The 57,413-nt window shown below is 48.9% G+C and carries 56 protein-coding genes, 1 tRNA gene, 1 pseudogene and 1 riboswitch (1 of these 59 only partly in view); of the genes and pseudogenes, 28 read left to right on the top strand and 30 right to left on the bottom strand.

Translation table 11 applies throughout. The annotated features are described in order from the left end of the window. Positions 1-67: 67 nt before the first annotated feature. The 5 genes from JRC49_09895 to JRC49_09875 all read right to left on the bottom strand — a co-directional run bounded on the left by JRC49_09895 (position 68) and on the right by JRC49_09875 (position 4,177). Positions 68-613 (bottom strand): glutathione peroxidase, encoded by a 546-nt coding sequence (locus JRC49_09895; GenBank protein ID QTE70113.1) that lies wholly within the window; start codon positions 611-613, stop codon positions 68-70. A 142-nt stretch (positions 614-755) separates the two neighbouring features. Further along, on the bottom strand, positions 756-1,910 hold the full coding sequence (locus tag JRC49_09890) for a 4Fe-4S binding protein (GenBank protein ID QTE70112.1): 1,155 nt from the start codon (positions 1,908-1,910) through the stop codon (positions 756-758). A gap of 3 nt (positions 1,911-1,913) precedes the next feature. Beyond that, complete coding sequence (locus tag JRC49_09885) at positions 1,914-2,543, bottom strand: rubredoxin (GenBank protein QTE70111.1); 630 nt, start codon at positions 2,541-2,543, stop codon at positions 1,914-1,916. A gap of 132 nt (positions 2,544-2,675) precedes the next feature. After that, a complete protein-coding gene (locus tag JRC49_09880) occupies positions 2,676-3,860 on the bottom strand; it encodes an MFS transporter (GenBank protein ID QTE70110.1) in 1,185 nt (394 codons plus the stop codon). 2 nt (positions 3,861-3,862) lie between these two features. Then, positions 3,863-4,177 carry a hypothetical protein gene (locus tag JRC49_09875; protein QTE70109.1) on the bottom strand — a complete coding sequence of 105 codons (315 nt, stop codon included), beginning with the start codon at positions 4,175-4,177 and terminating at the stop codon, positions 3,863-3,865. A gap of 338 nt (positions 4,178-4,515) precedes the next feature. Here JRC49_09875 and JRC49_09870 point away from each other — a divergent pair, with 338 nt between their 5' ends. The 3 genes from JRC49_09870 to JRC49_09860 are packed head-to-tail and all read left to right on the top strand — an operon-like array spanning position 4,516 to position 5,951. Beyond that, the gene (locus tag JRC49_09870) at positions 4,516-4,911 is read left to right on the top strand and encodes a GNAT family N-acetyltransferase (protein ID QTE70108.1); all 396 of its coding nucleotides are present in this window, start codon (positions 4,516-4,518) and stop codon (positions 4,909-4,911) included. 18 nt (positions 4,912-4,929) lie between these two features. Continuing rightward, positions 4,930-5,457 (top strand): TlpA family protein disulfide reductase, encoded by a 528-nt coding sequence (locus tag JRC49_09865; GenBank protein QTE70107.1) that lies wholly within the window; start codon positions 4,930-4,932, stop codon positions 5,455-5,457. Between the two features lie 26 nt (positions 5,458-5,483). After that, positions 5,484-5,951, top strand: a complete 468-nt coding sequence (locus JRC49_09860; protein ID QTE70106.1) for a GNAT family N-acetyltransferase — start codon at positions 5,484-5,486, stop codon at positions 5,949-5,951. 67 nt (positions 5,952-6,018) lie between these two features. Here JRC49_09860 and JRC49_09855 read toward each other — a convergent pair whose 3' ends face one another. Both JRC49_09855 and JRC49_09850 read right to left on the bottom strand, forming a co-directional pair. Beyond that, entirely contained in the window at positions 6,019-6,867 is an 849-nt protein-coding gene (locus JRC49_09855) for a hypothetical protein (GenBank protein ID QTE70105.1), read from the bottom strand. A gap of 136 nt (positions 6,868-7,003) precedes the next feature. After that, positions 7,004-7,294: a winged helix-turn-helix transcriptional regulator gene (locus JRC49_09850; protein ID QTE70104.1), complete on the bottom strand. Its 291-nt coding sequence runs from the start codon at positions 7,292-7,294 to the stop codon at positions 7,004-7,006. A 247-nt stretch (positions 7,295-7,541) separates the two neighbouring features. On the opposite strand from JRC49_09850, the gene JRC49_09845 reads away from it, so the two are divergent. Next, positions 7,542-8,540 (top strand): helix-turn-helix transcriptional regulator, encoded by a 999-nt coding sequence (locus JRC49_09845; GenBank protein QTE70103.1) that lies wholly within the window; start codon positions 7,542-7,544, stop codon positions 8,538-8,540. Between the two features lie 58 nt (positions 8,541-8,598). Here JRC49_09845 and JRC49_09840 read toward each other — a convergent pair whose 3' ends face one another. After that, positions 8,599-8,784: a hypothetical protein gene (locus tag JRC49_09840; GenBank protein ID QTE70102.1), complete on the bottom strand. Its 186-nt coding sequence runs from the start codon at positions 8,782-8,784 to the stop codon at positions 8,599-8,601. A gap of 4 nt (positions 8,785-8,788) precedes the next feature. Next, the gene (locus JRC49_09835) at positions 8,789-9,310 is read right to left on the bottom strand and encodes a helix-turn-helix transcriptional regulator (protein QTE70101.1); all 522 of its coding nucleotides are present in this window, start codon (positions 9,308-9,310) and stop codon (positions 8,789-8,791) included. 295 nt (positions 9,311-9,605) lie between these two features. Here JRC49_09835 and JRC49_09830 point away from each other — a divergent pair, with 295 nt between their 5' ends. The 3 genes from JRC49_09830 (at position 9,606) to JRC49_09820 (ending at position 12,862) form a co-directional block, all read left to right on the top strand. Further along, positions 9,606-10,709 (top strand): hypothetical protein, encoded by a 1,104-nt coding sequence (locus tag JRC49_09830; GenBank protein ID QTE70100.1) that lies wholly within the window; start codon positions 9,606-9,608, stop codon positions 10,707-10,709. A gap of 184 nt (positions 10,710-10,893) precedes the next feature. After that, a complete protein-coding gene (locus JRC49_09825) occupies positions 10,894-11,997 on the top strand; it encodes a hypothetical protein (GenBank protein ID QTE70099.1) in 1,104 nt (367 codons plus the stop codon). Positions 11,998-12,322: 325 nt separating this feature from the next. Continuing rightward, positions 12,323-12,862, top strand: coding sequence for a DUF402 domain-containing protein (locus tag JRC49_09820; GenBank protein QTE70098.1), 540 nt, complete (start codon positions 12,323-12,325; stop codon positions 12,860-12,862). Between the two features lie 242 nt (positions 12,863-13,104). On the opposite strand, the gene JRC49_09815 is transcribed toward JRC49_09820, so the two are convergent. From JRC49_09815 to JRC49_09805, 3 genes are all read right to left on the bottom strand, one after another. Continuing rightward, entirely contained in the window at positions 13,105-14,355 is a 1,251-nt protein-coding gene (locus tag JRC49_09815; protein QTE70097.1) for a hypothetical protein, read from the bottom strand. Positions 14,356-14,567: 212 nt separating this feature from the next. Then, positions 14,568-14,945: a hypothetical protein gene (locus JRC49_09810; protein QTE70096.1), complete on the bottom strand. Its 378-nt coding sequence runs from the start codon at positions 14,943-14,945 to the stop codon at positions 14,568-14,570. A gap of 127 nt (positions 14,946-15,072) precedes the next feature. Continuing rightward, complete coding sequence (locus JRC49_09805) at positions 15,073-15,657, bottom strand: helix-turn-helix domain-containing protein (protein QTE70095.1); 585 nt, start codon at positions 15,655-15,657, stop codon at positions 15,073-15,075. A gap of 356 nt (positions 15,658-16,013) precedes the next feature. On the opposite strand from JRC49_09805, the gene trpS reads away from it, so the two are divergent. Together trpS and JRC49_09795 are read left to right on the top strand one after the other, a co-directional pair. Continuing rightward, positions 16,014-17,123: a tryptophan--tRNA ligase gene (gene trpS, locus JRC49_09800; protein QTE70094.1), complete on the top strand. Its 1,110-nt coding sequence runs from the start codon at positions 16,014-16,016 to the stop codon at positions 17,121-17,123. 86 nt (positions 17,124-17,209) lie between these two features. After that, positions 17,210-17,944, top strand: coding sequence for a Type 1 glutamine amidotransferase-like domain-containing protein (locus JRC49_09795; protein QTE70093.1), 735 nt, complete (start codon positions 17,210-17,212; stop codon positions 17,942-17,944). 141 nt (positions 17,945-18,085) lie between these two features. Here JRC49_09795 and JRC49_09790 read toward each other — a convergent pair whose 3' ends face one another. Further along, positions 18,086-18,982, bottom strand: a complete 897-nt coding sequence (locus JRC49_09790) for a hypothetical protein (GenBank protein ID QTE70092.1) — start codon at positions 18,980-18,982, stop codon at positions 18,086-18,088. Positions 18,983-19,244: 262 nt separating this feature from the next. Here JRC49_09790 and JRC49_09785 point away from each other — a divergent pair, with 262 nt between their 5' ends. The 12 genes and pseudogenes from JRC49_09785 (at position 19,245) to JRC49_09730 (ending at position 30,184) form a co-directional block, all read left to right on the top strand. Further along, on the top strand, positions 19,245-20,015 hold the full coding sequence (locus JRC49_09785; protein ID QTE70091.1) for a hypothetical protein: 771 nt from the start codon (positions 19,245-19,247) through the stop codon (positions 20,013-20,015). A 256-nt stretch (positions 20,016-20,271) separates the two neighbouring features. Then, positions 20,272-21,057: a YdcF family protein gene (locus JRC49_09780; GenBank protein ID QTE70090.1), complete on the top strand. Its 786-nt coding sequence runs from the start codon at positions 20,272-20,274 to the stop codon at positions 21,055-21,057. Positions 21,058-21,288: 231 nt separating this feature from the next. Continuing rightward, a complete protein-coding gene (locus JRC49_09775; GenBank protein ID QTE70089.1) occupies positions 21,289-22,002 on the top strand; it encodes a hypothetical protein in 714 nt (237 codons plus the stop codon). A 457-nt stretch (positions 22,003-22,459) separates the two neighbouring features. Continuing rightward, positions 22,460-24,127, top strand: a complete 1,668-nt coding sequence (locus JRC49_09770; protein ID QTE70088.1) for an RNA polymerase sigma factor — start codon at positions 22,460-22,462, stop codon at positions 24,125-24,127. A 90-nt stretch (positions 24,128-24,217) separates the two neighbouring features. Beyond that, positions 24,218-24,790: a helix-turn-helix domain-containing protein gene (locus tag JRC49_09765; protein ID QTE70087.1), complete on the top strand. Its 573-nt coding sequence runs from the start codon at positions 24,218-24,220 to the stop codon at positions 24,788-24,790. Next, positions 24,694-25,602 (top strand): annotated as a pseudogene (locus JRC49_09760) (IS3 family transposase). Before JRC49_09765 ends, JRC49_09760 begins: the two are co-directional and overlap by 97 nt. 351 nt (positions 25,603-25,953) lie before the next feature. Then, positions 25,954-26,451 carry a GNAT family N-acetyltransferase gene (locus JRC49_09755; GenBank protein ID QTE70086.1) on the top strand — a complete coding sequence of 166 codons (498 nt, stop codon included), beginning with the start codon at positions 25,954-25,956 and terminating at the stop codon, positions 26,449-26,451. A 169-nt stretch (positions 26,452-26,620) separates the two neighbouring features. Next, complete coding sequence (locus JRC49_09750) at positions 26,621-27,280, top strand: phage head-tail adapter protein (protein ID QTE70085.1); 660 nt, start codon at positions 26,621-26,623, stop codon at positions 27,278-27,280. Positions 27,281-27,284: 4 nt separating this feature from the next. Further along, positions 27,285-27,839, top strand: a complete 555-nt coding sequence (locus JRC49_09745) for a GNAT family N-acetyltransferase (GenBank protein ID QTE70084.1) — start codon at positions 27,285-27,287, stop codon at positions 27,837-27,839. Positions 27,840-27,944: 105 nt separating this feature from the next. After that, positions 27,945-28,367 carry a hypothetical protein gene (locus tag JRC49_09740; GenBank protein QTE70083.1) on the top strand — a complete coding sequence of 141 codons (423 nt, stop codon included), beginning with the start codon at positions 27,945-27,947 and terminating at the stop codon, positions 28,365-28,367. A gap of 4 nt (positions 28,368-28,371) precedes the next feature. Beyond that, on the top strand, positions 28,372-29,151 hold the full coding sequence (locus JRC49_09735; protein ID QTE70082.1) for a DUF5131 family protein: 780 nt from the start codon (positions 28,372-28,374) through the stop codon (positions 29,149-29,151). 124 nt (positions 29,152-29,275) lie between these two features. Then, complete coding sequence (locus JRC49_09730) at positions 29,276-30,184, top strand: AraC family transcriptional regulator (GenBank protein QTE70081.1); 909 nt, start codon at positions 29,276-29,278, stop codon at positions 30,182-30,184. 549 nt (positions 30,185-30,733) lie between these two features. On the opposite strand, the gene JRC49_09725 is transcribed toward JRC49_09730, so the two are convergent. The 5 genes from JRC49_09725 to JRC49_09705 all read right to left on the bottom strand — a co-directional run bounded on the left by JRC49_09725 (position 30,734) and on the right by JRC49_09705 (position 33,708). Continuing rightward, positions 30,734-31,147: an EamA family transporter gene (locus tag JRC49_09725; protein ID QTE70080.1), complete on the bottom strand. Its 414-nt coding sequence runs from the start codon at positions 31,145-31,147 to the stop codon at positions 30,734-30,736. A 171-nt stretch (positions 31,148-31,318) separates the two neighbouring features. Next, the gene (locus tag JRC49_09720) at positions 31,319-31,672 is read right to left on the bottom strand and encodes a cupin domain-containing protein (protein ID QTE70079.1); all 354 of its coding nucleotides are present in this window, start codon (positions 31,670-31,672) and stop codon (positions 31,319-31,321) included. Between the two features lies 1 nt (position 31,673). Then, entirely contained in the window at positions 31,674-32,597 is a 924-nt protein-coding gene (locus JRC49_09715) for a radical SAM mobile pair protein B (protein ID QTE70078.1), read from the bottom strand. Then, positions 32,573-33,274 (bottom strand): radical SAM mobile pair protein A, encoded by a 702-nt coding sequence (locus tag JRC49_09710; GenBank protein QTE70077.1) that lies wholly within the window; start codon positions 33,272-33,274, stop codon positions 32,573-32,575. Before JRC49_09710 ends, JRC49_09715 begins: the two co-directional genes overlap by 25 nt. Beyond that, positions 33,271-33,708: a radical SAM mobile pair system MarR family transcriptional regulator gene (locus JRC49_09705; GenBank protein QTE70076.1), complete on the bottom strand. Its 438-nt coding sequence runs from the start codon at positions 33,706-33,708 to the stop codon at positions 33,271-33,273. Before JRC49_09705 ends, JRC49_09710 begins: the two co-directional genes overlap by 4 nt. 843 nt (positions 33,709-34,551) lie before the next feature. Here JRC49_09705 and JRC49_09700 point away from each other — a divergent pair. Then, entirely contained in the window at positions 34,552-34,944 is a 393-nt protein-coding gene (locus tag JRC49_09700) for a cytidine deaminase (GenBank protein ID QTE72859.1), read from the top strand. A gap of 886 nt (positions 34,945-35,830) precedes the next feature. Further along, a complete protein-coding gene (locus tag JRC49_09695) occupies positions 35,831-37,330 on the top strand; it encodes an HNH endonuclease (protein ID QTE70075.1) in 1,500 nt (499 codons plus the stop codon). Between the two features lie 204 nt (positions 37,331-37,534). Here the strand turns inward: JRC49_09695 and JRC49_09690 are convergent. From JRC49_09690 to JRC49_09640, 11 genes are all read right to left on the bottom strand, one after another. Then, positions 37,535-37,607, bottom strand: a tRNA-Val gene (locus JRC49_09690). A gap of 132 nt (positions 37,608-37,739) precedes the next feature. Beyond that, positions 37,740-38,420, bottom strand: coding sequence for a hypothetical protein (locus JRC49_09685; GenBank protein QTE70074.1), 681 nt, complete (start codon positions 38,418-38,420; stop codon positions 37,740-37,742). A 2-nt stretch (positions 38,421-38,422) separates the two neighbouring features. After that, complete coding sequence (locus tag JRC49_09680; protein QTE72858.1) at positions 38,423-39,610, bottom strand: SPFH domain-containing protein; 1,188 nt, start codon at positions 39,608-39,610, stop codon at positions 38,423-38,425. Then, complete coding sequence (locus JRC49_09675; protein QTE70073.1) at positions 39,610-39,819, bottom strand: hypothetical protein; 210 nt, start codon at positions 39,817-39,819, stop codon at positions 39,610-39,612. The genes JRC49_09680 and JRC49_09675 overlap by 1 nt, the downstream gene beginning before the upstream one ends. A gap of 15 nt (positions 39,820-39,834) precedes the next feature. Continuing rightward, positions 39,835-41,940 (bottom strand): hypothetical protein, encoded by a 2,106-nt coding sequence (locus tag JRC49_09670; protein QTE70072.1) that lies wholly within the window; start codon positions 41,938-41,940, stop codon positions 39,835-39,837. Then, on the bottom strand, positions 41,933-42,553 hold the full coding sequence (locus tag JRC49_09665) for a hypothetical protein (GenBank protein QTE70071.1): 621 nt from the start codon (positions 42,551-42,553) through the stop codon (positions 41,933-41,935). The genes JRC49_09670 and JRC49_09665 overlap by 8 nt, the downstream gene beginning before the upstream one ends. Positions 42,554-42,580: 27 nt before the next feature. Further along, the gene (locus JRC49_09660) at positions 42,581-45,265 is read right to left on the bottom strand and encodes an ATP-binding protein (GenBank protein ID QTE70070.1); all 2,685 of its coding nucleotides are present in this window, start codon (positions 45,263-45,265) and stop codon (positions 42,581-42,583) included. Between the two features lie 77 nt (positions 45,266-45,342). Then, complete coding sequence (locus JRC49_09655) at positions 45,343-46,071, bottom strand: hypothetical protein (protein QTE70069.1); 729 nt, start codon at positions 46,069-46,071, stop codon at positions 45,343-45,345. 56 nt (positions 46,072-46,127) lie between these two features. Then, entirely contained in the window at positions 46,128-46,718 is a 591-nt protein-coding gene (locus JRC49_09650; GenBank protein QTE70068.1) for a hypothetical protein, read from the bottom strand. Positions 46,719-47,083: 365 nt separating this feature from the next. Next, positions 47,084-48,358: an ADP-ribosylglycohydrolase family protein gene (locus JRC49_09645; protein ID QTE70067.1), complete on the bottom strand. Its 1,275-nt coding sequence runs from the start codon at positions 48,356-48,358 to the stop codon at positions 47,084-47,086. 361 nt (positions 48,359-48,719) lie between these two features. Continuing rightward, complete coding sequence (locus JRC49_09640; GenBank protein QTE70066.1) at positions 48,720-49,421, bottom strand: hypothetical protein; 702 nt, start codon at positions 49,419-49,421, stop codon at positions 48,720-48,722. 99 nt (positions 49,422-49,520) lie between these two features. Further along, positions 49,521-49,609: riboswitch (SAM riboswitch) on the bottom strand. A gap of 200 nt (positions 49,610-49,809) precedes the next feature. Here JRC49_09640 and JRC49_09635 point away from each other — a divergent pair. The 3 genes from JRC49_09635 (at position 49,810) to JRC49_09625 (ending at position 51,909) form a co-directional block, all read left to right on the top strand. Beyond that, complete coding sequence (locus JRC49_09635) at positions 49,810-50,205, top strand: hypothetical protein (protein ID QTE70065.1); 396 nt, start codon at positions 49,810-49,812, stop codon at positions 50,203-50,205. 387 nt (positions 50,206-50,592) lie between these two features. Continuing rightward, positions 50,593-51,336: a hypothetical protein gene (locus JRC49_09630; protein ID QTE70064.1), complete on the top strand. Its 744-nt coding sequence runs from the start codon at positions 50,593-50,595 to the stop codon at positions 51,334-51,336. 66 nt (positions 51,337-51,402) lie between these two features. Continuing rightward, on the top strand, positions 51,403-51,909 hold the full coding sequence (locus JRC49_09625) for a hypothetical protein (protein QTE70063.1): 507 nt from the start codon (positions 51,403-51,405) through the stop codon (positions 51,907-51,909). A gap of 41 nt (positions 51,910-51,950) precedes the next feature. Here the strand turns inward: JRC49_09625 and JRC49_09620 are convergent, their stop codons facing one another. Next, the gene (locus JRC49_09620; protein ID QTE70062.1) at positions 51,951-53,054 is read right to left on the bottom strand and encodes a metallophosphoesterase; all 1,104 of its coding nucleotides are present in this window, start codon (positions 53,052-53,054) and stop codon (positions 51,951-51,953) included. A 390-nt stretch (positions 53,055-53,444) separates the two neighbouring features. Here JRC49_09620 and JRC49_09615 point away from each other — a divergent pair, with 390 nt between their 5' ends. Both JRC49_09615 and JRC49_09610 read left to right on the top strand, forming a co-directional pair. Next, the gene (locus JRC49_09615) at positions 53,445-56,573 is read left to right on the top strand and encodes a DUF3427 domain-containing protein (protein QTE70061.1); all 3,129 of its coding nucleotides are present in this window, start codon (positions 53,445-53,447) and stop codon (positions 56,571-56,573) included. A gap of 174 nt (positions 56,574-56,747) precedes the next feature. Then, positions 56,748-57,413, top strand: partial view of a hypothetical protein gene (locus JRC49_09610; protein QTE70060.1) — the 5' end (the start) only. It continues 1,002 nt past the right edge of the window; the window shows 666 of its 1,668 coding nt (coding positions 1-666); the start codon lies at positions 56,748-56,750; its stop codon lies off the right edge, out of view.

Below are 57,413 nucleotides of genomic sequence, written 5' to 3'. Positions count from 1 at the left end.
GTGTCATTCCGACTGAAGGCGCAGCCGTAATGGAGGAATCCCTTGCTACGTCCGGAGGACGCTGGCATCACAGTGCGGCTTCGACCGCTGCTTTCACATCTTTCATGTCGGTGGTGGGCTCAAACCGGGCGATGACCTGACCTTCCCGGTTGACCAGGAACTTGGTGAAGTTCCACTTGATATACGCCTTGTCGCCGAAGGACTTATTGTTCATATCGGCAAACTTGTTCAGGGCGGCGTTCTTCAGTCCTTTGCCGAAACCGGCGAAGGGCTTTTCTGTTGCCAGGAAAGCAAACAGCGGATCAGCGTTCTCCCCGTTCACGTCAATCTTGGCGAACTGCGGGAAATCGGTGCCGTACTTCAGGGTGCAGAACTGGTGAATCTCCTCCTCGCTGCCGGGCGCCTGGTTGGCAAACTGGTTGCAGGGGAAGTCCAGGATCTCCAGGCCCTTCTCCTTCAGCTCCTTATACATCGCTTCCAGGGGCTCGTAGTGCGGGGTGAAACCGCAGCCGGTAGCCGTGTTCACAATCAGCAGCACCTTGCCCTCATAGTCCTTCAGGCTGACAGCCTGTCCCTGCCGGTCCTTCACGGTGAAATCATATACAGTCTTCATAAGCATGATTGCTCCTTTCACTATCTTTGATACAATTGTATTTTATCAAATATAATTTAAATGTCAACCCTCAATCTTCCATAAAGTGAATTTTGGACAAATAAAGGCCGGGAGAATGCTCTCCCGGCCGCTTTCCGGTTCATTAATAGTTTTCCGCGTGGATCTCGAAATAGCTCTGGGGATGGGCGCAGACCGGGCAGATTTCCGGTGCCTTGGTGCCCACCACGATGTGGCCGCAGTTCCGGCATTCCCAGACCTTAACCTCGCTCCTGGCGAAGACTTCCTGGGCTTCCACATTCCGCAGCAGGGCGCGGTAGCGCTCCTCATGGTGCTTCTCGATGGCCGCCACCATACGGAACTTGGCCGCCAGCTCGGTAAAGCCTTCCTTCTCCGCGGTCACGGCGAAGCCTTCATACATATCGGTCCACTCATAGTTCTCCCCGTCCGCCGCGGCGGCCAGGTTCTCGGCGGTGCTGCCGATGCCGTTCAGCTCCTTGAACCAGATCTTCGCGTGCTCCTTCTCGTTCTCCGCGGTCTGCAGGAACAGGGCGGCAATCTGTTCAAAGCCTTCCTTCTTTGCCTTGGAGGCGAAGTAGGTATATTTGTTCCGGGCCTGGGACTCACCGGCAAAAGCCGCTTCCAGGTTCTTCTCAGTCTGCGTGCCCGCGTAGGGGTTGCTCTTCGCCGCTTCCACCTTCACAAACACAGAGCCGGGCTGTTTGCACACCGGGCAGGTGAATCCTTCCGGCAGGGGTCCTTCATGTACGTATCCGCAGATCGGGCATTTCCATTTTTCCATTTTTGTATCCTCCTTTTTATGATCAGATTCATTGAACGGCAGTTTCGCCAGCAGCGTTTTCACCGCCTCCACGGGGAAGCCGTCCCCTTCCCGGGACAGCAGCTCCTGCAGGAACTGCTTCACATTGCCGCTCTGGGGCAGCATATAGCCTGCCTCCCGCAGCAGATCCTCCGCCATGATGCGGTTGGATTTCTCCAGTGCCTTTGCCAGCTTTCCGGGCAGCAGGGCCGCCAGCTGCTCCTGCTCCGACTTGGATGAAACCAGGCCCCGGAGCGCCGCGATCACCGCTTCCTTCTTTTCCTGCTGCGGCGGGTACTCCTTCGGCACCATGCTGATGGCTCCGGCCGGGCAGGCGTCCGCGCAGGCGCCGCAGCCGATGCACTTTTCAGCGTCAATCACGCTGTTTTCCGTGTCCGACGCGCCGGTAGGGCAGACGTAGAGGCACAGGCAGTCTTTTTCGCATTTCCGGACGTTCCGGACCGCTATCCGATCACTCATCGCTTACCCTCCGATCTTTTCAAATTTGAAGTTCGGCACCTTGCAGACCGGGCAGACGTCGGGAAGATCATTCCCCACATAGACGAAGCCGCAGATTGTGCAGACGTACACCTGCGTATCCGCCAGCATCGCCTCTCCCTCCTGCGCGTACCGGGTCAGCAGGGACTTGAGGATGCGCGTCACCTTCTCGCTCCAGGTGAGGGCCCGCAGCGCGCCCCGGTCTCCCTCCTGGCGGGAAACGGCGTTCACCGCCGGGAAGCCGGATTCCAGGTCGGCATTCACCTTCTCCAGCAGCTTTTCAAAGGACGCGTCCGTCACCGTCCGCTCCTGGCCGCCAAACCAGGCCGCCAGGCCGGTAAAGGCTTCCGCCAGCTCCGCCTTGTACTGCTTTTCGCAGCCCTTGGCCAGGTTGGAGCACAGGGCGCTGACCTCTGCAGCCGTCAGCGGCTTCAGCTCGGTTTCAGCCGCCGGGGCAGCCGCTTCCGCGCTGCCGGAAGCTTGTCCTTCCGGCACAAAGTCCGACTTGGCCGCGCCGCACAGGGGACATTTCCAGTCCTCCGGCAGCTCCGCCCAGGGGATTTTCTCTTTTGCCTCGTCATATACATAGCCGCAGACGGAACAGATATACCTCATCTAATCCTCACTCCCTTTCGTCATTTCTTATTCCGCAGCTTTTTCTCACAGTTCCATACTACACATTGGAGTATACTCTAAGTCAACAACAAAAAAGGACGATGAGAAAACTCTCATCGTCCGTCTTTGACTTTATTTGTTTTCCTTTGCTTTCCTGTTCAGCAGCACCAGCGCGATGATCAGTACCAGCGGGAAGATGCTTCCGGCCAGCATGCCGGTCTGCAGGTTGTCCCCGGCCTGCTGTGTCACGGTGCCCACCAGGCTGGGGCCGAAGGCGCCGCCCAGGTCGCCCGCCATGGCCAGCAGGGCAAACAGCGCCGTACCGCCCGTAGGAATCCGGGGCGATGTAATGCTGATCGTTCCCGGCCACATGATGCCCACGGAGAAACCGCAGCATACGCACCCGACCAGGCCCAGCACCGGGCTGGAGGACAGGCAGGCCAGCAGGTAGCAGCACAGGCACAGGACGCCGGAGCCGATCATGAACTTTGTCAGGTCCATCTTCGGGCCGAACTTCCCGTAGATCACCCGGCAGATACCCATGGTAACGGCGAACAGGCAGGGGCCGATCAGGTCGCCCACAGTTTTGGAAAAGCCCAGGGCCGCCTCCGTGAAGGCGGACGCCCACTGGGCCATGGCCAGCTCGGAAGCCCCGGCGCAGACCATCAGCACAATGGCGATCCAGAAGATCCGCAGTTTGAACAGCCCGCGGATGGTCATGCCCTTACCTTCCTCCGTCAGCCGCTCAATGGGACAGGTGGCAAAGTTGAAGATATTATACAGCGGCACCAGGGCCCAGATGCAGGCCAGCCATTTCCAGTTGTCGATGCCGAACACCGCGAAAAAGGCCGTGGACAGCAGGATCACGCCCACGCAGCCCCAGCAGTAGAAGGAGTGCAGCAGGCTCATCACCGCGTCCTTATGGTCAAAGGGACAGGCCTCCACGATGGGGCTCACCAGGACCTCGATCAGGCCGCTGCCGATAGCGTAGATCACCACGCAGATCAGGATGCCGATGAAGGGGTCCCCGAACAGGTCCGGGATAAAGGCCAGGCCTGCCAGGCCCAGGCAGGAGGTGACCTCGGACATCACAATACTGCGCCGGTAGCCGATGGAGTCCACGAACTTTGCGCAGAGCACGTCCACCAGCAGCTGCGTCAGGAAAAAGGCCGTGGGGATCAGGGCAATCTGGCCCAGCGGAATCGCGTAGTCCGTATGCAGCTTCAGGAACAGAAGCGGCGCAAAATTGGCGGCAATCGCCTGGGTGATAAAGCCCAGGTAGCACGCCAGCAGGGTCTTCCGGTAATTCTTTTCCATGCTTATTCCTCTTCCTCATTTTTCCACCGGGTCTCGCTGTTCAGCCAGCGGGTATAGCCCCACTGGGCTTCCTGGCTTTCCTTTTTCTTCTTCCAGGCTTCTATATCCGAGCAGATGGCCAGCATCTCATCCACCACCATTTCCACACTGCGGGGACGGACGTGATACAGCCAGTCCGTCATCCGGTCGATGGCTTTGGGGCTTCCCAGCTGCTTTGCCAGCAGGTCCGCGAACTCTTCCGGAAAGCCGAGGGATTTAATCGTCCCCGCCAGCCGGTCCCGGGCCTGGGCCCACATTCTCTGATTCGGTGTCGCCATACATTATTCTCCCTATCAAACTTAACCGGATTATAACTGAATAATTCATAATTCACAATTCATAATTCATAATGAGTATGTCGCTAACGCATATGATATGAATAAACCGCTGCGAATACAGTGTTCATCCTGGGGTTCGTTCCGCCCGGAATGACAGCCTTTGTGCTTATCCCGGCACACCAGACTAACCCAACCAGGCCGTAACAATATATAATTATGAATTATGAATTGTGAATTATGAATTTGCCGGCACCAGCAGTTCCTGCTGTTGCCGGCAGGACTTCTCCTTCGCCGTATCGAAAAAAGAAAGGCATTACCCTTTCAGGAGAAACAGAGACATGAACTACCGGATTACTGACAACAAGGAAGAAATGAAGCTGGAGGATATCGTCCGGCTTTTGCGAATGACCTACTGGGCGGACAAGCGGCCCGAGGAGACCATTGAAAAATCCATCCGGGAGTCTGACTGCTTCGGCATTTATACCGACACCACGGACCAGCTCATCGGTTTCGCCCGGGTGATCACCGACCACGCCACCGCCTACTATCTCTGCGACGTGATCATCGATCCGGAGTACCGGGGCAGCGGCCTGGGCAAAGCCCTAGTTTCCCACATCGTTTCCCGGCCGGAGTACACAGGCCTGCACGGCTTCCTGTTCACCCGGGACGCCCACGGACTGTATGAACAGTACGGTTTCCAGCTGGCGGTCGGCCGTTCCATGGAAAGAAGATAATCAGAGGAGGATAAAAACATGAAGAAGCTGACAACCATCGCCCTGGTACTGGTCATGGTATTCACCCTGATGGTCTCCGGCGCCCACGCGGATCCGGAAGCCATGTACGGGAAAACCTTCCCGGATTTCACGGTGAAAACCATCTCCGGTGAGGACTTTACCCTGTCTGAATCCCTGAAAACCCATGACCTGGTGGTAATCAACTTCTGGGCCACCTGGTGCGGACCCTGCTGCATGGAGTTCCCCTTCCTCCAGGAAGCCTGGGAAAAATACGCGGATCGGGTGGACGTCATCGCCATGAGCATTGAGAAAACCGATACCGAAAAAGTGCTCAAAAGCTTCGCGAAGGAATACGGTCTCACCTTCTCCATCGGCCGGGACGAGAAAAAGCTGCTGGATAAGATGAGGGGTGACGCCATCCCCACCACCCTGATCGTGGACCGGACCGGAAAGGTTGTCTCCGTGGACGTCGGGGCGAAAATGTCCGTCGAGGAATTCACCGAACTCTTCGACAGCCTGCTGGCCGACATTCCGGTGGAAATCTGAGCATCCCGTACCTGTGAGGAAACCAAATGATCAAATGTTATCAACCGGCCCTGGAAGACCTGGGATTCCGGGAAAGCCTGCTGGCCGATCCGGACACCATGTCCTACAACAACGCCTGGGGCGGAACCATTCCCTTTCCCCGGGAAAAATGGGAAAGCTGGTATCAATACTGGATCGGAAACCCGGAAGGAAAGCGGTTTTACCGCTACTTGCAGGATGAAGAGACCGGGGAATTTGTAGGCGAGATTGCCTGGCACCTGGATGAAAAGCGGAACATCCATATCTGCGACGTGATCATCCTCGCCAGATACAGAAACCGCGGCTACGGCTCGGAAGGCATCCGGCTGCTCTGCGAAGCGGCGAAAAGGAGCGGGATCGCCATCCTGTATGACGACATCGCCGCGGACAATCCCTCCTGGAAGCTGTTCCTCAAAAACGGATTTGAGATCAGTTCCCGGGATGATGAAGTGGTCATGGTCCGCAAAGTGCTGTAAACATATGAAACCGGGAGACGAAAAATCAGTCTCCCGGTTCTTTTGTCTGTGAATACCGTTCAGGTTCTTATTCCGCCGGAGCGAAGAAGCTGATCGGGGTCGCGCCGCTCAGGGCGTCCTGCGCCAGCAGGGTGATCGGAGCCACCTCGATGTGCAGGGTTTCGAACTTCGCTTCATAGCCGCCCTCGGTCTTGAAGGCAACGGTCATGCTGTAGCCGGCTTCAATATCTTCCGCGGATACGGTGCGGGTCACCACGTAGGTGGCGTCGGCAGCAAAACCGTTCACCGCGTAGTTGGGACCCTTTTCGCCGGTCAGGTTGTCGATCAGGTACAGCTCGGTAACCATCTCGCCGGTCTTGTTGCAGAAGGTGTAGGTGCCGGTCTGGGCTTTCGCGGCCTTGGCAGCGGCCACAATGCCCCGCATGTAGCCCCAGGTGTCGGCGGTGGTGGCGCCGGTGACGGCGTCAATGAACTCCGCCTTGGTTTCCTCGGTATATCCGTTCACAGCGGCTTCCAGCTCCGCGATGGTCTTGCCCTTCGCGTAGGCTTCGATCGCGTTGAAGTTCGCGGCGATCTGCACGGTGGAACCGGCGCGCTGCATGTTCAGGCTGTACAGGTCGCTGTTCGCCCGCTTGGAGCCCAGCACCTGGCCTTCCGGATAGCTCTGGCCGAAACCGCCGTCGCTGTTCGGCACACCGACAGCCTTCAGGTCCTCACGGTCAGTGATGAACTGGAATTCATCGATCTTCGCAGCCAGGATCACGTCATCCTGCACCGCTACGGTAATCACGGCAAAGGCCTTGTCGCCATGGGCGGCATAGTCCACCTGGCCCATCAGGATCTCACCCTCCGCGAGGGCGGCAGCCGCGGTCAGCAGGAGCACCAGGGAAAGAAACAGGGCAGTAATCTTCTTCATGGGTTTTTCCCTCCTTTTCACGGGACCTCGTCCCGGCTTCATTCTATCCGAACGCATACAAAAAATCAATAGAAATATTTCTATATTTCTATTGAGAAACGGATCCGGTATACAGTTTTACAATCCTTGATATGCCTCAGTCGCCGCAGTCCGCCTTCACCATGTTCTGCAGCTTGATATTCATCTTTTCCAGGGCTTTCCGGTCCAGGGAATAAATGGTCTTTTTCCCGTCCCGCCGGCTGGTCACAATCCCGGCCTCCGTCAGCACCTTCATATCGTGGGCCAGGGTGGGCTGGGTAATCTCAAAGCATTTCAGCAGGACGCAGCCACACATCTCCCCGCAGGAAAGCATGTCCACAATCTTGACCCGCTTCGGATCAGACAGGGCCTTAAACATCTTCGCCATCTTTGCGTACTGGCTTTCCATTGCCGCGTCCCTCCGTTCTTCTTCGCTCTTATATCAGAATCATTGTACCAGAAAGTCCCGCTCGGCTCAATCCTGCTCCTGTTTCTGTTCTTTCCGTCACGATTGTGTTACAATCAGGGAAACCGCGGAAAATCAACAATTGCAACTGCCGGTTGCGGAATTTCCAGCCCCGTTTGATAGCCTGCAACAGCGGGATCAGGTAATCTGGGCTTGCCCGAAAGGGACAACGCCAAGGAGGAAAACACAAATGATCTTTGCGGACAAATTAATTGATCTCAGAAAGAAGAACGGCTGGTCCCAGGAAGAACTGGCCGAGAAACTGAACGTCAGCCGGCAGGCTGTTTCCAAATGGGAAGGCGCCCAGTCCATCCCGGACATGACAAGGATCATCCAGCTGTCCGAGCTGTTCGGCGTCAGCACCGATTACCTGCTGAAGGATAACCTGGAGCAGGCCGAGGCAGCGACAAGCGCCGACCTGGCCCAGGACTCCGCGCCGGACGTAGCCGTCCGGACCATCGGCATGGAAGAAGCCAACGCTTTCCTGAAGATTAAGGAAGAAAACTCCCGCCGGGTGGCGCTGGGCGTGCTGCTCTGCATCCTTTCCCCGGTGGCCCTGATCCTGCTGGGCGGCATTAATGAATTCAAGCTTTGGAACTGGTCTTCGGAAGCGGCAGGCGGCGTCGGCCTCCTGGTCATGCTGCTGATGATTCTCCCGGCAGTCGGCCTGTTCATCACCGCCGGTCTCCGGATCGCCCCCTATGAGCGGCTGGAAAAGGAGCCCCTGGAAACCCTGTACGGCGTCACCGGTATGGTAAAATCCCGCCAGGAGAAGTTCCTGCCCCTGCGCAATCGCTACCTGATCATCGGCGTCCTGCTCTGCATCGCGTCCCTCATCCCGCTGTTCGTCAGCCTGGTTTTCACCAAAGGTGAATCCTTCCTGCAGGTCATCGGCATCGCCGCCATCCTGGTGCTTGCCGCCATCGGCGTGATGCTGATCGTCCGGGTATCCATCATCTGGGGCAGCTACCAGATCCTGCTGGAGGAAGGGGATTATACCCGCGAAAGCAAGGAAAGCAATAAGCATACCAGCCTCCTCACCACCGCCTACTGGTGCCTGGTTGTCGCCATCTTCCTCCTCTGGAGCTTCCTGACAAACGACTGGAAGAACACCTGGATCGTCTGGCCCGTCGCCGCCGTCGGCTATGTCGCCGTCGCGGGAATCATCAAAGCGTTGGAAAGAAAATAACCGCAATCGCACCAACGAAAAAGAGCGCCACTCCGGCGCTCTTTTTCGGTGGCTCACATTACTTTCTTCTGCCTCTCACAACCACATTCAGGATGGTTCCAAGTGCTACGGCGATCATTCCGGCTGTCATCACAGAGCGCGGCGCGTCTTCCACGAACACCGAGATCAGGATCAGGGTCAGTCCCGCGATACCCAGCAGCAGCGTCACAATCATGATCAGCTTATCCAGGGTTTTCTTTTCCATCGTCTTATTCCGCCTTTCCTTTTCCGATCAGCCGCATCTTGAAGGCATAGACCTTCCTCAGCGCTCCCGTCGCGTACAGGATGCCCATGATCATGGCGGCGATGGCCAGCCCGATCGTACCGCCTTCCAGGAACCCGGCCCAGAAGGTTTCCTGCATGTCCATAAAAAGATCCATGATGATGTTCACAATCAGGGCGATAATGCCGACGATAAAATAGATGCATACTACCTTAGCGCCCCGCTCTTTTTCCGCGTTGCTGTATTCCGCAACCTGCAATACTGTTTCCTGCATTTCCTTGTTCATTTTGTCCTCACTTTTCCTTTCTCCGTTGAGCATTTCCCGCAGATCCACCGCATAGAGATCCGAAAGCTCCATCAGCAGATCCAGGTCCGGCATGTTCATCCCCGTTTCCCAGCGGGATACTGTTCTCCTGGAAACGTTCAGGGATTCCGCCAGCTGTTCCTGTGTTAATCCTTTTTCCTTCCGCAGGTCTTTCAGGAATGTTCCGATCTTCTGCAGATCCATGTCGGTGTCTCCTTTCGATGGCGAGTGTACCTGAATCCGCTCCCGGTGAACAGGACATAAAGTGAGCAAAAGCCCTTATTTCACCGATGGGACACACCTTGTCCCATGAGAAACCGATGTCCCGAAGCATGTTCCATTATATCCTCCACGGCCTTAAAAAGAAACAAATAAACGGCTTTTCCGGGGCATTCTGTATACAAAATTTGACTTATTTGGCCTCTCTTCCTATAATAATCGTCGAATATATATGAACAGGAAAGAAATCCTGCGGAAAAAAATCAGGAGGATTAAAAAGATGAAAAAGTTACTTGCTCTGCTCATGAGCCTCATGCTGCTGTGCGGTATCGCCGCCGCCAATGCGGAAGCTGAACTGCCTTACCTGGAGACCGTCGATCAGGATATGTATATCAACCAGACCCTGCTGACGGCTGAATCCTATCCCCAGGTCTGCATTTCTCCCTTCTCCGCCTACTCCCTGTTTGAGAGCACCTATGATGAGCCCTGGTATGTTACCTTCCCCTGCCCCGAAGGCGCCCAGTGCAACGAGTTCAGCGTGGACAGCGCCAGCTTCCTGGATGTGAACAACGCCTATCAGTATTACTACCAGGCCACTGATTCCTACAGCTACGAAACCTTCCTGAACAAGTGCGAGGATGAAAGCAACATCATCCTGGATGGTTCCGACAAGGCTGCCGCCTACATCAGCCCCGACCACGGAAACGCCTATGCCCTGCTGGGCCTGGACGAGATCAAGCGCGGCGCCAAGCTGTATGTCAGCGTCTCCATGGACCTGTACCGGAAGCTGCCGGAAGACAGCCGCGCGCAGACGCTGACCGACTTCATCAAGGCTGAAGTGGAACGCCTCCAGGCCAATATGACCTGCGCTGTCAATAACAAGTTCTGGACCGTGGACGCCTGCAAGGGTGTGAAGCTGTACAGCGTTTCCATCCCCGGCATGACCATTGTTCAGGATCTGCCCGCTTCCATCGACTTCCACTTTGACGGCGAAACCTTCTCCGCCAAGCCCTTCATCACCCGGGTTGACGGCCAGGAATTCACCGTTTACGCCGCCGCGGAAGACCGCAGCAAGTCCGTCCGCATCCAGGCGGAAATCAATTCCTACTCCTACGTGTTCTACAACCGTGAGGCGTCCGAATATACCATGGTTACCCTGGATGACGGCAGCGAATGGGGCCTGTACGTTGCCAACGACAAGGAAGGCAAGCCCTACTCCGTGTACGCTTCCCGCGTGCTGACCGGCAGCGAAGACAAGACCCTTTACTTCACCTATCAGCTCTCCGTCGGCCAGGGCGGCATGGTCTGGGCTGACCTGGACGCCTTCAAGGGCGATCTGAACACCCTCGCCCAGACGCTCCAGTTCCCCGGCCTGCCGGAATAATCCAAATAAGCAAATCAAAAGGGAATCGTCCTCAGCGGCGATTCCCTTTTTTGTGCCCAGCCGTCCATGCAGGATTCTGTATACAAAATTTGACAGTTATGGAACCTCTTCTTATAATAAAGCGTCGTATATAGTGTAAACAGAAAAGATTCCTGCGAAAAAAACGAACGGGAGGATTAAAAAGATGAAAAAGTTACTTGCTCTGCTCATGAGCCTCATGCTGCTGTGCGGTATCGCCGCCGCCAATGCGGAAGCTGAACTGCCTTACCTGGAGACCGTCGATCAGAATATGTATTTCAACAAGACCCTGCTGACGGCTGAATCCTATCCCCAGGTCTGCATTTCCCCTTTCTCCGCTTACTCCCTGTTTGAAAGCACCCATGATGAACCCTGGTATGTGACCTTCCCCGGCCCCGAAGGCGCCCAGTGCTGCGATTTCAGCGCAGACAGCTGCGGCTTCCTGGACGTCGACAATGCTTATTCGTATTCATACCATGCCGTTGATTCCTACAGCTATGAAACCTTCCTGAACAAGTGCCCGGATGAGAACAACATCCTCCTGGACGGTTCTGACAAGATTGCCGCCTATATCAATCCTGATTACGGCAGCGCCTTTGCGCTGTTTGGCCTGGATGAGATCAAGCGCGGCGCCAAGCTGTATGTCAGCGTCTCCATGGACATGTACCGGAAGCTGCCGGAAGACAGCCGCGCGCAGACGCTGACCGACCTGCTCATGGCTGAAATCGAACGCATCAAAACCAATATGACCTGTGCCGTCAAGGACAAGTTCTGGACCGTTGACGCCTGCAAGGGTGCGAAGCTGTACAGCGTTTCCATTCCCGGCATGACCATTGTTCAGGATCTGCCCGCTTCCATCGATTTCCACTTTGACGGCGAGACCTTCACCGCCAAGCCCTTCATCACCCGGGTTGACAGCCAGAAATACAGCATCTGCGCCGCTGCGGAAGACCGCAGCAAGTCCGTCCGCATTGAAGCGGAAATCAATTCCTTCTCCTACGTGTTCTACGACCGTGAAGAATCCGAATACACCATGGTCACCCTGGATGACGGCAGCGAATGGGGCATTTACGTCGCCAACGACAAGGACGGCAAGCCCTACTCCGTGTACGCTTCCCGCGTGCTGTCCTCCAAGGATGACAAGACCCTCTACTTCACTTACCAGCTCACCGTTGGCCAGGGAGGCATGGTCTGGGCTGACCTGGACGCCTTCAAGGCCGATCTGAACACCCTGGTCAAGACCGTTCAGTTCCCCGGCCTGCCGGAATAAGTTTTTAGAGCGCAAAAGAGAACCGTTGCACTCAACGGTTCTCTTTTTTGTGCACTAAAAGCTTCAGTAACTATCACATTCGACGAAGTCGAATATTTCACAAATCAGCGAAGCTGATTTATTTCACATTGGCTGAAAGCCAATATTTCACATCGATCTCCGATCGATATTTCATTGTCGCGCGGCAGCCGTCCCCTTGTCACATCGATAATTCATTGCTGCAAAGCAGCTTATCCCCAGCCATTCCCCTTGCCGTCCTCCCCTGCTCCCTGTACAATAAGGGTACCGGCATCCGGCCGGTGATCCTTTGGAAAAGAGGCACACTGTGAAAACGATCAGGAAAAAGCATATGGACCGGCGGGAATGGTATTCTGACTCCGACCGGGAGTATGCCTGCATTTATCACCGGGACGACTGCTTTCAGGGCGGCATCGGCCTGCTCACCTTTACCGGATTGAAGGAGCCCGAATACGTGGACTCCCCGGAAGGCCCGCTGTGCATCGCAGCCAACGGCTACCAGTGGCTGGAGCTTGTACCGGAAGGCGGCCATTTTGCCCTCACCGCCATGTTCCATGACGGCACCCTCTTCGAGCAGTATACGGATATCACTCTCCGCAACGAAGTAAACGAAAACGGAGACGCCGCCTTCTATGACCTGCTGCTGGACGTGGTTGTCCTGAGCGACGGCACGCCCAGCGTCCTGGACCGGGAAGAGCTGGACGAAGCCCTGGCTGGCGGCATCATCACCCGGGACGAGTATGACCTCGCCCTCCAGACAGCCAACCGGGTGGTGGACTTCTACACCACCCACAAAGACCTGATCCGGAAAAAGCTATTCGAATACAAAGCGCTCTTTGAGAAATAAGAGGCATGACAAATAGAAAAAGCGCGGAGCACATGACAGGGGGACAGACCCTCAGTCACATTCTTTTCAAGAACAGTGACAGAGGTTCAGTCCCCAGCAGTCATACGCTCCGCGTTTCAGTTACTATCACATTCGATAAAATCGAATATTTCACAAATCAGCAAAGCTGATTTATTTCACATTTGACGAAGTCAAATATTTCACATCGATCTTTGATCGATATTTCATTGCTACGAAGCAGCTTACTTCTCTTCCACTTTCACCATCACCAGCTCATGGCTTTCAAAGATGGTGTCCGCGCTCTCCTCGCCTTCGTTTTCCCACACGCCGCAGGAAACCAGCGCCCACAGCCCGTCCTCCATGGGGATCAGCTGCACGTTGTAAACAGAAGGCGTCCGGGTCGTTCCGGGATCCTTCGGGGTCAGGTATTCCTTCAGTGCGGTCAGCTCTTCGGGGTTCAGTTTCAGTTCCGTCGTTCCCCGTTCCGTTCCCTCATCGCCGAACCAGCGGATAATCTGCGGCTTGTTCATATCGTCATAGGCGTTGTCTCCCTTGGACACGCATAGTACCGCGATCTTTCCGTTATAAGCGAAGATCTTTCCGATATACTGGTTGCTCTTTTTGAAGCTGTCGCCGCTCGTCCACTGAAGCTTGCCCTCCGCGTCAAACTTCACCAGGATATCCACGTCCTCATATCCGTTTTCACCCTGGGTAAAGCAGGATTCCCGCAGCCAGGCGGCGTATCCGCCGTCATTGGTCTTCACGGCTTCGCACAACGTGGCGGTGTCCGTATCCTCCATCTGGAAATCCAGCACTGTTTCCCAGACTGCCTTGTTTTCCATGCCGTTCAGCTTCATGATCTTCGCGTTGCCGTCCGTTGCGGCATTCGTGCCGTAGACAACCGGATCCGCCTCACCCTTCACCTTGAAGCCGTATCCGTTGGGCAGGCATACACCGTCATAGCGGAAGAGCGTCTTCCCTTCATAGTCGATCACAACGGTCGATTCGTTTCCGTCCTCCGCACCGGTCAGCATCAGGTAGTTCGCTTCCGCCGCTTCCACAATCGCGGTCGGGGCAAGCACCAGATCCTCCCGGGCCTGGTCTCCGTCCTTGGTATAGAACTTAATGACTTCGCTTTCCGTGTGCTCGCCGACATTGATCGCGATGGTGCCGTCTTCCAGCACTGCCGCCCGGCCCGCGCTGACGCTGCCGTCCTGCTGCCGGTCAATCAGTTCCCAGCTCGTTGTCCGGTCGGCATTCAGGCACACAATCCACGGGACGAAGTTCCCGTCTTTTCCGTTTTCCATCTTTCCGCCGGTCAGCAGGATCCGGCCGTCCGGGAGCGTGCACTCATAGTTCAGCCAGTCCTCCGCCCCGGAGGAAAGAACCGTCATATTCTCCGCGCAGGCAGTTCCGGCCAGCAGCACCAGGCCCAGGCACAATGCCAGCGCGCGTTTCATCATCTTCATTCCGTTCGTCATCTTGTTCGTCATTGTATCAACTCCTTTCCGGGCTTTTCCCGTTGCTGATACAACGATTTTCACGGCGGTTTTGTTCCGAAAACTGACAACAAAACAGCTCTTGGCGGAAGTGACTACGGGGACGGTTTCCCTTGTACCATCTCCTCTTTTTTCTCAAAAGCCAAAATAAAAAATGTGACAAGAGAACCGTCCCCTTGTCACACCGCACAGCGCATTACTCTGTTTTATTCCCCAACGCAGGGCATAAAGCGTTCCAGCTTCCAGTTTTTCAGCTCCACCGTGCCCTCAAACACGTTATACTGCGGATTGGAGATCACAAAGATCCAGTTCCGGTAGTATTCCGCGTCCTGGTGGTCGCTGAAGTCAAACAGCAGTTCCGTTTCTCCCCCGGTGTAGAGATTGACGGATCCGGTTTCATCCCCGACGACAGCCAGCACAGGATTCAGCACCTGCATGACCTGTACAAGCATATAGCAGTCGCCGCATTCTCCCTTGGCATCCAGCCATTCGTTGATCGTCACGAACCGCGGTTCTTCCGCAAGCGCAGAGACGCAGGCTGTCAGAAGAACGATCGTGATCAAAAGAGCGATTGTCTTTTTCATTTTGTCTGCCCTGCCTTTCGTTTTGTCAGTGAGTTCTGTCGGACGGTGGTAGCGCATATTGTTCTGTCTTGATTGGCCGCTTTACAATCATTATACATGATTCGTGTAATTCGGCAACAGATACGGTTTATCCGATTCCCTTCAGGATCGTCGACAGGAGCAGCGTGACCGCGAACCCGACCGCCCCGCACACAAGCACCGCCAGCATTCCCTGGTAGTTCCGTTTTCCTTCTTCCCTCGCCTTTTCGATATTGTCCAGCTTCTCGCCGTTGCAGAAAGCGGCGATCTCCTTATAGGTATGGATATCCTCTTCCTTTTTTACCTTCTCCAGCTTAAAGCTGTAGAACAGCGCCGCCGCAAACAGCACTCCCCAGATGACGACGCCGGGCACGCCGAGCCACCGCTCCAGCGGAACGAACAATACCGCGCAGGCCAGCAGCAGCGCCGCGTAAATCCAGCTGTTCCGCGTAAACGCCCGGACTTTTGCCTGATCGATCTTCTCTTTCATGATTTCGATATCTCCTTTAACCAATGCGTCAAGGGAGACATTGAACACGTCGCCCAGCATCAGCAGACTGTAAATGTCCGGATAGCTCTTATCGTTCTCCCAGCTAGAGATCGTCTGTCTTGTGACGAACAGTTTCTCCGCCAGGTCGTCCTGCGTCATCCCGAACCGGTTCCTGTATTCCTTCAGCCGCTTGCCAAGTTCCATATCCTTGTCCTCCTTGCAGGCACATCGTACCGGAACCACGGTTTTTTGTCTGTCAAAAGTGCCTTACATCCGCCGTTTTCCGCCTGTCAAAGCCTCTTTCCAGCTATTTTAGCAAAGGACAGCGCCGCAGCGCAATCTCCGTAATCATCACATCCGCCTTTGGCGGATATTTCACAAATCAGCGGAGCTGATTTATTTCACATTGACCCGAAGGGGCAATATTTCACATCGATCGCTGATCGATATTTCATTTTCTTGCAGTGCTTCCGCCCTTTCAGTACAAGCATTGTACTTGCCCCCATCCTTTTCTTGTAGTAGAATATGCAGAAAGTGAGTACGGAAGGATGACGTGTGTCATGGCTGATCAGAAACAGATTATTCTTACCGGTGACCGTCCCACTGGACGGCTGCACCTGGGTCATTATGTAGGTTCCCTGAAGCGTCGGGTGGAGCTGCAGAACTCCGGCCTGTACGATGAGATCAACATCCTCATCGCCGACGACCAGGCCCTGACGGATAACGCGGACAACCCCGCCAAGATCCGGGATAACATCATCAACGTCGTGCTGGACTACCTCTCCGTCGGCCTCGACCCGGAGAAGGTCACCATCTGCGTCCAGTCCGCCCTGCCGGCGCTCCACGCCCTGACCTTCTATTACCTGAACCTGGTCACCACGGCCCGCCTCTCCCGCAACCCCACCGTCAAGGCTGAAATCCAGATGCGCGGTTTCGCGGATGAAGGCCTCCCGGCCGGTTTCTTCTGCTATCCCGTGTCCCAGGCCGCGGACATTACCGCCTTTGACGCGAACGTGGTGCCCGTCGGCGAGGATCAGCTGCCCATGATCGAACAGACCCGGGAAATTGTGGAAAAATTCAACAAGGTCTACGGCGAAACCCTGGTGCTGCCCAAGGCCGTGATTCCGGAAAATGAAACCCAGCGCCGCCTGCCCGGCGTGGACGGCAAGGCCAAGATGAGCAAGTCCCTGGGCAACTGCATCTACCTGTCCGACGACCCCAAGACCGTGAAAAAGCAGGTCAACGGCCATATGTTCACAGATCCCCAGCACCTGCAGATCTCCGATCCCGGCCATATCGAAGGCAACGTGGTGTTCACCTACCTGGACGCCCTCTGCACCGACGCACACTTTGCCGAATTCCTGCCGGACTACGCCAACCTGGAGGAAATGAAGGATCATTACCGCCGCGGCGGTCTCGGAGACGGCACCTGCAAGAAGTTCCTCATCAACATCCTGGAAGAAACTCTGAGCCCCATCCGTGCGGAGCGGGCCAAGTGGGAAAATGATATCGGCGCCGTCTATGACATCCTGCAGGCCGGCACCGCCAAGGCCGTGGAAACCACCAACGCCACCCTGGCCCGTGTCCGGAAAGCCATGCGGATCAACTACTTCGAAGACCGTTCCATCATCAAGGAATGGGACAAGCTGCTGAAAGCCGCAAAGCAGTAATCCGATCAGTCATATCATGAGCGCCGGCAGCAGAAGCTGTCGGCGCTTTGTAAATACATACCCATAGCGGGAGGTGTCAGGCTGAAATGAATGTGATCCTTACAAGCCATCTCGGAGGCTCATACCGGGAAAACGGAAAAAGAATCCCCGCCATGCTGATGGAGGAAAACGGATTGCTGGAGAAGCTCCGTTCCCTGTGGCCGGAAAAGGCAAGGGTGCTGATGATCTGCGCGGATCCCGCCGATTATGAAAAAAACGACGCTGTCCTCTCCTGCTTCACGCAGGCGTTCCCGATGAGCGGCCTTAACTATGCTTCTCTCGAAATGTGCGACGACAGGAATATGGAGTCCGCGGCGGATCTGAGCTGCAAGGACGTCATTATCCTGACGGGCGGGCACGTTCCCACGCAGAATCAATTCTTCCGGGAAATCTCCCTGAAGGAAAAGCTGAACGGATATACCGGCCTGGTGATTGCCTGGAGCGCCGGCTCCATGAACTGCGCGGATCCCGTCTATGCCGGTCCGGAGCTTCCCGGCGAAGCTGTGGATCCGGACTTCCAGCGGTGGATCCCCGGCCTGGGGCTCACAAAAACCAACATCTTCCCGCACTTCGAAGCGCTGAAGGACGACATGCTGGACGGCATGCGGCTGATTGAAGATATCACCTTTGCGGACAGCATGACCCATGAAATCATCGCCATAAACAACGGGAGCTATATCACTGTTGATGAGAACGGCGAAATGCTCTACGGTGAAGCGTACAGCATCAAAAACGGCGTCATGAAGCAGATCTGCCGTGACGGCGAAGCGATACATCTGTAAGGGATGTACAGCACACCCTGACAGATCACTCAGTAACTGTCACATTCGTCGTCAGACGAATATTTCACAAATCAGCAAAGCTGATTTATTTCACATTGATCGAAGATCAATATTTCACATCGCGACAGCGATATTTCATTGTTAGAAAAGGTCCAGCATGCTGTCCAGGTAGATTTCTTCCCTGACCTGAAGCTGGTATTCCGGCTTTGTCATGTAGTACAGCAGGAACTCCAGCACGATGGCGCTTCCCAGGCCCCGGCCCTCAATCTTGAAATGACGGAAGCCCTTCGGAAGATATGTCTCCTGAATGTCCCGGATTCCGATGAACCCGGGGTTTTTCATTGCATCCGAAAACCGATATCCCTTTGCCGCGTCCGGGGAAACGCAGACGTGATCCGCCACGTTCTCTCCCAGGCTCTTGCGGCTCACATTTTCATAACAGTTCTTCCGGTCATAGCAGTCGAACCAGCAGCATTCATTGCACAGGAACTCAACCTTGGCCTTCTGCGCATCGGTCAGTCCGCACTCCGGGAGCACCTTGTTCAGCCGGAAGTCCGGCACCACACAGGTAAACTCCTCCCGGTCCAGCTCCTTCACACAGTCCCGCACGTCTGTCAGCACCTTCGTTGTGGAGGAAACAAAATAGAACCCCGGGTACTTTTTCCGGAGATATTCCAGCAGCAGGTCTGAAGTGACGATGATCCCGTTCCGCACGTCCCCGCTGTTTTCAAACATGGCGCAGAGGGCGTTGCATTTCCTGTCCGCCAGGTGTTCCTCCCTCAGCAGGGAGTTGCTGAAGGTCAGCCTTGCGGAAACGGCATGCTCCTTCATCAGGGCCAGCACTTCTTCCGCCTCCGCGTCCCCGAAACCCACGCGCCCGCCGCCCCAGATGCAGTCGCAGGGTGCGCCGTAAATCGAACCGATTTCGCACCAGTCATAGAAGTATTCCCTGTGTTCCCGGAAAAGGGGCAGAAACACCTTATAAAGATCGTAAAACTCAAACAGCCCCGGCAGGTGATAATACGCCTTCTGTTCCATCAGTGCCTCTTCCCTCCTGAAAACGCTGTACCCGTTGTACTGTATTGTACCGGACTTGATCCGGGAAAGGCAAGCGTATAAAATATGGCCATACAGACAGAGCGTTTTCCGCATTCACCGCAAAAAAATTCCATCATGCTTGTCCTTGTCACGCCCTATCCCTTACCACACACCGGCTGGCGCTGCAAAATGTATTTCGGGAACAATACAGCCTTTTGTTTCGTTATATAGTTGTATCAAAGAACAAGGAGGTACCTTAACCATGAAGAAACTTACCAAGACGATTGCAATGCTCGTGCTGGCTTCCCTGCTGATGCTCATGCTCAGCAGCTGCAGCAGCGCTCAGGATACTACCACCGTACCCGCAGAGCCCATTGTAAATGAAGCCGCCCCCATCCAGGGCGAGCCGGAACTGATTCCGATTCCCGACAATTCCACCACCCAGGCTGAACCGGAAATCCTGCCGATGCCCGACGCTTCCGACGACCAGTTTGAAACCGGAACCGCCCCTGAAGTGGAGAGCTACGCCACTTCCGGCCGTCCGGAAGGCGAGCGTTTTGAAGGCACGATCATGATGGAAGGCATGGAAGAGACCGTCAAATACGAGCATATCAAGAGTCCTGCCATCGGCATTGAGATGGACTATGACTATGAAAGCTTTACCCGTCAGAGCGGCCCGGCCAGCGAGTGCTTCATTTCCGTCTATGACAACGCGGATTCTCCCGAGAACTACCTCGAGCTAATCTACAGCGATGAAAACGCCGATTCCGCCGCTGCTTCCATCGCCGAATCCCTTTCCATGAGCTTTAACATTCACCAGGATACCCGCACGCTGGACAAGGTTGGCAGCTGCGCCCACATCGACGCTTCCGCCGATAAAAATAACCAGACCCCCGACCAGCTGCAGTCTGTGTACGTGATCCCGCTCAGCAACGGCTGCGTGATCGCCACCATGCATTACAGCTTTGAAGCCGCCGAAGGCTTTGGCCGGCGTTTCGACGCGATGCTGAACACCCTGGAAATCATTCAGTAATCCCTTTCTTTTCAAAAGCAGGCACCTGAAAAGGTGCCTGTTTTCATGTAATCCGAAAGAAACCAGCCACCGGAACAATGTGACAACAGGGACAGTCCCTACTGTCATCGTCCTTGAAGAGGATGTGACAGTAGGGCTGTCCCTTTGTCACATGCGAAACAACCTCGTTCCCTTTGTCACCCCGTCCCTTTGTCACGGAAAATGTGCTATGATTGATTTACGAAAAAGCAACCCCACCGTATAGGAGAAGAAAATCATGAGTTTCGGGAATCGTATCATCGGGGACATCCTGCTCCTGCTGGCTATGCTTCTGACCGCCGACGTCCTTCTCATCATGCCCGCCAGGATGAAGGCCGTTGTGCTGAAGACGGTCTACCGGAAGGTGTTTCTCTACCAGCTGTTCCTCTGTGCGGTTCTCCTGGTCTTCGCGCTGGACGTCCGGTTCAACCTTTTCACCCGGTGGCAGTCCGGAACCCTGAACGTCATCGGCTGGATCCTGCGGGCCGCCGTTATCCTGGCCGCCGCGGAAATCCTCTTCTTCTGCGGAAAGATCATTGCCGGCGGCCTGGTCAATACCGCAGGCCGGGCAGGCTATGCCCTTGTCCTCGGCCTGGCACTGGAAAACGGGGAACCCGTTCCTGCCCTGCTGGCCAGGCTGGACGCCGCCCAGGCATACCTGGAGAAATATCCGGAAGCCCGGCTGATCCTCACCGGCGGCAACGCGGACGAATCCGGCCGGACCGAAGCGGCTGTCATGCGGGACATCCTGCTGGATAAGGGCGTACCGGAAAGCCGGATGATCCTCGAAGACCGGTCGGAAACCACGGTGGAAAACTTCCGGAATACCACCGCCATCATTTCAAAGGATGAACCCGTGGTGATCATCACCAGCGACTACCATATGAACCGCGCGGTCCGGAACGCCCGTGAGGAAGGCTTCACTCATCTCATGAGGCTTCCGGTGTCCTCCGGCATCCTCGCTTTCGGCGCTAATATGCTAACGGAAATCATTGCGAATGTGCATGATCTTACAGTGAAATAATGAGCCAGACACATTCGGACGAAGTTCGAATATTTCACATCTGACGTCAGTCAGATATTTCATATTGACTACAAGTCAATATTTCACGTTGATCGCAGATCAACATTTCATTGTTGCGAAGCAATCTTACGTCCGCTCCAAAAAGTACATTTTGTTCGTCTTGTCTCTTTCACCAATGTGAAGTAAAATCCAGACAAACGAACCCATGTCTGTGGACAGAAAGGATATCTCATGAACAAGGAAACACTGTACAAAGCTTTTGAAAAGAAATACGAAGAACTGAAAGCAGCCCTGGCCGGGGACGACCTGGAGAAGATGAAGCAGCTGACCCTGGAAGTGCACGCCATGGTGCATCCGGCGGAAGTCTCCGGCGCGTCCGAAAAGACCATTGCTGATTATGTGCTTGATTATATGCTGGCCGGGAACCAGAACAAGATGGTTCCGCGGCAGATCTGGGATACGGATTTACATTATGCCGGAACGGATTTTGTGCCGCTCTGCTGGCAGTTCTGGCACACCTACCGCATTGAGGACCTGGTCAGCAATATCCTGATGGCCAACCAGGACCAGATTTTCAACGACGACTGGCAGAAAAAGATCGGCGCCACGATCACGGATACCGGCAACGCCCTGGAGCCGGATGAAGTCAAGGCCTTCGGCGAGAAGATCAACGCGGAAGCCCTGCGCGACTACATGATCACCGTGGGCAAAAACACCCGGATCATCCTGGAGAAGATGACCCTGGACGAGATCAAGTCCATGGTGCCCGAAGAGTGGGTCATGCGGATCCTGGAAGTCGGCGGCGTCACCACGGACTTCCGTTCTGTGTGGCTGCTGGTGTTCTGGGGCAGGCTGACCCGCGCCGGCATGATCCTGACCCCCATGACCTATCACCATATGATGCACCTCCCCGCCTGCATCGATCATCTGTCCATCATCGAGTGATATAAAAACCAGAGCATCTCTCCGGAGGTGCTTATTTCATATAATCCCGAATCGAAAGCAGATGAGTAACTATCACATTCGCCATTGGGCGAATATATCACATTTGCCGAAGGCAAATATATCATATTGCGAAGCAATATATCACGTTGATCGCAGATCAACATATCATTGTTGCGAAGCAACCTTGTCCCTTTGTCACATACGAAACCCCCTCAACGCAAGCAGAAACTAACTATCACATTCGGACAAAGTCCGAATATTTCACATCTGACGTCAGTCAGATATTTCATATTGACTGCAAGTCAATATTTCACGTTGATCGCAGATCAACATTTCATTTTGGCGAAAGCCAATAATCTGTTATTATGATAAAAAACCATTTCCCCCACTGAACCTTTCCCATTATTCTGCGACTATCAGGTGAAGCTTCAAAAAAACTCTGTCAGAGGAACCTCAGATGAGAACGGAAGAATTACTGGAACATGCGGATTACCTGCTGGGCGTGGCAGCCGGCAAGTGCGACTCCTGGGATGACGCCCAGGACCTGGTGCAGGCTGCGCTTCTGGAAGGTCTTCTGGCCATCCGGAACGGAAAGCAGATTGACAACGCCCGGAACTGGCTTGTCACGGTGCTGAACCGGCGCTTCTATGACATGCTGCGCAGTAAATACCGGAAACCCCTAGTGTTCTGCGGGGTGGACTATGCCCTGGCCCGCGATACAGCCGCTCTGCCGGAGCCCGCGGACGACGGGGAACTGACAGAAGAGGAGAATCTCCGCCGGCTGGTGGCGCGCATGACGAAGCAGTACCGGGAGGTACTGATCCGCCATTACTTCCGGGGACAGGGCGTAAAGGAAATCGCGGAAACGCTGTCCCTTCCGCAAAACACTGTCAAAAGCCGCCTTCGCCTGGGCAGGGATATGCTGAGAAAGGATTTAACCATGGAAAAATATCAAAAGCAAAGCTTCGAGCCGGAAACCCTGTGGATGGCAAACACCGGGATCCCCGGGCTCAAGGACGAACCTTACAGCCTGGTCAGGGATGATAAAATCGCCATGAACCTCCTGATCCTGGCCTATGAAAAACCGGTCACCCTGCCCGAGCTGGCGGACGCCATCGGCATCTCCACGGCCTATATTGAGCCCGTTGTGGAACGGCTGGTGGACGGGGAGCTGATGAAGCGCACCGGAGACAAGGTCTTCACGGATTTCATCATTTATACGGAAGAGGACCGGGCCGGAAGCCTGGAAAACCAGAAAACGCTGGCGGCGGAACTGTTCGGCGGCGTCTGGCATACCGTGGAAGAAGGCCTGAACGCCCTGCGTAATACGGAATACTACCGGAAGCAGAACGCTTCCGCCCGCCTGAAGCTGGAGGGGTATTTCGCCCTCCGGTCCATCTACCAGTCCGTGTTGAGGGCGCGGGACGAGGTGGCCGGCCATGTGCCCCTTGCGGAATACCCGGACAGGAAAGACGGCGGCAAATGGTACGCCATGGGCAACCGGTATCCCCCGGATTATGATTACGATCACAGCCCCTATGCCATGTATGACGTCAGCGGCGAAGCAACCCGGTACCTGGAGCACCTGCCGGGGGCCCGGACCGTGGGACTGCATGACTATGACCTGGACGACAGGATCCTGGGCAAGGCGCACCGGGTCTATCACCTGGCAGTCGACTCCACCGAGTCGGCGGAATTTGTGATGAAGCTCCTGTACGCTGTTTACCGCGACGATGAGGGCATGCTTTCCGGCATTCCAGGAAAGATGCTGGAGAACGTGGACGTCTTCCTGAAGCTGAACTTCCTGGAGCGGTCTCCCGAGGGAAAACTGAAGCTGCTGGTTCCCGTGCTGAGCGAAAAAGACAGGAACGCCATCTACAGCCTGACGGATGAATACGCGGGTAAACTGCTGGAAGCCTTCCGCGGGGAGTATGCCCGGATGTTCCGGAATCCCGTGGAGGTTCCGAAGCACCTCCAAAGCGACGTGCCGGGCTTCCTCCGCTACCTGAACACCTGCTGCTACTTCCCCACCGCCCTGCTCTATGAAGCCCGGACCCGCGGCCGCTTCCTCAAAGGCTGTGACGGCCCCGTCCCCGCCGTGCTGATGGTCGTCGCAGAGGAGTAAGCCGTTTTCCTCATTTGTCTTTTCCCGAAAGTGGACACTGGGGACTGATGTGTACCCTCTTTACTGGACACCAGTAAGGAGGGTATTTTTATGCATTACAGTTATGAGTACAAGAGGAAATGCGTTGAGATGTACAGAGAGGGAAGGTGGCCAGAGACTCCCACAAGTATTAAAGATCCTAAAAACTTTCACAGGATGATTCTGCGATGGTTCCATGCAGAAGAAGCAAATGGGCCGGAGGTTCTCAAGCGCCGGGGGACTAATAAGGAATGGACTCCAGAAGAGAAATATGAGCTGGTTGCCAAGGTTATTGCAGGTTCATCAATCCTGTCAGTAGCTAATGAGGCAGGTATACACAACGGCTTACTTTCTCGCTGGGTTCGCAAATATAAGCTCGAGGGGTATAATGGTCTGGTAAACATGAGAAAAGGCCGACCATCAAAGGAGCCCCATATGAAGAAAATCAATTACAACAACCCTAGGAAACTCAATGAATCCGAGTATGAAGAGCTTGTGAGACTAAGGGCCGAAAACGCATACATTAAAGCAGAAATCGAAGTCATAAAAAAAGAGATCGCCTTGAGAGAAGAAAAAGAGGCTGCGCGACTCAAGGCGAAAAAGCAGCGATCATCAAAGAACTTAGAGAAGAAGGATACCAACTGAAGTATCTTCTTAAAGCGATGTGCCTTTCCAGATCCACGTACTATTACGAAGTTTCAAAAGAAGACGTGGTAGCGAAAAGGAACGAAGCAGTCGCATGTGTGATCAGGGAAATCTTTGAACACAACAAAGGTCGATATGGTGTTCGGAGAGTACACCACGAACTGATTAACAGAGGATATAAGGTAAACCACAAAAAAGTCCAGCGATTAATGCATTGCATGTACCTTAAAGGTAAACGTCCGAAAGAAAAGTACCATTCTTATCAGGGAGAAGTTGGAAAGGTGGCAGATAACCTCATTAACCGAGACTTCAGTACAACGAAACCTTTGCAAAAATGGACAACCGACGTCTCTCAATTCAGTTTCCCTTGGGGAAAGTGCTACCTCTCTCCAATTCTGGATATGCACACAAACGAGGTCATCTCTTACGATCTCTCACTCAGTCCAAACCTAGAACAGATTCGACGGATGCTGGAGAAAGGATTGAACAAATTTTCCTCACTTAATGGGTTGATCTTTCACTCTGACCAGGGATGGCAGTACCAACATGCTTATTTTAGAAATACAATTGAGAAGTGTGGCATTATTCAATCTATGTCCAGGAAGGGAAACTGCTATGACAACAGTATTATGGAGACATTCTTCGGACGACTAAAGAACGAGATGTTTTATGGATGCGAGAAAGACTACAAATCATATGAGGAGTTCTCCTCAGCCATGGCGAAGTACATTGACTACTACAACAATGAGCGCATCCAGGCAAAAACAAAATGGATGCCACCCGTAAAATACAGGATGGCATCCATGGGTTGAGCCTCGATCATAAATCAATGTGTCCAGGAAACTGGGTACATATCAGACAGTCCCCAGTGTCCACTTTTGTGTTGAATTCACCTCTCATTTGTGATAGGATAACGCAACCCAAATTTCGATGTTCCTGAAGGGAGGTCCGGTAACCATGGCAGCATACAAAACCACATCTCTCTATATCGAACGTCTGGATGATCTGTGTTGTCACAAGGCATGGAAAGCCGGAGACTATTCGGATTACAGGAACTGCTGTTGTTGTCGCCAATAATTTACGGTGATAATCGGCAAATCGGAATATAACTGGTCTTTCTGACTGATCATATATCTATAATTTCATAATGAGGTGAATGCAGAATGATTCGTGAGGCCACCATTCATGATGCTGCCCGGACTGCTGAGATCGATGTGATCAGCAGCCGGTATGCTTATCAGAATATCCTTTCGGAAGAACTCTTAAAAGACTTAACCGTGGAGAGCCGCGTCCCGGTCCACACCCGCTGGATCTCGGAAAAGCGGTTCGATATGTACGTGTACGAAGACCCCGATACCGGAATCGTCAAGGCCATGATGGGCATCGGCATGAATGAGGATGAGGATAAGGAAAACGCCTTTGAACTCCATTTCATTTATGTCGATCCTGCCTATGTAAGACAGGGCATTGGTTCCGAGATGATCCGGTTCTTTGAGGAAAAAGGCAAAGAAAAAGGCTGCAGGGAGTTTGTGATCTGGGTCCTGGAAGAAAACGAAATGGGCCGGAACTGCTATGAAAAGAACCACTACCATTTCGACGGCAGGGACAAGATCTTCAAGCGCTGGGGCAAGCGTGAAATCAGATACGTAAAAACCATCTGATACCCCTGATACAGCTGTATCCCGATTTGCCATTCACAGCCGCGCACCGGAAAACGGTGCGCGGCTTTTTGTTTCTGTTTGACTGTCAATCCATGCTTTGGTATGATCGTTCTAAACACAGAAATGCCGCGTTCACTTTTTCATCCCTTTCCCGACTGATGGAGGAAACATGAATAAACAGTGGTCTGACCTGAATAAGGAAATGCAGGCGCAAATCAAAAAAGAAGCCACCTGGCCGGAGGGGCTCCGGATGCTTGCCGGCCTGCGCGGTCAGCTCATGGATACTCTTTATGCGCTGAAAGAAGAGCTGACCAGGGAGGATTTCAACGCCATTCCCTTTATCAATTCTGACGGGTACCACAGCAAAACCATCGCCTACTCCATCTGGCATATTTTCCGGATTGAGGATATTGTGGCCCATACCCTGATTGCCGGGGATGACCAGGTTTTCTTCTCCGGAAATTATCAGCAGCGAATCCACTCCCCCATCATTACCACCGGCAATGAGCTTGTGAAAGAGCAGATCGCCGATTTTTCAAAACAGCTGGACCTGGATGAACTGTACGCCTATATCGCGGAAGTGAAAGCCGGTACAGAGAAGATCCTTGAGGATCTGCCGTACAGTATGCTGAAACAGAAGCCTTCGGAAGAAAGGAAAGAAATCCTGAAATCATTGAAAACCGTCAGCACGGATGAAGCGGCATACTGGCTGATTGACTACTGGTGCGGGAAGGATATCCGTGGGCTGATCCAGATGCCTTTTTCCCGGCACTGGATTATGCACATCGAGGCCGCCCTGCGGATCAGGGACAAAATACGGAGGGAGTAAACACATGGCTGAAAAAAAAGATTATGAAGCTTTATTCATGGAAATGCATCCTGGATTTTTTGAAAGGGAATACATCCGTTCCATAAACGAAGAGTGGAGCTATGAAGAGATGATCCTCCCGCTGGATGAATTTGATCCAAACGCGTATCAGAAAACATTTGACAGTGATATTTCATTTGGCATATTCCAGGGCAGCATGGATGAACTGCACGCGGCCGTGAACCAGGTGATCCCGGACTGGGTGAAACTGTATGACGGAAAAAGCAGGGTATACTGCGGGTTTGTCAATGGAAAGATCGCCAGCTTCTGTATGATTGAGGACATGGGCGAACACCTGCTGGAGGGACAGAAGATAAAGATCGGCGGTCCCGGATGTGTGGGAACCGTGCCTGAATACCGGAACAGGGGTCTCGGCCTGGTGATGGTCAGGGACGTAACCAGGATCCTGAAAGAAGAAGGATACGATCTCAGCTATATTCATTACACGGGAGTCGCCCCCTGGTATGCCAAGCTCGGCTACAAAACCATCCTGAAATGGAATAAGCACGGGATCCTGTAAAGCGGGTCGGGAGCAGGAGGAAACCTGATCGAAATCGGCTCCCGGAATAAGCCCTGCGCGGGAAAAGGCCTGTGGCCAGCGGAGAGCTTTTGAAACTTAAATTCCATGGAGGTACCGGCTGTGACACTCGCAATCATCTTCCAGGTGATCTTATGGATCTGGTTCCTGGGATGCACCATCACATACAAAATCGGAAAAAAGATTCTTGTGGGAGGCGTCGGCATAAAGAGCGCCGAGTTCTTCATGCTCTGCCTGTACACCCTTGGCATCATCGCTTTTCACTGCTTCCAGCCGGCCGGAAAGTGGATTCTCTTTGGCGTCCTGCTACTCTGGTTCGTCGTGCAGTTTATGTGCCACTGGTATTTCACGATCTTCGGCGCAAGCGAAAAGAAACTGCAGGGGTATAACGAGTGCTTCCGGGACAGCATCCGGATTATTCCCGCCAGTGATACAAGACTGATCCCGGATTTGTATCACACTGTTCTGCATATCCTGATCCTGGTCAACATTATCCTTTGCCTGATATAACGCAATGAGTGAACAGAAATACGCAAGCTGGAACCCCTGGCATGGCTGCACAAAGTATTCCGAAGGCTGCCGTTACTGCTATGTTTACCGGCAGGATGAAGCATACGGCAGTACGGTTTCGTCAGAGCAATGCCGCAAAACACAGAATTTCAACCTGCCGGTCAAAACGAAGCGTGACGGAACACCGAAGGTTGCGCCCGGTTCTCTCGTCATGACCTGCTTTACCTCGGATTTTCTGCTGAAAGACGCGGACGAATGGCGTGATGAATGCTGGGAAATGATAAAGCGCCGCAGTGACTGTATGTTTTACTTCTTCACAAAGCGCATCGAACGCTTTATGGAATGTATACCGCCTGACTGGGGAAACGGCTATGATAATGTGATCGTAGGCTGCACCTGTGAAAACCAGGACCGGGCGGATTTCCGCCTGCCGATCTTCGCAGGGCTTCCCATCAAATTCAAAACGATTATCCTCGGCCCCATGCTCGGCCCGGTCAATCTTGAAAAGTATCTTGACGGCAGCATCTGCGAAGTGGCCTGCTCAGGCGAATCCGGCATCAACGTGCGGCCCCTTGATTACAAATGGGTTCTGGACGTCCGCCGCCAGTGTATGAACAAAGGCGTCCCTTTCCAGTTCCACCAGACAGGAGCCTATTTGATCAAAGACGGCAAACTGCACCGGGTCCCCCGCCGCTTCCAGGTATCCCAGGCGCGCAAAGCAGGCATCGACTACAGAATCACGGATGGATTTGTACCGGATATTGAGGCACAGGATACTTTATAACAACTCAGGCGTGTGACCCGGGGACAAACACGGGAGTATACTACGTCAAAGCGCAAAATAAGTAGGGAAAGGTTTTTCAGGATGCATTACAATCCAGTCGGACGATCGGAAAAGGAGCAAAACGATGAACTGGATGACCGGATTACAAAAGGCAATTGATTATGTGGAAGAGCACATCCTTGAGGATGTGAACCTGGAGGAGGCTGCTGCGCAGAGCTTTTCTTCCAGCTATCATTTTCAGAGAGTGTTCAGCATCGTCTGCGACATGACCCTGGGGGAGTATATCCGAAACAGAAGGCTTTCCCTGGCGGGAGCGGACCTGGCACGGGGAGAAATGAAGGTCATCGACGCTGCCGTGAAATACGGTTATGACAATCCGGACAGTTTTGCAAGAGCTTTCCAGCGGTTTCACGGAGTCCTGCCCTCCCAGGTAAAAACAGGAGGCACACCTCTGCGGTCCTTTTCCAGAATCGTACTGAAAGTATCAATGGAAGGTGGTGCTTCTATGAACTACAGAATCGAAGAAAAGCCCGAAATGATCCTGACAGGACACAAGGAGCGGTTCCACGGAGAACCGTGGGGAGAGGAACGAGCCCGGCAGGAAGAAAACTGGTATGTCACAACGCGGGGAATTCAGTGGTTCCTGAGAGGCGTGGCGGGCGGCGGCGACATTTACCAGCTTGTGACAAACATTGATGGCGAAGGATATGATTTTTATTACTGCCATCAGCTGGATGAATGGGACAGGGAGCATCTTTTTGATCACACCGTTACGGGAGTGGATTTTGTGGAAGGCCTTGCTCTGGAAAATGTGGTCATTCCACAGTCCACATACCTGATCCTGGAAGCAAAAAGCGAAAAAAACACGATCAATGATTATTGCGATCTTCTGAAGCAGCGGGTACAGATCATCACAGAATGGATGCCTGAGATGGGCTTTCAGCTGAAGGACGCACCGGAGATTGTTGTAATGCACTGGGCGCCGAGAGCGGAGCGCTATATACAAATCTGGCTGCCAATTGAAAAAAGGTAATATCCGGCCCACGAAAAAAGGATCACCACGAAGGTGATCCTTATTCCGTGTGGTCTGTACTGGACTCAAGAACGTGACTGCAAGGACAGTCCGTTCTGTCATCGTCCGAACTCAAATCTATGTCCAGTGGACTCGAACCAGTGTTCCGTTCGTTCAATGGTCGCCTGAAGCCTTTGGAGCAGGCTTCATTCTTCCTTTCACGCCAACAAACTCAAGTCACTTGTCTTCGACACTCCCCACTGGGGAGACGTTTCCTTCGTTTGCCCCGTCGATGTGAACGATGTGCTCTGGCTATGTGGTCGAGTTTGCAACAAAAATATGAAGCCGTGTTCAAACCGCTGAAGCCTTTGATTTCAAATGAACTGGCGGTTTTCTTGTTTCACGGGCGGGTGTTCAGCCAAGGGGTGTTCAGGGGGTGTTCACGGTTTTATGAACACGGGGTGTTCAGGGTGTTCAGGGGGTGTTCACGGTCAGGGGTGTTCATCCTCTTTGTAGCTTTATCTTCCGATTTTCCTTACAAACAAGTGTCCCGACCAACTGGAACTTGTATCACAAAACCATCAACATTGTTCCGGCTCCAATCAGAATACACCCTATCATTGACTTAAGGGTCAATTCTTCATGCAGAAAAACAAACGCCAGTATCAGCGTAATGACAACGGACAACTTATCAATCGGAACGACTTTGGAAGCTTCTCCCATCTGCAAAGCCTTGTAATAGCAAAGCCATGAGGCACCAGTAGCAAGGCCGGACAGGATCAGGAAAAACCAGCTTTTCTGGCTGATGTCTTTTATTCCGGTTTGCTGATGCGTAATCAATACCATTCCCCATGCCATGAGAACGACAACCATCGTACGGATCGCAGTAGCCAGATTCGATCCGACACCTTCTATTCCTATCTTCGCCAGTATTGATGTCAACGCAGCAAAAACAGCGGAACCAAGTGCCAGCAAAAACCACATAATGATACTCCTCCCAATCCCGATTTTCCGGAGCAATATGATCATGGCGTTATTCGCTCATGATCAGTTCGGCGATTTGGTCAACAGTCAACCCACTGGTGTCGATGACCTCTTTCATGGATGAAAAGTACTGCAGCGAAGCCAGACTGATTTCAAGCCATTGATCCTGTCTTATCCGATGACAGCATCCCCGGCAGTATACTCTTCGAGGGAATTCTCCCGAACCTGAATACAGGCCCAGCTGACAGGTGAATCGGCGGCGGCGCTGAACTGCCGCTTCACTGCGGGCGCTACCCTGATCACATCTCCGGCGGCAAAATCAACTTTTTCGCCGTCGAGTACAGCGCTGCCCTTGCCGGACAGGATGATGTAGATTTCCTCATTCTTCTTATGGGCGTGTACGAAAGGCACACCAGCGCCTGCGGGAAGGTTGTTGATGCTGATCTCCGCGCCGGTCAGTCCCAGTACGTCGTGCAGTTCGGTTCTCGGGTCCTGCTTTGCGTTCCACTTGCTGAAGTTTGCCATGTCAGTTTTCCTCCTTCTTATTTCGAACTCCCGTATTCTGGGAGCCTCGAACCTCTTCATGATAGAAGTAGTCCACGATGGTCGGATGCCCCTGCGGTACGCGCTCGTAGGGCGTTTCATTATCCACGAAGCGGCAGCCGTATCTGTGAGCCATCTCTTCGGCTTTCTTTTCGAGGGCTTCAAAATAGCCGCGATTCCGCTTTCCGTAGATCTCCTCATACAGCGGCATCAGATGCGGATACTTCGCCGCGATATAGTCCATGATCGTCTTCTTGAATCCGCCGCGCAGGTTCAGGTTCTCCAGCCAGACCAGGTCGCACTGATCCTTCGCCCGTTCGAAGATCGCCTCAATGTCCGTGATCCCGGGAAATACCGGCGAAATGAAGCATACCGTCCGGATGCCCGCGTCGTAGACCTGCTTCATAGCCGCGAGACGTCTTTCGATGCTGACCGCCGCGTCCATATCGTTTTTGAATTTTTCATCCAGCGTGTTCACTGACCATGAAACCGTCAGCCGGTTCCGCTTGTTGATCTCCGTCAGCAGATCCATATCCCGCAGGACGAGATCGGATTTGGTGCAGATCAGGATATCCGCGCCGCTGTCCTTCAGCTGTTCCAGAAGAAGGCGGGTCTTTCCGAACTTCTCCTCCAACGGGTTATATCCGTCGGTCACCGTGCCGACGATCACCTTCTGCCCGGCATATTTCTGCGGATTGGTGATGGCGGGCCATTCCTTCACATCCATGAAGGTGCCCCAATCCTCGGTATGCCCGGTAAACCGCTTCATAAAGCTGGCATAGCAGTATTTGCAGGCATGGGGACAGCCCACATACGGGTTGACCGAATACCCGCCCAGCGGCCCATTCGACTTGGTCATGATGCTCTTCGTCTGGACAAATCCTACTTTGATTTCCGGCTGCTCCATGTTCTCTGCTCCTCCAATACATGATTGAATGCTCCCGGCAGTTCCTGGATCATCTGTTCTTCACCCATGATGGGAACGAGATCCTCTTTCCAGAAAACGGGGATGTGACCGTTATGCGCCTGCTCTGTCAGGGAACAAGCCCATGCGGGCTCGGTGTGAATCTTCCGGCTCTGCGCTCCGGTCATGGTGCCGACGACGATCCAGTCGATACCGGACAGATCTACCGTGCCCGGATCATCGAAGAGCGGCTCGAAGGTTACGTGATAATGTCCGGCTTTTACATTTTTCCGCAGCGCGTCGATGCGCCAGAGCTCTGCTTTTCGGGTAACTGTGACGCCAAACCAGGCATTGTCCAGGTCGGTGCTGAAATCCAGCAGGTCGGGACGCTTGCTGAGGAAGAGGAACTGGTGCTGGGGGTTCTCGCGGATCTTCGTAAAGACCGCCTCACGCCATTCCGGTTTCCAACCCGCCAGGTCGCTCATGCCCGTCAGCAGGAAGTTCTGCGGGCGGGGCTTGTCCATCAATCGCAGCTTGCCCGGAAAGAACTCCGGCTGTGAGAAATCATCGATCATGTGATAACGCTTCACATTGTTTCGCGCGTAGCAGTACGGACAGCCCACCGTACAACCGATCACCAGGTTCATGTTCTGGATCAGATCCTTGATGCATACGCTCATGACTTTAGCTTCTCCTCCAGATTCCGCTGTATCCGCTGCAGGTATTCCTCAAACTGCCGGACTTCATCATCCGTGAAATCCTGATAATATAGCGCCCCCATCTGGTCGGAAACGGCGTCATAGTCGGCCTTCAGCGCTCTGGCTTTATCGGTCAGGAACAACAGGGTCTTCCGCTTGTCCCGGCTGTCAGGCTCTCTGCGGAGCAGGCCCTGGCGTTCCATGCGCTCCAGCATTGTGGTCAGGGATGTGATGGCAAGACCGCATGTTTCAGAGATTGTTTTGATCGGCACGCCGTCCTGCTGCCAGAGGACATACAGGATCCGTCCCTGTGCGCCGTTGAAGGCGTCAACGCCTTTTTCGGCCAGCACTTTTTCAAAGATACGGTCACCCAGCTGCTTGATCTTTGTGACCAGAAAACCGCCGTTCGTTACCATGAAAACAACTCCTACATAGTAGTACTTTGAAATTGTACCATATAGGAGTTTTTCTGTCAATGAGAAATTGCAAGGAGTGATATGAACATGAGGAATCCCTTGTTGATGTTGATGACTGCGTAGCGCTTGACCTTGATCCGGCTCCGAATCAGCATGAAGCAGTGCATCGGCGTGGTAGCCTGAGGTAGAAATAAAATAGCCCACGGGGAGCAGCAGAAAACTCCCCGCGGGATTTTTGTCGGTATCCGTCATTCCGTTTACATCTACGAAAACCGAAAATGACGGTATGACTGCCAATAGAGCTACGCGAAAATCGCGTAGCCATGTTGACGGAGCAAACCGTTTACATCATGAAAAAACGCTCTTGCGGGGAGGATTTGAACGCCCCGGGGGAGAAGACAAAAAAGAAGAAAGTCCCTGATTTCTCAAGGACTTTCTTGGGTTGGTGGTCGCAACAGGACTCGAACCTGTGTTCCGTTCGTTCAATGGTCGCCTGAAGCCTTTGGAGCAGGCTTCATTCTTCCTTTCACGCCAACAAACTCAAGTCACTTGTCTTCGACACTCCCCACTGGGGAGACGTTTCCTTCGTTTGCCCCGTCGATGTGAACGATGTGCTCTACCGACTGAGCCATGCCACCGTGTATATAAATTATGATGGCTATGCAACATATAGTATGACGTTCAAGTCCAAGGCGAAGGTTGGGTTAATGACAGCAGCGAAAGTTTTCTGTCAAAAATCCAGAGGATATGTTAAAATTGGGATCGGTAGCCAGTATGGGCTTGCCAAAATATCTTTTGAAATTATTGACTAAGGCCAATTGGGATTTATTAGGGGGAAAAACGATGGACAAAGAATGGGAAAGACTATATGAGGAAGCTATGAGTGTTTTGAATCCTCATGATGTTTCGAATAAAATGTGGGTAGGAAGTGTGGCATCTGCCGTGCTCACAAAAAAGGGAAATATTTACAAAGGAATATGTATAGATACTGATGGCTCTATAGGAATGTGTGCTGAAAGAAATGCTCTATCAACAATGCTTACATATGGAGAAAGTGAAATTACAAAAGTGGTTTCAGTATATAAAGATGGCAACATTATTCCGTCTTGTGGTATTTGCAGAGAATTTATGATGCATTTAGGCGGCGATGTGGAAAACATTGAAATCCTATTGGATAAAGAAGGACGCACAGAAAGATTGATTGAATTAATGCCAGAATATCCACGGCATAAATAAAGATTCCAGTTGGTCGGGATACTTGTTTGTAAGGAATTTCGGAAGTTATGCGGACTAACGGTCATTGGTTGATGTGAACGAGTCGCCTTACAAGGGTATGCAGTTTTCAGGTGATCTGCGTACCCTTTTTGCGTACCCCTCTGACAAAAAAGTGCGTACTCCTGACTTCGAAAAGTGCGTACCCTAGAGGGGTACGCAAAAAAAACCGGTAGGCGTTGATCTTGAACGCCCACCGGATTCGTGGTGGTGACAGTTGGACTCGAACCAGTATTCCGTTCGTTCAATGGTCGCCTGAAGCCCTTGGGGCAGGCTTCATTCTCCCTTTCACGCTAACAAACTCAGGGCACTTGCCTTCGGCACTCCCCACTGGGGAGACGTTTCCTTCGTTTGCCCCGTCGATGTGAACGATGTGCTCTACCCGCATATTCAAATCATCAAACTTTTGATATGCAAAAGATTCCCTTACCCTCTTGAAATATGAGACTTTTCATTTTCAGGAGAGGTATGTAGGTGTGTGTATATTAAAGACGATCATATTATACTAGCGAAAAACTTAGTTGATAATTGAAAAAGAAGATTTGATTATGATAATATAGACCAAACAAAAAATGCTCGATCCGATAATTACTTTTAAATCAAACCGATTCACGAAATCACATTCTCAGCATCATAAATAAATGGGAGATATCCTGATCACAATATATGTCAGAACACATGCTAAAACCCGATGTGTGAATAAGACTTTTCATCACAAAGGAGTTTATATACAATACCCCTCAACCAGAAACTTTTCCATTACTACCATATTATGCTATTAAAGAAAAAAGCCTGGTTGCCCTTTCCTCACACATAAAAGACTTTGAATTTGCAGAAACGGAGTAAAACAATGGGTAAGTTTTATGATGACACTTCTGATTTCGATACAGACATGTCTGACATTTCTTCCTGTTCTGAGTACACAGATATTGAAGACACTTCTTCAGGTAATATAGATGACTGGGAAACAATACTTGATGAGAATACTGACAGTATAGACGGGAATACCTCGTCCATAATGGAAGATGATTTTTCAGAAGACATTGATTCAGGTACACTCCCTGAGCTTGAGTTTGAAGAAGCTGAATACATTGAAATAGAGGAATCCTTATCAGATTCGAATGGTGCTTCAAAATACTTGAAAGAAAAAAACCACATGGAAGATACTTTGTTTGATATCGAAGGCACAGAGGACTTTTACGATTTAACGGAAGATAGTATTGAAGATCTTGATAATGATATTCCTATATTATTAGATGAAAATATTTATACAGAATATAATCTTGATTTAAGTTCGGAGCAGAAACTCGAAGATATAAAAATCACTGATACAGAAGAGCATCCATTTGATCCTGATGAAGATATAATAGATGAATTGCCCGACATCCTGAATGAGATAGTCGAATCATGTCCTGAATTCGAGAATATCGATAGTTCCGAAACAGGAGATTATGCAGAAGTTACAGATGCTGAGGTTGGAGATATCAAAAACATTAATACAGATTCTACAGAATCTTACAATGCAGACACAAACAAATCTGACAGTGAGCCGAAAAAAGCGGACAATAACACAGAATATGATATTCCAAATTCTGAGCATCCTTTTGGGAATGCAAGCAATTCAGATGCCAATAATGCTTCTGAAGCAAACAGTACAGAATCTTCCGAAAAGAAAACAGCTGAGCTTGTCAAAGATATAGTCGACCAAAATGTTACCGCATCCGTCTTGCCAAAATCACATGGTCATTGGGAAGGAGAAAAGGGAAACAGCAAATGGATCCCGGATGCTAACAGCACGGTAACCTGGCAAAAAGGAGGAAAAATACATACAGTAACCTATCAAGATATTATTGACAAATATAATATCGAAGATGGAATCGAATATTATAACAAAGAGCCTGATTTTTCCAAGTATGAGGATTCATTTATACAGCATGTTGAACTGGATTCATTCTCAGACAAAAGAGACGGATCAAACGGTACATATACCAAAGCAGCTTCTGCAGCAGCTCAGCGGCTGAGCAAAGAAACAGGAGAAGTGTGGTCAACGCAACGTGTTCAGAAATACATGCAAGATCATAACCTGACGTGGCACGAATGTGGCGACCGAAAAACCGTTCGGGCCATTCCAACCGAAATCAATGCGGCTTTCAAACACACCGGTGGCATCAGTGTGAAAAAATCTTTGAATGCGATGGCAAAAGTATCGGATGAAGAATTCGGCCTAAGCAAAGGATACACTCTAGTGAGAAACGGACCGCTTGATAACGCACATATTAACAAAGACGAACTGGATGCCGCCATTAAAGCTCGGCAAGACTCTTTCCGAAAAGCAAAACAGCGAAAATAAAAGTCACAAATTTCCAATTCTCCTATTTATGTATGAAAACAAACAGGGCGATACACTCCAAGCAGGCAGTATCATTGACTCAGAATATATATAGTCCTCGGCGGCTTTCCCCCGTCGATGTTTCACATCCCGGGTCTGCTGGTTCTGAGATCGCCACAGGCGATACGAAAAAAGGATCACCACGAAGGTGATCCTTATTCCGTGTGGTCTGTACTGGACTCGAACCAGTGACCCCATCGATGTGAACGATGTGCTCTACCAACTGAGCCAACAGACCATAACCGGGAACGAAAGGCATTATATCACGCCCTTTGTTTCCGGTCAAGGAAAAAATGACCAAAGGCTCATCGAAATAACTGTTTCTTTGTTTCAGATAGATCGATAGGTTCATTAGTTTTGCTTTTATCTATTATTGGCTTATTCCAATTCTTCTATTACGTTCATCAATAGCTTGTTCAATCTGTTTGATGATTTGCAAAGTGCTTTCAGAGTCATCATTATTGACAGATTTGGATAAGTCATCAATAAGAATACTAATGTTGTTCTCAATTGTACGAACAGAAGAGCTGGATTTTGATGGACTTGAATGTATTAAATCATATAGCTTTTCAATTGCTTTGTTTGTTGATTTGTCATTTGTTTTTCCAATCAGCATTGTAATTCTCGAAGAACAATCCTTCACAAAGAATACTTCTTGTTCATGCCTTTTAATGCTTTCAGCACTTTTTTCGTTGACTATTAAATGTGATAAAAAAAGCGTGGCAAATATACCGGTAATAACAAGATGAATAATCAAGGACCACTGATACGATGTTGGTTTGAATATAATAATCACTATGCCAAATAATAACTCAACAAAAAAGTAAATTGAGGCAATCGTATATAAAGAGAATCCAAATACAGAGGAACTTGAGCTCTTCACAACAAAGAGGGGTACAATAAGTAGTAATATATATGACAAGTGAATAAAAGAATATGCAATCCAAACAGAAGTGGGAGGGTTATTCTCTATTACCAGGAAAAAAACAGCATTAAATACAACTAGAAAAACCGCCGACAATATAATACTTTGAATCTTTTTTTTCTCCATTTTTATCCCCTCATTTCCCGAAGAATATCAGCTTTGGTAGCATCATATTCTGCTTGATCAATCAACCCCTCATCAAGCATAGTTTTTAATTCACGCAATTTTGTTACTCTGTCGCTTGATGAAGCAGAACTCTGTACGGACGTTTGGGATGTAGCTGATTGATTCTGGGAAACCTGTCCAAATCTTCCAGACGTAGGTTGTTGATATGGTTGCGGTGTCTGAGGTGCAAACCCGTTATATGCCGGAGCAAATACTTGCTGAGCTATTGCACCAAATGCTCCTGCTGCGCCTATTCCCATTCCCAGACCCGCTCCTGCTGCAGCCGTCCCTCCCGCGCCAGGATTATTAGCCATATCTCGAAGAATTTCAGCGCCTTTTACTCTTCCCCAATCTGTTCCAAGTATTTCTAAACCCACTTTATCGCCAGTATACCCTCTTTGACGCGCAATCAGTTCCATCTGCGACTGATCGATGACATCATATTTTGTTGTATCTATATCCAGCCCGGCCAATGAGAATTTAACACATTTCAAACCATAGTCATCCAGAGCTTCATCAATATATGGTTCAATTTTATCAGACAGCTCATCTATGTAAGCATCAATACCTATTAATTCCTGATCTAAACTGTTCAAAAACTTGGATATGCCAGTTTTGATTTTACCTTGAAACTCGGTAGAAAAATATTTATAAAGATCCTCCTGAAGCTGATAAGGCACATTATTTCCTACAAGCTTTTCGAGAAACTTTGCAGGATTAATAATCCGTACTTTATAAGCCCCCCGAACTTTTGCGTCTGTCCGAACACCCCAAACCTTATCTCGAACCTGTATTGGACTATCTGTTCCCCATCTAATTTCCTGGCTATCTGCTTTCCGGACAAAGTAAACAACACAGTTAAACGTGCTAATTCCACCAGTAAAGGCATTTCTCAGTCTGCTGATAAACGGATAGTTTTCAGTTGATAACTTATATGTGCCATTTTGAAACACCTGCTCCACAGTCCCACCTTTAATAAAGATGGCTTCTTCACCAGGCATAACAATGACGGTTGAATTTGTGTTGAAGTCTTCCTCCGGCTGACGCCAAATCAACAATTCACCGGGGCCCGTATTCTTTATAACGTCAGCCCAATGCTTCTTTCCACCAGTGTAAGCCACTTCATTGGGATTTTTCTTGAACAAAGCCATTATTCTTCCTCCAATCGTCCATCATTATGATAAGTGCGTTTAAGTAAATATGTTTCAATCATTTTCTTTTCACTGACAGCCTGTTTTAGAGCTTTAAGAAATTGCTCTCTTGTACAAGCATATTCAGAAGGAACAGGAATAGTACCAAACAGATCACGATAGGCAACATTAAATGGTCTACATAACTGACCAAATTCAATTGAGTTCATTATTCATATCCTCCTTTAACTAATCCCATAGAATTTTTTAAATTGATTATATGTTGTTGGATAATATCGTTCAAGGAATCCATTGCTAATCCTATTATCTGAGCATAGAATTGCTCCCATATTAGCATATGTTTCCGCCTCTCTATTATTCGGTATCGCCCAATATTCATCTTGATGAGTGTATCTCGGGACACCTTCATCAAGAAATCGCTCAGCCATTTCAGGATCATTTTTGAAAACTCCATTCATAATATCCGAGACATTACGATCATATGCCGCACCTGTGTTAAATGCATCATCAAGCATCTCGTTATATCGCATACGTCCTTCTGGCGTATTTCTATCCATCTGGTTTAAATCACTTGCTATGGCATTAACAAACTCAGAGGATCTTGATTCCCAACCCCTTTCATGGTCCAAGAAATGGCTTAATTCATGAGGTACTATTTCTGCATATTCATCATTATCAAGTCTTTCATCCATCCTGACTTGTTTATCATCAGGAGAGTAATAACAACCATCTTTTACTATTCGGCCATATTCATCTTGTGAATACCCTGTGTCTTCAATAGGTTTTAAATCTGAAGCACAATCATTAAGTGCATCAACTATCTCATGCGGGGCATTTCTATATGCCATATCAATTGCATTTTGCCGGTCCTGCGGAATATCGTGTAATATTTCGTCACATAAATCTGATGCCCTGGGAGCATCAAAATGATCAGAAACTTCTTTTTCATCCGGCTTATATGCATCCACATCCGAAGTCTCATACAATGAATCAATGGAAGCATCATTAAACTTGTCTCCAGCAAACGGAACATCCTTCAGTGTATCCCATTTTGAAGTATCATCTACATCTATAAACTCTTTCCCAAAATTTTCCCATCTTTCACGATACTGGTTATCTACAGGAGGTTTTTCGCCTACTGTTTCCAGACTGTTTGTATCTTTCTTTTCCGGGACAGTTTCGTAATTGTTTGTTTCCGAATGTGAGCCTGCATAATGTTCCGTTTCAGCGTCCTCGGGAATTGCATCAGAGACTGTATCTTCCATTTCAGGTTCTGCATTATCTGTAGGCTCATCAGTCAGATCATCCATCTGTTCTGTTTCAGCGTCCTCGAGAATTGCATCAGAGACTGTATCTTCCATGTCCGTCTCTGCATTATCTACAGGCTCATCAGTCAGATCATCCATCTGTTCTGTTTCTGCGTCCTCGGGAATGTTATCAGAGACTGTATCTTCCATTTCAGGCTCTGCATTATCTGCAGGCTCATCAGTCTGATCATCCATCTGTTCTGTTTCTGCGTCCTCGGGAATTGCATCAGAGACTGTATCTTCCATTTCAGGCTCTGCATTATCTGCAGGCTCATCAGTCAGATCATCCATCTGTTCTGTTTCTGCGTCCTCGGGAATTGCATCAGAGACTGTATCTTCCATTTCAGGCTCTGCATTATCTGCAGGCTCATCAGTCAGATCATCCATCTGTTCTATTTCAGCGTCCTCGAGAATGTTATCAGAGACTGCATCTTCCACGTCCGGCTCTGCATTATCTGCAGGCTCATCAGTCAGATCATCCATCTGTTCTGTTTCTGCGTCCTCGGGAATTGCATCAGAGACTGTATCTTCCATTTCAGGCTCTGCATTATCTGCAGGCTCATCAGTCAGATCATCCATCTGTTCTGTTTCTGCGTCCTCGGGAATTGCATCAGAGACTGTATCTTCCATGTCCGGTTCCGCAACATCTACGGGTTCTTCAGCCAAATCATCCATTTGTTCCATCTCTATGTCTTCAGGAATATCTTCAAAATCCTCTTTTATTGTTTCATCATAATCATCTTCTGATACCAATTCATAATTTTCATCAGGGATATCTTCGATAATGTCTTCCGGTAAAACGTCTGTAGAAACACTCTCCACCGATTCTTCAACATCTTCAGCAATATCATCTATCGGCTCATCAACACTATCATCATCTGATAAATCAATACTGTCTTCCGGCATTTCTTCAAAAGATTCTGCATCAGTATCGCTTATGTCTTCGGAAAAATCACTACTAGACGTATCAGAAACATCAGATGAAGTGTCAATTGAATCTAAACCAACTTCATACTCACTCATCTGTCGATGCTCCTTTTTCAGTTATATCTTCTTCGCTAATAGTTGTATCTTCTTTTATAGTAGTGTCTTCATCGGAAGTCTTTACAATTACTCTGCACATAAAATCATCTATCATTTCAAACAGCATCGTTACTCCAACAATTCTGAAAAGAACTGAATCAGTCAGCTGGAAGATAAATGGTAGACATGCCATAATAAGAATAAAAGAACCAAAAATTAGAAACATGTACCAAGGTTTAAACTTCTGCCTTTGTAAATCGATGGCACACTGAAACCTTACTGAACTCATGATTGCCATTACTGAAGCAAAAACGACAATGACTGTTTTCATCGATAAAAAATACGCAAGGCAGAATATGGCAACCGCTTCGATTGCGAGTAAACCTTTCAGTAAGAATCGACCATTCTTTGCAATCTTTGGTTCCGATACGAAATAACAAACAATATGTATAATGCCATATAAAAGTACAAAGATAAGCAAAGATACCACTATGCTAAACAATGCTTGTTCGGACCATATAGTCAGTACAAGACCTAAAACGAGGCAAACCAATGTATAGATATATCCCTGACGAATAAAATTCTTACCAAATGTTTGAAGTTTCTCTTTCATTTCCAAACATCTCCATTTCACAAGGAGTTATTGCTTGTTGAGCGAAGAATTAACTGTTTGGGGCGAAATCTTTATTTGGGTTCCATAGATTAATTTCCGCCAAAGATGTACTTTTACACATGCTTTTAGTTCAGGAGTAAACTCTTCATCATTAAGTTCGGCTTTTATTAGAGCTGACAGCTTTATCATTATTTGCCGAACGATTTCAATATCATTAGATTGAGAATTGCAATAATGTGTATAGATTCGGCGTGCCACTTCTCTTGCGAGAATTCGTCGTTCATAACAGCATTGGTTTTTGCAGCATAGAATATGATTGCATTCAGGATATGGTCGTAGCATCTCTTTTCTGCAATTCCAATATGTTGAGAGTTTTCTAATGCTTTCATCTGAAAGAGAGATGCTAATATTATGCTCCAGACGATAATCGGGAGTTATAATTTCTTCTGGTTCTTCCAAGCGTCCAAAGAATGTGAATGCTTCACCAGGCTTGAGCTTTGCCAATCGTTGCAACTGATTATCACTTAATCCTGTACTATCAGCAATTATCTGTTTGTCAATGGCCTCTACCAACCTAAACGCCATTTTAATGTCCGTCAAAGCTACAACATCCGTTGATACTTTGCGTGGAGATTGATCCGCAATAATAAGACTGACCCCATAAGATCTGCATTCTGCCAACATTCTTTTGATCAAGCCTTGTGCAATTGCACTGGGATTAGCCTCACCTTGTGAACTATTCTGGTTTGAATCAAGCAACACATGTGCTTCCTCAAGTAAAATGACATTTTTCAAATCACCTTCGCCCACATAATTGCTATTCACATATGCAAGAATTGAGAGTAAAAGGATCGCAATAACCAATGCTTTTTCATCAGAGTTTTCGATCGCAGCAAGTTCTATTACTGTTGGCTTAGATAATAGATCTTCCACAGGAATAGTCGAATAGTTATCAAAAAGATTAATCATACTATTCAATCTGACCACACCAGCTCGACCAATATTGCGAGCATCGCCGGTGTATCCTATAGATTCAAATGTTTGTTGGAAGCATCTAATAAAATCATGGATATTGAATACTTGGCCTTTATTGTCTGTTGTATAAGAATCAAGCCAGCGGAAATCAGAATAGCAATTATTGACTGTCTCCTCGAATATTTTATCCAACGGTGTTGACATAGAAACAGCTGCGGAAAAAGCTGTTTTTAGTGTGGATTTATATGTTTCCAGGCGAACGTTTTTAGGCGGAACAAATGGATTAAAAACAAAAGGAGATATAAAGTTCTTTCCAGGTGTAAAGACTTGGAGATCCGGGATACTTTGGATCAATGCACGATACTCGTTTTTTGCCGGTTCAATTACAAGGAAAGGAATATTATGATCTTTCCATAGCCTGTCGAGAAGGCTGACTGAGAAAGTGGTCTTTCCCGAACCAGGTGTTCCCACAACAAGCATGTGCTTTGTCAAGTCTTTTAAGGAAATACCGATAGTATCTGATTTTGTTGAAGAGCGTAGTTTGCCTAAAGTGATATCTCCTGTGTTTATAATACGATCGCCATATGTTTTACTTGTTTTCTCAGCTTCATTAATATGCAAACCAGCCGAAACTCTTTCAGAACCAATTGGTAGCCTAAATAATTCAGCAGCTTCTTCGCTGGTGATTATATTCGGTAGACGATAAAAAGATGGGGAGACGTTATCAGCAGACCATATATATTGGGATCTCCCCTGATTTATTAAATATTCGTTAGCTATCCATGGAAGAGCAGAAAGTGATTGATCTTTGTTGAGGTTATCATTATACAACTTGATAATTTCCAGATTTGCACTTGTTTCATTCGAAGAAGATAATTGCCCCAGAAGGCGATTTGCTATATTTGTTGCTGCCAATTCTGTTCCGAAAACAAGAATATTATAGCAAAAAAGAGGGGCTCGTTTATTATCCGCATAGTATTTATATACTTGTGATGACTTTTCAGCAAGAGTAAAACTAACATTACCCACTCCACGATCAGCTATTCCCCTGTGAAGCATTTCAAGCATTTGTGTTGTTCTATCTATCTCTGCTGCCTCTGCACTATTTAGTCCTGTCGGAATTAACTGAACGGACACAGCACTATTCGGATACTCTGAAAGCACATTAACGAGTCTGCCCAGATCCTCATGTGTTGACGGAAGCCTGTCGTATGAGTAGCAATAAGGAAGAATTTGATTCTGTAAATTGTCTAGTCGCTCTTCCTTTGCAATTGCATGGATTGCAGTATCATCAACTTTTGATACAATCTGTTCAAGTTCAGAATACTCTATTTCTTTCCAATCGTATTTTTGTCCAGAAAGGATAGACTTAAACAATGAGCATTCATTCTGTATTATTTTTATAGCAGTTTGCTCATCTTTGTCTAATGCTCTAAAAACTATATATATATGGATTGCAGCTTTATACGGTTGATTGTTCACAGGAGTTGTTATCCAAAGAAGTTCCAGTGCCAACTCCTTATACTGTTGTGTATTTCCCGTTTCAAATGGATTTCTGTATAGTTGGAATACTTCATTAAGCAAGGACATTATTTCCCTCTTATATTGTTCATTAACCTTGCTTTCTGATAATTGAGAATCGATAATGGATAAATGAGGTACTGCAGTTATCTCGATAGCACTTACCGCTATTGTTTCGTTACTTGGTAATTTAGATAAATAAACCATATTCGCCATTGTCGATATCCTCCAACCATAAAGTATGCCCGTGTGAACCAACTTTGCCACAGAAGCAATTCACACGGGCATAAAACTCACATTGACTTCTTTTGTCTGAGAAGTGAACGCATTGCATTGATAGATCTCTGAGCGTTATTCACATCTCGCAGAGAAACCTGCAACGCTGTCCCACCAGCAGTAGTCAGTTTAAAGGTTTCATACTCAACGTTCTGCTCCAGGACCTTTTCAACCTCACTAGAAGTAGAAACAGCAACAATGTCCCTATAGAAATATACATCAGTCGATTCAAAATGCTTATCAGTTATTGTGTCAAAATTGTAAGTATAACAATGAACCTCGTTCTGGGAGAAGAACAACTGCACACATTCATACTTATTTGTTCTAAACAGTCCATCCTTGCCCTTTTTAAGTTCAGTGGCTCCTCTATAAACATAGCCATCAAAGGAAATAGGCTCTATTTCACTAACTTCTTCTTCATCAATTCCGAGTTTACTAAGAGCTTTTTCTCTGAGATTATTAAGAGACTTAAGAACTTCTCCATCATATTGCTCATCTGTCGGAATCGCTTCTATTTCCTTCTGGATTTTATCTTTTTTTTCCTGGATCTGACTCTTTTGGTGGATAATGTAATATACACCCAAGGCAATCAAGCCCAGTCCGAGAATAGTGCCCCCAAAGCTTTTCACAGCAAGCAATAAAATCAAACCAATTCCACCCATAATGAGAGATGGCTTATAATTAAGCGTCTCATCCACATGGTCATCGACTACTTTGAAGTAATGCTTTGTCAATTCGTAATTCATGGCCGTTCTCCTTTATACTTTTTTTGCTGTGTGTGGCCACAGCATAAGTTACTAAATTAGAATATAGGCTCGGCTACATTTAATATTCCAAACAATTGAATCCTATCATTCTGTGAAATGCCATATGAAGCAGCCATTGCCAAGCAATCTCGGTAGTTTGGTGTTGTATTCAAGTACTTTCTTTCAAAGAAATCATACTTTATATAAGCCAAAAAATAATAGTATATACCTTTGGGCTCAATCATATTCGCTGCATTTATGTAATCAATGGCTTTATCAATATCAGTTCTTGATGCCAAAAATGCCTTTTTACCTTTTAGTAAGCAAATTGCCGCATAAAAATATATTTCCGAATCGTCAAAACTATCTTTTATTGCTTTTTCAAATGCAAAACAGGCATTATCATAAAGATGAAGCTTAAGATAACAAAAAGCTATCGATTTGTTTAATTCGGTATTATCTGGGTTTGCTGATAAAGCCGAGCGATACGCGTTCGCATATTTGTTTACTAACGGCAGTGGCATATCATATACACTTGTAAACGTTGAAACAACCACTGGCTGATGACACCATCCACATTCTTTTTGATCTGTTCGGACAGGACTATTACAATTGGGGCACCGAAGATCAACAGCTGTATGTCCCAAGCGACCATCTCCTTGTTAAAGCTAAGGCCGGAGCAAAATATATAAAACGAACTCTTATGGTTTGTAATTATACCCCCAAATGCCTCAAATAACAATGTTTTTTTAGTGTATATGAATTATGTTTATAGCGCTTAGAGTATGTCCATGATCCTCAAACTCCAACCTTTAGCATCACCAACTTATCTAGAGCAGAACGAGTTTCAATTCCAGTCGTTCATTCTGTTTCTCTTGGCTTGCTCTCCTATTGCTTCGTTTACAGTTTTTCTCTTTTCACCTTCAAAAGTTCAACAATCTTTTCATCCAGTTCCTCATAAGGCAGTTCCACATACTTCATCGCTTTTTCCAGCTCTTCTTATAACGCCCTCTTACCACACAAACAGCCCATTCGCTCCCGCCAGTTTCTCCACAATCCCCAGCACTTTCCCGCCTGCGTTATATATCGTCATATACAGATCATCCCTGTTCAGGGTAATCAGCACCTTTTCCTCCGGCAGCAGTACACACAGGTCTTTCCCTTCCCGGATTTTCCCTGCCAACCATTCCGGAGCAGGATTGTCAGTGAACTTCCCCACTGCCGCTTCGCAGACGCTGAAGGCATAATAACAGCTCAGCTTCACCAGGATATCCGTAAACTTTTCCTGGAATCCCGCATACCGTTCCGGCGCCAGGTAATACTTCTCCACTGCGAAGTACTTTCTGGCATCTCTTTCCGGCACCTGCTCCGGCAGAAAATCCACTACCAGGCAAGGCTTCTCCAGCAGTTCCTCAATCAGTTTTTCCTTATCCACGTTCCCGCTTTCTCCATAACCATTGTCTGCCTCAGAAGTTGTCAGGAGAACCGTCCCCTTGTCAACTCTCGCTTTATCAAACCGGTCTAGCACTTCTTTCATTTCCGGCGTAATCCGTTTCCGGCATTCTTCCTTCAGTTCTTCCGGTACGCCGTAAAACGCTTCCGCCATACTGCCTGCTATACAGGTCAGTGTATCACAGTCTCCGCCCAAAGATACAGCTGTCCGGATCACATCTTCAAAGCTTTCCCCTTCCAGAAAGGCTGTAATGGCTTCCGGCACCGTCTGCTGGCAGCTCTCCACATGATAATATCCCGGCCGGATCTCATCGCAAGTTCGGCTTAAATCATACCCGAATTCCTTGATCACATACTCCCGGATTTCCTGCTTGCTCTTTCCGTTCCGTGCCAGCCAAATGACTGCCGCTACGCTCTCCGCCCCTTTGATGCCTTCCGGATGGTTGTGCGTCACTTCCGCTGTCAGCCTGGCCTTCTCCCTGGTTTCCTCCAGGGAATCATACAGCCAGCCCACGGAAGATACCCGCATGGCGGATCCGTTTCCGAAGCTTCCGTAAGGCTGCGGATCATCCTCAAACAGCCACCGGTAAAACATTCCGCCATATCCCGCGTCCGGAAGCTTTTTTCCCCACCGCTTCATGGAATACACCAGCAGTGTCTTGATCCTTTCCGGATCCTTCGCTTCAGACAGCAGGGCGTCCGCCACGGCAATGGTCATCACGCTGTCGTCCGTAAACATGCTGTCCGCTCTGAACAGCGGAAAATCCTTCGTCTTATCTCCCATGTCAAACTCATAGGGGCTTCCGATAATATCTCCAAGTATCGCGCCATACATGCTGCTTCACTCCAATCATAAACTCCGCTGCCTCAAAAGCAGCAACTCTACACTCTTCACTCTTCACTCTTGGCTGTCATCCCGGGGTTTGTAGCGCCCGGAAAACTGTCCAGTGGACAGTTTTCAGTGGAAAACGGGCGGCAGCCCCGGGTAAAAGTCGAGGGATCCCTTACTACGTCCGAAGGACGCAATCATTCTGCATTCTGCATTCTGAATTCTGCATTTGGCGTAGCCACTGTTCCACCCGGCATATCCAGCATATCAGAATCTTTCAGAAAGCAGGTCGCCTCCTAAGCGACAATGCTAAACTCTTTACTTTTCTCTTTACTCTACATTTTTATCTCATATCTTCCCATCCGTGTCAAATCTCTCCTCCCAGTTCCATAATCCTGTCATGGATGTGCTTCTTCTCCGGCCCATGGGCATACCTGTACAGATACTGCCAGTCTTCCAGCCCAAGCTCCTTTTCCGCTGCCTCCAGCTCCTCCAGGATCTCCTCCGTCTCCAGTTCGCTGTACACAAACTCCAGCGCAATCACTTCCCTACACTTTTCCGACGGAGCCTTTTCATAGTATTCCCGCCAGGAAGGATTCTTCAGCCATTCCTGCACGAGTTTGTCCTTGGCATTATCTCTGGTTATCGGTTCCTTTCCACTCTTCAGCAACTGCTCCGCCTCCTCCACCGTCATCTTATGCTCCGTGAGTTTTCCATCCTTATCCTGCGTAAGCGCTATAACAATATCCTCCGGCATCTCAAGAACCGACAGACCTTCATACCGCATGTAGATTTCCCAGATAGTTTTGAATTCTTCAACCGTGATTGCATGCTCACGGATTGGACCAACTATCCTGATTCCTGGCATTCCTGGCGCGTAAATCATGGAATTGAGATTAATGAATATCCAATCCATTCCATAATTACCATGATGAAGCCATGAATGAAATCCTTCTTCCTGCAGCCAGTTCCAGAACGGGTGTTCCTTTTTCCCCAGTCCTTTCTCCGTTACCACTACACAGGCACATCCTGCTGCAAGCTTCTCTCCGAATGTCTTTCTCTTTTTCATTCTTCGCACTTCTCCTTTCATTCTCCAGCCCAGAAGAAGCACGAAAAAACCATCCCATCGTCTCCGACAGGATGGCATTCAATCCATTCCGTTTTTCTCATCCTATCGGTCAAGCTTTGGCACCTTACCTTTTCCGGCAGGTTGTCGTGCGGTCACAGGGCTTGTCCCTCGCGCACTCTTCATAGGCATTATTCAGTTGCGTATATATTATTCCACACAAAAACGTTTTTCCCTTTTTTCACACAATTCCGCAATCCCCCGCGAAATAAGCGCTGTTATTCTGCCCCTCTCGCCCTGTTATCCGCACCGCACCAGTGCTATGCTTTTAGCAAATAAAAGCCGTTTACTTCTCTCCCACTCAACCGACTTCATGAAAGGAGCACCCACCATGGCAACCGGCTGGCAGGAAAACAAAGACTTCTACGAAACAAATAACGAGAAGTTACAGAAAGCTTCCTTTTTTGAAACCTTTCCTGTTCGTGGCGCGCATCTGCGCTACATGCCAAACCCCGAAGCAATGAATGACGCCCGTAGAGTATGGACAAAGAAAACATTCACGGCAGCAAACATATTGTGCCTGGCCGCCACTGCCTTTGTCTGGGCGATCAACTTTCTTTTCATCTATTACTTTCAGACAACTCTTATTCCCATCACAGGCTTCTTCTTTGTGGACAGCCTGATCCTCACAGTCGGCATCGTCGTCATCTGGGTCATCATTCGCCGCAGGCAGGAGGACTATGACAACATCGCCGCGGAAATCGAAAGCAAGTACAGCGACAAATAATGCTCCATCAAGTATCTTTCACGCAGCAGCGCCGTCTGCTGCTTTTTATTTTTCCTTCATTTCTACAACCTCATACCTCCTACTTCCTACCTCCTCCCTGTTTTCCCTCCTTCTCGCCGCAACTTGCGGCAACCTGCGGCAATTTGCCGCCTATATCCTTATCCTCATCCTTATCCTTATCCACAACCCATCCTTAAAGGGGTATCCTTATCCATACTGCACTGAGCATCCCGTGCATCCACCCCTGCGGCATGCTGCCACAATCTTGTCTCGCTCAAAAAAGATAGCTTCATGACAGTAAAAAGGCAGTCCCCTGAGACTTGAAAAACACGGGAACTGCCTGTTACGCTGTAAGTGGAAAGATAGACACATAAGGAGGTTCACCCAATGCCCAGCAGGATCCTGAAGGATTCCATCCTGACAGACAAAGCGTTCAACAGCCTGACCGTGGCGGAAGAATCCATCTACCACCGCCTCCTCGTCAGTGCGGATGACTACGGCATCTTCTACGCTGACCCGATCCTCCTACTGCGCCTCCTGTACCCCCGCAAAACAGACATTCCCGAGGAAACCATCCGGGAAAGCCTGGATCATCTGGAGGAAGCAGGATTCATCCGCCGCTATACAGCAGACGGCGAGGATTACCTGAAGATCCTCCCTTGGGAAAAACACCAGCGGCTGCGGAACGGCCGCCATAAGTTCCCCTGCCCGGAGGGATTTGAGGAAGAAGTACCGCCTGAAACGGCAGCAGAAGCCGAGAAAGGAACAGAAAGCAAAGAAGGAATAAAGAAAGAATCAAAACCACAGCAAGAAAAAGCCTCCAAAGAAAAAACCACAGGTCCGGATTCCAAAATAGCGGACGAGATTGTCATCGACCTGCTCCTCCACGACAACACCAAATACAACGTAACCCGGGAAGAAATTGACGAATTCTCCGCCCTCTACCCTGCGATAGACGTCCTACAGGAATACCGGGGAATGAAAGCCTGGTGCCTATCCAACCCCCAGAAGCGAAAAACCAGGAACGGTATCAAAAAGTTCATCAACGGCTGGCTGGCCAGCGCCCAGAAGCAGAACCAGAACGCCCCGCCGGCCTCACAAAAGCCGCTCCCCGTAAATCCATTCCTGTAAACACAGACACATATAATAAACCAGCCACATCTACAGCAAAAACTCCTCAGGAGGTATATATACACAATGGACATGAAAGAAACCAAGCGGATCCTTGCCGCCATCACTGCCATCTACCCCAGTTTTATCAAAGACAGGGATCCCGCTGTCCTCTCCCAGGTCTGGCAGCAGGTCTTTGTCAACACGCCCTATCCCCTGGTCAACCAGGCACTGAATGCCTTCATCGCCACAGACGTCAAAGGCTTCCCGCCCACACCCGGAGCCCTGAACGCCTTCATCCGAAAAGCACAACAGCTCAACGGCCCCACTGAGGATGACGCCTGGCTCAAAGTCTACAAAGCCATCTCCCGAGGCCTGTACAACAGCCGGGAAGAATTCGACAAGCTTCCCCCGGATATCCAGAAAATCGTCGGCAGTCCCCGCATGCTCTTCGAATGGGCCCATATGGACAGCGACGACGTTAACAAAGTCATCGCCGCCCACTTCAAACGCTCCTGGCGCACCCGGCAGGAACATGAACAGAACTTCCTCCTGATCCCGGAAAGCCCTTCAGATCCCCTGCTGACACCGTAAAAAAGGAATCGGCGCTGGTTTATACCCAACGCCGCTTCCTTTTACGCAATCATTCTCTTCAGTTTCTTCCGTTTATGGCGCTTCACCAGCCACCTGATCACCAGCACAATCACCACGATGACCAATAAAAGAGCAGCCAGGATCATAAACAAATACTTCCTGAGCATAACACCCAGGGAAGATACAAACAACCCCGGCAGCGGTTCTGAAACAAGATCCTTGTAATACAGCATCTTTGTCTCATATTCCGCAGGATTCTCCGCATTCAATGTAATAAGCCTTGTTCCATGTTCATCTCCCCGGCCGTAGAGATAGAACCCTACACCGGAAGTGGTAACCATATCAATACCTTCATAGGTACCACAATAGTCATTCAGATGATCATGACCGAAGAAGGCTGCTTTCACATTCATCTTCTTCCAGGCATCAAACTCACCGCTGTCATATTCAGAAGAGCACGGCCCTTCTACCAGGTGTCCTTCCCAGATATACTCTTCATTGATCACATACCATTTACCAAAGTTCGGTCCATAGCATGTCACTGCTCCGGAAGTTCCGAAAGGAACTTCCTTAATCATGTTATAAACCTGCGGAACAGGAATATGCTGGAACACATAGGATACCGGAGAAGCATACTTTCCACACAGTTCCTCATAAGCGGAAAGCATCCATTTATTCTGTTCTTCTGTCACATATCCGTATGTGCCTTTCCCTTCTTCCGCATAGCTTCCACTGTCCATGAACCACAGCACTACCGGGCTTTCCGGCTGAGAAGGATTTCCCACCACAAGATAGTAGTTTCCACATCCGGGCAGATCTTCTCCATCCACAGCCAGGCATCCTGGATAGGACTGGTAGATCCTCAACTGTTCTTCCTTGCTGATCCCACATTCCTCATCATGGTTTCCGAACACCAGGGCAAACGGAATCCCCCGGTCAACCACCGGAGACACTGCCGCGTCTATCGCCTTCCGAACCCGGTCTTCCCCACGCAGATCCCGGCCGTGGATCATATCCCCCAGGAACACAACCAGATCCGGCTCAGCAGCATCCAGGGAAGCATTCATCAGGGACAGCATAGCAGGTTGAGGGGTATCGATGTCCTGGGGATCGGCGATGATGAGGATGCGAAGAGGCTTGTCCAAGGAAAAGAGAACAGTTTCTGAGACATTCTCCGCCAAAGCCATATTGAAAGTACTGGATAACAGTATTATTATGATCACAATAATAGCAGAAATACGACGCATAATTATAACTCCTATATGATCAGAAAATATAAGACAAACTGTTCATGGGCATGCCGCTAAATACAGTATATAAGATATATTCATATTGTTCAACAAATGAAACGACACAAGCAAAAAGTATCATAAACAGCTAATTGGGAAAACATGTAATAGAAACAACTCTATGTTTGCACGTTAATACATGGATACACTTCAATATCTGTCATGAACAATGCTAGTCAAACATATTCTATCTATGATATTATGCTCTCAGATTAATCATACCTAAACCATATAAAGGGGCATAATATGATGAAACCAGGCTTGTATGAGCAAATCATCAGCAAGGCAATTTCAGATGAATTGTCTTCTATTCCAGATGTCTATAAAGCTATAGAAAAACTCGACGTAGAAGAAGCCCCTCAGGCTTTAGCTGAGTATGTGGCTGAAGCTATGCGTCGCACTTTAGAATCCATTCCCAAAGATACCGAAGAACAAATTGCTCTAGTAAACAAGGTCCTTTCTGTCCTTTCAGAAAATCGTGAAGATCTATCCGGCAGCATTGTTGATAACCGTGCTGAAAAACTGCTTCATCTTTTGGATAAAAACAGTCCAGAACGTATTGCCGGAAAAATCGCGTCTGATATAACTAGACCAGAAACTCCAATGTCTGTGAGCAGTTTATTCACAGGTGCTGCTCATGAGCCAAAGATGTTCTCCGAGATTAAAAAGGAAATTGCCAGTTCAGACCGCATTGATATGCTCGTATCATTCATCAAATGGAGTGGTCTCCGGCTTATCATAGACGAACTCCGTGAATTTACAAATCGAGGTGGGTTGCTTCGAGTCATCACTACATCCTATATGGGAGCTACCGAAGTTAAAGCTATCGACGAACTGTCAAAGCTTCTTAATACAGAAATCAAAATCAGTTACGATACCGCTCGTACTAGGCTACATGCAAAAACATATGTCTTTTACCGGGATACTGGTTTCACAACTGCCTATATTGGTTCTTCCAATTTATCTAATGCTGCCATGAGCAATGGTTTGGAATGGAATCTAAAAATCACTGCTATTGATCAACCTGACACACTAAAGAAAATCTATGCTACTTTTGACAGTTATTGGAATTCATACGAATTTGAGTCTTATACAACGGATTCACACCCCCGGCTTGCAGAAGCCCTGAAGGGAGAAAAATGGAATGGCGATAAACAATTCTTTCTTTTTGATATCCGTCCCTATCCATACCAGCAAGCCATCCTGGATCAGCTCCGTGCAGAACGGGAAGTTCATGGTTTCAATCGCAATTTATTAGTTGCTGCGACCGGTACCGGAAAAACCGTTATTTCTGCTCTGGATTATCGGGGATGGAGAAAAGCCCATCCCCTGCAACTCAATCGATTGTTGTTTATTGCACATCGGGAAGAAATCCTTAAGCAAAGCATTGCCACTTTCCAGGCAGTTCTAAAAGACCCCAACTTTGGTGAACTCTGGGTCGGTAACTATAAAGCAGATAATTTGGATTATCTGTTTATCTCTGTGCAGACACTCAATTCTCAAGCATTATGGAAACGGCTGCCCGCCAACTATTATGATTACATCATCGTAGACGAAACACATCATGCAGCAGCAGATTCTTATGCAGACGCTATTGAAACATTTAAACCACAGGTACTTCTTGGATTAACTGCTACTCCGGAACGCATGGATGGTAAAAGCATCCTTCACTTCTTTGATAACCGCATTGCTGCTGAAATACGTTTGCCTGAAGCTATTAATCGGAAACTACTCTGTCCTTTCCAGTATTTTGGTGTAAGCGATACAGTAGATCTGAATGATTTAAAATGGACTCGCGGCGGATATGATCATAAAGAGCTCAACAATATCTATACCCTTTCCGGTTCTATAGCTCAAAAACGTGCAGACCATGTGGTTGAATGCCTATCTCGATATGTGACAGATATAGATGAAGTGAAAGCGCTTGGATTCTGCGTTTCCATTCAACATGCACGTTTCATGGCAGAGCATTTTAATATCGCTGGTATTCCTTCTCTGGCACTGGATAGTTTTTCTTCCGATGAGGAAAGACGAAATGCTCAAAAGAAGCTTGTCAATGGTGATATCCATGTCATCTTTGTTGTTGATTTGTATAATGAAGGTGTTGATATTCCAGAAGTTAACACTGTCCTGTTCCTCCGCCCAACTGAATCTTTGACAATTTTCCTGCAGCAGCTGGGACGTGGTCTTCGTCTTTGTGACGGAAAAGATTGCTTAACTGTTCTGGATTTCATCGGTGCAGCAAACCGGCGGTATAACTTTGAGGAAAAGTTTGCTGCGCTTCTGGACGATGAGCACCACACTGTTGTTGAAGAAATTGATCGTGGTTTCACCGGTGCCCCTAAGGGTTGTTATATACAACTTGAGAAAAAGGCTTCACGTATAGTTTTAGATAATATACAGCAATACTTCAGGGGCCATGCAGAACTTGTAAACCGTATTCGCACCTACCACGAGGACAGTGGTCAGGAATTGTCCTTTGAAGGTTTCTTGAGCTGGTATCACATGACACCGGCAGACATTTACAAAAAAGGCATTACTTTTGCCAGGCTTTGTGTTGAAGCGAATGTACAAGAAGATTTCCATGAAGAGATCGAGCTGCTTTTGAGCAAAATCATGTATCGCTTCACTGTTTTTGATTCTCGTAGATGGATACAATTCTTGCTAGATATACTACCCAATCTAGGCAAAGTGAATATTGCATCGTTATCTCTTCTGGAGCAGCGAATGATGCAAATGTTCTATATTACTGTCTGGGACAGTTACGCTGAAGATTGGAATAGTTATGAAGTCCAGGAAAAGCTCTTAAGCTTGGCTAATAGTCCAGTCATGTTGAAAGAACTACTTGATTTGCTCAAGTACCAATTCGATCATATTGATTTTATTGATTCCGCCACAGACCTTGGTTTTGATTGTCCTTTAGATGTGCATTGTACCTATACTCAGCGCCAGTTACTTGCCGCATTGGATTATAAAAATTACAGTGCAATGCGGCAGGGTGTTTTGTATCTTCCCGCTAAAAACATTGACGTTTTCCTAATCACCTTGAATAAAAGTGATAAAGATTACTCTCCGACTACCATGTATGAGGATTATGCTATTAGCAACACGCAATTCCATTGGCAAAGCCAATCCACCACATCCGCCGAATCCCCAACAGGTCAAAGATATATCCACCATGCAGAACATGGGGGCCATATTCTCCTGTTTGTCCGCGAATTCAAAAAGGATATCTTAGGGACTTCTCCATATACTTTTTTGGGCCAAGCTTCATATGTAAGTCATCATGGAAGTAAGCCAATGAGTATCATTTGGCAATTAGAAAAGCCCATCCCAGGGAAGTATCTGAGACGGGTTCAGCAGGTGATGGGGTAAGTCTAGATGTCAATAATGCTACTCATCAATTCACCAGCCTTCAAATGGCTTTCTTATTGCAAAAACATTTTTAATGCAAAAATGATTATACATAAGTTTTCATTTTCATTGACTCCTTGTTGAACATGTGATATATGTTTTTCTAACAAAAACGTTTTCATAGGAGTCTTTACCATGAGAGACTTTCATATGAGCGCTGAGCGCTTCATAGATCATGTAAAAGCTGGATATGATGCGAATCAGCGCTATTGTTTTATTCTTGGTGCTGGTGCATCTTATACTTCTGGCATTCCTACAGGTATGTCATTAATGCCAGAATGGCGAAAGTACCTGGAAAAAAAAGGGCTAAGTTATATTGAAGAATGTGCAAGAGATTGTAATATCCCTAAAAAAAGATGGATGCCTTTATTCCAACCCGATTACAAATTAAAAAGTGAAGACTATTTTATTCTCTTCGATCTAAGGTTTGCCGGAACTCCTATAGTGGCCTATCACGAACTGCAAACATTAATGGAAAACGCCAGTCCTAGCATAGGATACTATATGCTCGCCATATTAATGGAGCATACTGAGAACAAGCTAGTCATAACCACTAATTTCGATTCACTAGTTGAAGATGTATTGCATCGTTATCACACAAAGCATCCCCTCGTAGCTGGACATGAAAGTCTTGCTTCTTTTATTGATACAGTAGAAAACGTTGGTCGTCCTGTCGTAGCAAAAGTTCATAGAGATCTCACGTTTCGTCCTCTAAATAGAGAGCAAGAATTAAGAAAATTAGGAATAGGCTGGGAAAACAGTTTACGCACAGCTTTATCTAAATATATTCCTATTGTCATT

The sequence above is a fragment of the Clostridiales bacterium FE2011 genome, assembly GCA_017569305.1.
Classification (GTDB): Bacteria; Bacillota; Clostridia; order Christensenellales; family Aristaeellaceae; genus Aristaeella.
This window is presented reverse-complemented; position numbering and strand designations above follow the sequence as displayed.

What these genes read in the sequence shown, in the direction of transcription:
- JRC49_09830 (QTE70100.1), top strand. Translation starts at nt 9,606, where the DNA reads ATGAAAAAGTTACTTGCTCTGCTCATGAGCCTCATGCTGCTGTGCGGT.
- JRC49_09745 (QTE70084.1), top strand. Translation starts at nt 27,285, where the DNA reads ATGGCTGAAAAAAAAGATTATGAAGCTTTATTCATGGAAATGCATCCT.
- JRC49_09765 (QTE70087.1), top strand. Translation starts at nt 24,218, where the DNA reads ATGCATTACAGTTATGAGTACAAGAGGAAATGCGTTGAGATGTACAGA.
- JRC49_09815 (QTE70097.1), bottom strand. Translation starts at nt 14,355, where the DNA reads ATGACGAACAAGATGACGAACGGAATGAAGATGATGAAACGCGCGCTG.
- JRC49_09705 (QTE70076.1), bottom strand. Translation starts at nt 33,708, where the DNA reads ATGGTAACGAACGGCGGTTTTCTGGTCACAAAGATCAAGCAGCTGGGT.
- JRC49_09780 (QTE70090.1), top strand. Translation starts at nt 20,272, where the DNA reads ATGAGTTTCGGGAATCGTATCATCGGGGACATCCTGCTCCTGCTGGCT.
- JRC49_09810 (QTE70096.1), bottom strand. Translation starts at nt 14,945, where the DNA reads ATGAAAAAGACAATCGCTCTTTTGATCACGATCGTTCTTCTGACAGCC.
- JRC49_09795 (QTE70093.1), top strand. Translation starts at nt 17,210, where the DNA reads ATGAATGTGATCCTTACAAGCCATCTCGGAGGCTCATACCGGGAAAAC.
- JRC49_09805 (QTE70095.1), bottom strand. Translation starts at nt 15,657, where the DNA reads ATGGAACTTGGCAAGCGGCTGAAGGAATACAGGAACCGGTTCGGGATG.
- JRC49_09615 (QTE70061.1), top strand. Translation starts at nt 53,445, where the DNA reads ATGATGAAACCAGGCTTGTATGAGCAAATCATCAGCAAGGCAATTTCA.
- JRC49_09890 (QTE70112.1), bottom strand. Translation starts at nt 1,910, where the DNA reads ATGAGTGATCGGATAGCGGTCCGGAACGTCCGGAAATGCGAAAAAGAC.
- JRC49_09635 (QTE70065.1), top strand. Translation starts at nt 49,810, where the DNA reads ATGGCAACCGGCTGGCAGGAAAACAAAGACTTCTACGAAACAAATAAC.
- JRC49_09715 (QTE70078.1), bottom strand. Translation starts at nt 32,597, where the DNA reads ATGGAGCAGCCGGAAATCAAAGTAGGATTTGTCCAGACGAAGAGCATC.
- JRC49_09870 (QTE70108.1), top strand. Translation starts at nt 4,516, where the DNA reads ATGAACTACCGGATTACTGACAACAAGGAAGAAATGAAGCTGGAGGAT.
- JRC49_09750 (QTE70085.1), top strand. Translation starts at nt 26,621, where the DNA reads ATGAATAAACAGTGGTCTGACCTGAATAAGGAAATGCAGGCGCAAATC.
- JRC49_09720 (QTE70079.1), bottom strand. Translation starts at nt 31,672, where the DNA reads ATGGCAAACTTCAGCAAGTGGAACGCAAAGCAGGACCCGAGAACCGAA.
- JRC49_09740 (QTE70083.1), top strand. Translation starts at nt 27,945, where the DNA reads ATGGAGGTACCGGCTGTGACACTCGCAATCATCTTCCAGGTGATCTTA.
- JRC49_09675 (QTE70073.1), bottom strand. Translation starts at nt 39,819, where the DNA reads ATGAACTCAATTGAATTTGGTCAGTTATGTAGACCATTTAATGTTGCC.
- trpS (QTE70094.1), top strand. Translation starts at nt 16,014, where the DNA reads ATGGCTGATCAGAAACAGATTATTCTTACCGGTGACCGTCCCACTGGA.
- JRC49_09770 (QTE70088.1), top strand. Translation starts at nt 22,460, where the DNA reads ATGAGAACGGAAGAATTACTGGAACATGCGGATTACCTGCTGGGCGTG.
- JRC49_09860 (QTE70106.1), top strand. Translation starts at nt 5,484, where the DNA reads ATGATCAAATGTTATCAACCGGCCCTGGAAGACCTGGGATTCCGGGAA.
- JRC49_09695 (QTE70075.1), top strand. Translation starts at nt 35,831, where the DNA reads ATGGGTAAGTTTTATGATGACACTTCTGATTTCGATACAGACATGTCT.
- JRC49_09660 (QTE70070.1), bottom strand. Translation starts at nt 45,265, where the DNA reads ATGGCGAATATGGTTTATTTATCTAAATTACCAAGTAACGAAACAATA.
- JRC49_09845 (QTE70103.1), top strand. Translation starts at nt 7,542, where the DNA reads ATGATCTTTGCGGACAAATTAATTGATCTCAGAAAGAAGAACGGCTGG.
- JRC49_09630 (QTE70064.1), top strand. Translation starts at nt 50,593, where the DNA reads ATGCCCAGCAGGATCCTGAAGGATTCCATCCTGACAGACAAAGCGTTC.
- JRC49_09875 (QTE70109.1), bottom strand. Translation starts at nt 4,177, where the DNA reads ATGGCGACACCGAATCAGAGAATGTGGGCCCAGGCCCGGGACCGGCTG.
- JRC49_09670 (QTE70072.1), bottom strand. Translation starts at nt 41,940, where the DNA reads ATGAGTGAGTATGAAGTTGGTTTAGATTCAATTGACACTTCATCTGAT.
- JRC49_09685 (QTE70074.1), bottom strand. Translation starts at nt 38,420, where the DNA reads ATGGAGAAAAAAAAGATTCAAAGTATTATATTGTCGGCGGTTTTTCTA.
- JRC49_09880 (QTE70110.1), bottom strand. Translation starts at nt 3,860, where the DNA reads ATGGAAAAGAATTACCGGAAGACCCTGCTGGCGTGCTACCTGGGCTTT.
- JRC49_09825 (QTE70099.1), top strand. Translation starts at nt 10,894, where the DNA reads ATGAAAAAGTTACTTGCTCTGCTCATGAGCCTCATGCTGCTGTGCGGT.
- JRC49_09885 (QTE70111.1), bottom strand. Translation starts at nt 2,543, where the DNA reads ATGAGGTATATCTGTTCCGTCTGCGGCTATGTATATGACGAGGCAAAA.
- JRC49_09730 (QTE70081.1), top strand. Translation starts at nt 29,276, where the DNA reads ATGAACTGGATGACCGGATTACAAAAGGCAATTGATTATGTGGAAGAG.
- JRC49_09775 (QTE70089.1), top strand. Translation starts at nt 21,289, where the DNA reads ATGAACAAGGAAACACTGTACAAAGCTTTTGAAAAGAAATACGAAGAA.
- JRC49_09735 (QTE70082.1), top strand. Translation starts at nt 28,372, where the DNA reads ATGAGTGAACAGAAATACGCAAGCTGGAACCCCTGGCATGGCTGCACA.
- JRC49_09725 (QTE70080.1), bottom strand. Translation starts at nt 31,147, where the DNA reads ATGTGGTTTTTGCTGGCACTTGGTTCCGCTGTTTTTGCTGCGTTGACA.
- JRC49_09840 (QTE70102.1), bottom strand. Translation starts at nt 8,784, where the DNA reads ATGGAAAAGAAAACCCTGGATAAGCTGATCATGATTGTGACGCTGCTG.
- JRC49_09640 (QTE70066.1), bottom strand. Translation starts at nt 49,421, where the DNA reads ATGAAAAAGAGAAAGACATTCGGAGAGAAGCTTGCAGCAGGATGTGCC.
- JRC49_09790 (QTE70092.1), bottom strand. Translation starts at nt 18,982, where the DNA reads ATGGAACAGAAGGCGTATTATCACCTGCCGGGGCTGTTTGAGTTTTAC.
- JRC49_09850 (QTE70104.1), bottom strand. Translation starts at nt 7,294, where the DNA reads ATGGAAAGCCAGTACGCAAAGATGGCGAAGATGTTTAAGGCCCTGTCT.
- JRC49_09645 (QTE70067.1), bottom strand. Translation starts at nt 48,358, where the DNA reads ATGTATGGCGCGATACTTGGAGATATTATCGGAAGCCCCTATGAGTTT.
- JRC49_09710 (QTE70077.1), bottom strand. Translation starts at nt 33,274, where the DNA reads ATGAGCGTATGCATCAAGGATCTGATCCAGAACATGAACCTGGTGATC.
- JRC49_09895 (QTE70113.1), bottom strand. Translation starts at nt 613, where the DNA reads ATGAAGACTGTATATGATTTCACCGTGAAGGACCGGCAGGGACAGGCT.
- JRC49_09700 (QTE72859.1), top strand. Translation starts at nt 34,552, where the DNA reads ATGGACAAAGAATGGGAAAGACTATATGAGGAAGCTATGAGTGTTTTG.
- JRC49_09665 (QTE70071.1), bottom strand. Translation starts at nt 42,553, where the DNA reads ATGAAAGAGAAACTTCAAACATTTGGTAAGAATTTTATTCGTCAGGGA.
- JRC49_09835 (QTE70101.1), bottom strand. Translation starts at nt 9,310, where the DNA reads ATGGATCTGCAGAAGATCGGAACATTCCTGAAAGACCTGCGGAAGGAA.
- JRC49_09680 (QTE72858.1), bottom strand. Translation starts at nt 39,610, where the DNA reads ATGGCTTTGTTCAAGAAAAATCCCAATGAAGTGGCTTACACTGGTGGA.
- JRC49_09625 (QTE70063.1), top strand. Translation starts at nt 51,403, where the DNA reads ATGGACATGAAAGAAACCAAGCGGATCCTTGCCGCCATCACTGCCATC.
- JRC49_09755 (QTE70086.1), top strand. Translation starts at nt 25,954, where the DNA reads ATGATTCGTGAGGCCACCATTCATGATGCTGCCCGGACTGCTGAGATC.
- JRC49_09865 (QTE70107.1), top strand. Translation starts at nt 4,930, where the DNA reads ATGAAGAAGCTGACAACCATCGCCCTGGTACTGGTCATGGTATTCACC.
- JRC49_09655 (QTE70069.1), bottom strand. Translation starts at nt 46,071, where the DNA reads ATGAATTACGAATTGACAAAGCATTACTTCAAAGTAGTCGATGACCAT.
- JRC49_09855 (QTE70105.1), bottom strand. Translation starts at nt 6,867, where the DNA reads ATGAAGAAGATTACTGCCCTGTTTCTTTCCCTGGTGCTCCTGCTGACC.
- JRC49_09785 (QTE70091.1), top strand. Translation starts at nt 19,245, where the DNA reads ATGAAGAAACTTACCAAGACGATTGCAATGCTCGTGCTGGCTTCCCTG.